Below are 54779 nucleotides of genomic sequence, written 5' to 3'. Positions count from 1 at the left end.
GCGGACCGCCGGCTCGGCGGTCAACGAAATCCGAATGGCCTGGAGCGCCGATGAGTGTGTTTTCCGCGTACAACGCGCCCGTTTCGACGCCCGGCGCGCCCGGAACCGACGTGCCCGATGCCGACTCGATCGAAGCGTTGCTGCGCGACGCCGCCGCGATGGGCTGCGGGCAGGCGTGGGCGTGGTATCGCGCGGGTGAGCAATTGCATCTCGCGCGCCGTGGCGACGCCCCGCTCGTCTGGCCGCGCAGCATCCCCGAGGAGCGGCTGGAGGGCCTGTGCGCCGCGCATGGCTGGCACCGCTGGCCGACGGGCCGCGGCGAAGGCGTGCTCGGCTGGCTGCTCGCGCCGCTCGCGCAACGCGACGACGCCGATCTCGCCGAGCTCGCGCGGCGACTGGGCGAGCGGGTGCAGTCCGACGCCCTCGCGCGCGCGCAGCTCACGCAGCGCGTGCTGTACGAAATTGCCTATCTGGCGAGTTCGGTGCCGGACCGCGCCGGGTTTCTGCGCTGCGTGCACGAGCGCCTCGGCACGCTGATCGACGCGGAAAACTTTTATCTCGCGCTGTACGACCGCAAGACCGGCAAGATTACGTACCCGTATTACGTGGACGTGATCGACAAGGACGTCGTCGAGGCCGACAACTTCGATATTCTCGACCCCGATCATCTCTCGATGACAGGCCGCGTGCTGACGAGCGGCAAGCCGCTCTTCGTGACCACGGCGGACATTACCGCGGCAGAGCGCGAAGGACGCTTCTACTGCCTGGGCGACCGCCCCGAGTTCTGGATGGGCGCGCCGCTGAAGAACGCGTCCGACGAAGTGTTCGGCATGCTCGCGATGCAGGTCTACGACGTATCGCGCATCTATACGGCGGAAGATCGCGCGCTTTTTCTCGTGGTGGCACGGCATGTCGCGATGGCGCTCGACCGCATCCTGCATCGCGCGGATCTCGAAGAAAAGGTCGCGCGCCGCACGTCCGAACTGTCGCAACTGAACGCCGCGCTGCGTCATGGCATTGCGGAGCGCGAGCGCTCCGAGCATCTTCAGGCGGCGCTCTATCAGATCGCGGAACTGTCGAGCCGGCCCGGCGACACGATGGAGTTCTTTCGCAGTCTGCACGGCATCGTCGGCGAACTGCTGTATGCGCGCAACTTCTATATCGCGCTGTACGAGACGGAAACCGACGAGGTGTCGTTCCCGTATTACGTGGACGAGATCGTGCACGAACGCCCCGATCCGCGACGCGGCCGGCGCGGGTTGACGGAATACGTGATCCGCGAGCGTCGCCCGCGGCTGATCGATCATCAGGAAGCGGTGCGGCTCATCAGCGAAGGCGCGTTCGAGGCAGACAGCGATTCGGTGCGGCTGCGCTCGTGGCTCGGCATTCCGCTTTTCGACGGCGATGTCGTGCGCGGCGTGCTGGCCGTGCAAAGCTATTCGCCGCTCGTCCGTTACTCGCTGCGCGATCAGGAACTGCTGACCTTCGTGTCGCGCCATATCGACACGGCTCTCTCGCGCCGTCGCGACGCCGAAGCGTTGCACGCCGCGAATCTCGAACTCGAAGCGCGCGTGCAGGCGCGCACGCGCGAACTCGACCAGGTGAATGCGCGCCTCGTTCATGAGAATTCGCATGACTCGCTCACGGGCTTGCCTAACCGAAGCTATCTGATGCAGCGGCTTCAGGGCGCGTGGAACGACTATCGGGCGCGCGGGCACGATCTTTCAGTGATGTTCATCGACCTCGACCGCTTCAAGGTCGTGAACGACAGCCTCGGTCATCATTTCGGCGACATGCTGCTCGTGCAGGCCGCCGCGCGACTCGGCGCCTGCGTGCGCGCCTCGGATCTGCTCGCGCGTCTGGGCGGCGACGAGTTCGCCATTCTTTCGCCGAATGCGGTCATTCAGGATGCCGTCTCCATCGCGAAGCGCATTCTCGCGGCCTTCGATCTGCCGTTTCATATCGAAGAGCACGTGGTGTTTTCGTCGTGCAGTATCGGCATCGTCAGCGCGGACAGTCAGTTTCATACCGAGCCCGCCGATCTCCTGCGCGACGCCGATACCGCGATGTATCGCGTGAAAAACGCGGGACGCGACAGCTTCGTCGTGTTCAATCAGGAATTGCGCCGGCAAGTGTCCGATCAGGTGGAACGCGAAGGCGCGTTGCGCAATGCAATGAAACGCGACGATGAATTGCTGCCCTATTTCCAGCCGATCGTCGACGTGAAAAGCGGTGAAGTGGTGGCGCTCGAAGCACTGATTCGCTGGCGGCAGGCGGATGGACGCATCGTGGGGCCGGGGGAATTCCTGCCTGCGGTGGAAGGACTGCGGCTCATCGGCCGACTCGATCTCTACATGCTCGAACGCGTCGCGGCCATTCTCTCGAACGAGCGTTTCGTCCACTGGCCGCCGGTCCACGTGAACTGTTCGAGCTATAGCATGACGCGTCCCGAGTTCGCCGACGACGTGCTCGCGCTATTGCGGCGCTATCGCGTGTCGCCGTCGCGCGTGTGCCTCGAATTGACCGAGGGCGCGCTCGTCGCCGAACCGGATCTCGCGCGGCGTACGATGCAGCGGCTGGCGGATAACGGCATGTCAGTCGTGCTCGACGATTTCGGCTCGGGCTTCTCGTCGCTCAGTTACGTGCACCAATATCAGTTCAGCGGCCTGAAGATCGACAAGTCCTTCATTCTCGAACTGACGCGCAGCCCGCGCAGCCGCGCTATCGTGCGGGCGATCGTGCGCATGGCCGAATCACTCGACCTGACGCTCGTCGCCGAAGGCGTCGAAGACGCGGCAACCCTCGCGGTCCTGCGCGACATGGGCGCCGCGCAGGCGCAAGGCTATTTCTTCGACAAGCCATTGCCGCTCGAAGCCTTGACGCGCGAATCGCTCGCGCCGCGCTCGACGACGCACTCGCTGCTCTGATCGCGACAGGCGATCAGGGCATGCCGCCGAGCGACGGCGAAATGATGCTGCCCGGCTCGCCCTCTGCCGGACCGCCTGTCGTCGTCGCGGCGCGCGTGGAGACAGGCGCGTGATGGCGCATGCAGGTGTCGAGCGTGTCGCTTCCCAGACATTGCTGAAACGCGTCTGCTGTGTCTTTGCCATCGAACGTATAGATGGTCTCTTCGACCTTGATCTCGGTATCGGAGAGTCGCTCCGCGGAAATAGTCATGCGCGTGTCCTCCTTCTGACGTTTGTTATGGGTGACATAGCATCCCTCGCGCCCGGGACAAGCCTGCACGGGTATGGGCGTTGCTGCCCTTTAGACGTTGCAGATCAACTGGAAAGGAGGCGCTATGTCACAACATCCCGCGCAGTCGCAGGACCAACGGCATCTGGACGAGCCGGGGCCGGACGCCATCGCGCGCGCGCTCAAGGGCGCGGAATATCCGATGCACAAGGAAAAGCTGATGGCGCTGGCGAAAAGTAACGGCGCGGACGGTGAAGTGCTGGCCGTGCTCAGAAAGATAGCCGACCGCAATTACGACAGTGACTCCGCCGTGCTGCGCGAAGCGGCGCGCGCCGAATGAATCATCGTACGAGGCAATTCATGGCTGAAACCCCAAAAGCACCTGATACACGCGACAAATCGCACGCGCCCGGTGGCAATGAACTGAACAATATTCCACCCGAGGATGTCGACAGGGTTATCCCGCGTCCCGGCGAGATGATGGAACGCGATGAAGCGACCGACCCTGACAAGATCAGTACGAACCCTGACGATTCCGGAAGCCGACCCCGGCCGCTATGACGCTATAAATAAATTAAATGAATGCCGAGGCAATTTCCAATGATGCAGCCGGCAAAGTCGCGCTAGGATGAGAGAGCGTCGATTTGAGCGCCTCGCTGCACGCGCTCAGGAAAACAACCGCGCAACGGCTCGGCATCCGTCGGCCGCTCAATGCACAAGGAGGCTCTATGAAGTGGGAAACCCCTAGCTTCACCGATATGCGCTTTGGCTTTGAAATCACGATGTACATTGCCACGCGTTGATCGGCAAATCCGCATGAAGCAAAGCGGCCGCGATGAGCGGCCGCTTTGCTTTTGCGCTGCTACTTGCGTTTATTGCTTTGCAGACTAGTTGCCGCGCGGCGGCACGTCCTGTCCCGGCGATGCCGCGACGTCGCTAACCTGTCCGCCTCTTCCTGCCGGTTCCGGACGATTGCCCGAGCCAAGCGGCACTTCCGCTGTCTGATGCGGCTGCTGATCCAGACGACGATTCTCCGGTTCGACTTCGCCCGCATTCGGCTGGCGCACGCCCTGATGCGGATCGCCGCCCGTCGCGGCGCCCGGTCCCGGAAGATTGCCGAACGAACCGCCGCCGGTGGCTCCGCTGCCGGCATCGCCGAGCGGCTTGTCAGTGCTGCCCGGTCCTTCGATACGATCGTTGTTACTCATCGCTAGCCTCCTTTGCTCAGGTACAAGAGGTTCAGCAACGCGCATTCCACGCCTTTGCGGACGAAGGTTCGGCAATTGCTATCAGCTTCCGAAAGTTTCGGAGAACGCATTCCCATGATTCCGTTCGAGCCTGCTCGCGTGCGCGCCGCCACGGCCTCGTCACCGAGCGCCTCCGCGTAAGGTCCTCATGGCGACGACCCCGCAACCCGGCGTAGAGCCCGATCAGACACCGGACACGCTCGACGCTTGTCATCGGTGCGCGCTGTACAAGGATGCAACGCAAGCGGTTCCTGGCGCCGGTCCACGCCATGCGCCGCTGATGATCGTCGGCGAACAACCGGGCGATCAGGAAGATTTGCAAGGCAAGCCCTTCGTCGGTCCGGCGGGCGCCATGCTGGACCGCGCGCTCGAAGAAGCAGGCGTCGCGCGCAAGGAAGTCTATGTGACGAATGCCGTCAAACACTTCAAATGGGAACCGCGCGGCAAGCGCCGCATGCACAAGACACCGGCCCAGCGCGAGATCGACGCGTGCCACTACTGGATCGACCGCGAGACGGCCGACATCGACCCGAAGGTGATCGTCGCACTGGGCGCGACCGCGCTCAAGTCGGTGCTGCGCGATTCGAAGGCCAAGCTGCAAGCGTCGATGGGGCATCCTATCGAGCACGAAGGGCGCGCGATCGTCGCCACGTATCACCCGTCGTATGTATTGCGCGCGCCCGATCCGGAGACGCGCCATGCCGCTTATCAGGCTATCGTCGATGCGCTGCGGGAAGCGCATCGGCTGATAAAAAATAAACGTTGATGGAGGAACCGTCATGCCGACGGAACGCAAGACCAAGAAGACCGAAGGACGCGCGGGCAAAGCGGGTTCGGGCAAGCGCAGCACCACACGGCAGCGCCATACGCTCGCGAGCGATCACAAGAAATCCGGAAGCAAGAAAGCGAAGTCCGCCAATTCGACGCACCGCTGGTCGCATCATGTGATGGAAACGAGCGACGCGATGGATCTCCAGCGCGATATCTTCAAGAACGGCAACGCCGAAGAGATCGCGCAGTCGCTCAAACGCTCGTCGACCGAAAGCACGCGGCGCAAGGGCACGCCGTTTCAGTCGGCCATGTCGATGCTCAATTTCTATATCAATCGCGCGGGGCGCAACTTGCCGAAGACGCGGCGCAATACGCTTGAGCAAGCGAAGAGGCATTTGCGCGAGGCATTCGGTCGAAAGCTCTGAAGGCCGACGAACGCCTTTGCGCGCTGCTGCGGAATAGTCTTTGCTTCTCGCCAAGGCACACCCACCCAGGAGACAGTCATGGCGCAAGAACCTCCTCTCAGTCCAGGCGATGAAGCCGAACCGGGCGCACCCGGCACCGGCGAAGACATCTGTCCCGACTGCAACGGCACAGGCAAGCAAGACGGCGGCGATTGTCCCACTTGCGACGGCACGGGAAAGATCGTGCAGGGCATCGGCGGGGGCTGATGCATGGCGCTTCCCGACGCGCGCAAGTGCCTCTGCGTCACGCTCGTCGCGATGCTGACCGTCTCGTGCAGCATCGCGCTCGCGGATGACTATCCGACCGACTTCGGGCCCGATCCCGCGCTTCCCGCGCCGCGCCGTGCGTTGTTGCCGACCGTGAACATCGCGCCCGCGAAGCAGTGGGCGGAAGGTCAGAAGCCGATATCGCCTGCAGGCTTCGATGTAACCGCCTTCGCGTCCGGACTCGATCATCCGCGCTGGATCATCACGCTGCCGAACGGCGACGTCCTCGTTGCCGAGAGCAATGCCCCCGCCGAGCACGACGAGAATTCGGGCATCAAGGGCGCCGTCATGAAGAAGGTGATGAAGCGCGCGGGCGCGGGCATGGCGAGTCCCGACCGGATCGTGTTGTTGCGCGATGCCGACGGCGACGGCGTCGCGGAGACGCGGACCGTATTCATCGATCATTTGCATTCGCCCTTCGGCATGGCGCTGGTCGGAGATGATCTCTATGTCGCCGATACCGATGCCGTGCTGCGCTTCAAGTATCGGACAGGCGAAACGACCATCGAATCGACGGGCGAGAAATTCATCGACCTGCCCGCCGGACCAATCAACCATCACTGGACCAAGAACATCATCGCGAGTCCGGATGGCAAGCGGCTGTACGTGACGGTCGGCTCGAACAGCAATGCCGCGGAGAACGGCATCGAAGCGGAGAACGGGCGCGCGGCCATCATGGAAGTGGATATCGCGAGTAGACAGACCCGTCTCTATGCAACCGGGCTTCGCAATCCGAACGGAATGTCGTGGCAGCCGCAAACCGGCGCATTATGGACGGCCGTGAATGAGCGCGATGAACTCGGCAACGAGCTTGTCCCCGATTACATGACCGCGGTGAAGGACGGTGCATTCTATGGCTGGCCTTATAGCTATTACGGCCAGCATGTGGATGATCGCGTCAAGCCGCAACGCACGGATTTGGTCGAGTCGGCCACCGTGCCTGACTATGCGCTCGGCGCGCATACGGCCTCGCTCGGTCTCGCGTTCTACGACGCGAAAGCCTTCCCGCAGCACTACTGGAACGGCGCCTTCATTGGTCAGCACGGGTCATGGAATCGCAAGCCGAGAAGCGGTTATAAGGTGATATTCGTGCCGTTCCAGGATGGCAAGCCCTCGGGTCCGCCCGAAGATATTCTGACCGGATTTCTTTCGGCGGACGGGCACGCGCTGGGGCGTCCCGTCGGCGTCGCCGTGGACCACGCAGGCAGCCTGCTGGTCGCCGACGATGTCGGCAATACGGTATGGCGGCTCGCGCCCGGATCGAAATAACATGGCCGCCCGCAAATCCGCATCGAAGGCAAGCGCTGCTCCGAAGACGAGTCTCTTCGCGCTTGCTGAAAGGCAGATCGTCGGTCTATACGATGCAGGCGTGCTGTCGCCTGCGGTGCTGCAACATGTGATCGCAGCGTATGCCGGGAGCAGCATCGACTGGACGGAAGCCGGCACGCTGCATACCGTCGACGATCACACCGTGCAGGAAGCAGTCGTGCTCATCATGATGCCGGGCCGCGCGATCAAGTCCGCGCAGAAGGACTTCGTCTCCGTCATGGAGCATCTTGCAGGCGCCGGGCAAGCGACCGCCGCGGCCGCGCAAGACGACGCGGAAGCAGACGCTGAAGCCACCGACGACGAAGACCTGCTCGATCAACTCGGCGGCAAGCGCACGAATGCGCGCCGCGCCAAAGCCTCGGCCGACGACGAAGCGTCGACAGAAGAGCGCCGGTCGTTCAATCCTCTCGTCGGCGCGCGTCCCGTGCCCAAGCACAAGTAACGTCCACTCAGTGCGGCACGCCGTCCGTGATGAGATCGCGTAGGTCGTCCATGTCGAAAGGCTTCGCGAGAATCGGCACGCCGAGATGCTTCGCGCGCTCGATCTCGTCGGCATAGCCTGTCATCAGCACGAGCTTCTGCGAAGGCAGCCGCTTCGTGATCTGCTCCGCGAGGTCGATGCCGTTCATCTTGCCGGGCATCTGCACGTCGGAGAGCACGAGATCGAAGCTGTAGCCCTCGCCCATGAGCGCGAACGCCGCATCCGCGCTTTCCTCGTGATGCACGGTGCACCCGAAGACTTCCAGCACCGCCATGACGCCCGCCGCGACGTCGGTGTTGTCTTCCACGAGCAGCACCGACATGCCTCGGAACGGATGGTCGTCGTCCGCGACTCGCGGCGGTTTGGCGGGCGTCTTCTCGACCTCGACGGGCTTGGCGGCAGGCGCCGTCGCCGGACCGTGATGCCTCGGCAGATAGAGCCGAACCGTGGTGCCCGCGCCCGGCACGCTCGTGATGCGCGCGCTGCCGCCCGCCTGTTCGCATGCGGCCAGCACTTGCGAGAGTCCGAGGCCCGTGCCCGCTCCGCGTACCTTGGTCGTGAAGAGCGGTTCGAACGCGCGGCGCAGCACGGCTTCGCTCATGCCTTCGCCGTTGTCCGTCACGGAAATAAGCACGTATTCGCCATCGGGCAGGTCAGTTTCCGCGCCACGCAGGCGCGCGTTCTGACAACGAATGACGATGCGCCCGCCGTGCGGCATCGCTTCGCTTGCGTTCGCGACGATATTGACGAGCGCCAGTTCGAGTTCCACGGCATCGGCCATGATGGGCCACACGTCCGCTGAGAACTCGACCGTCAACGAGACCGACGGATGCACCGCGCGCTTCACGATTTCGAGCATGCTTCTGATCCACGCGGCGGGGTCGATGACTTCCTGCTTCAGCGGATGCTTGCGCGCGACGCTCATCAGCCGCCGCGCGAGCGACTCCGCGCCGGCCGTCGCGCGTTCCACCGCGAGCACTTCGCTCTCCACATCGTTGAAATGCTTGCGCCGTGCAAGGGCCATGTTCGCCGACACGACCATCAGCAGGTTATTGAAATCGTGCGCGACGTTCGCCACCAGATTGCCGAGCGCGCCCATGCGCCGCAACTGCCGCGTCGATGCTTCGACGGACAGCCTCGTCGCGACTTCCGCCTGCCAGCGTTCCCACGCGACGCGCTCCGCGTCGAGCCGGCGAATGGAGAACGCGATGAGAAGCCATACGGCCATGCATGGCAGCGCCGCGATCGCTGCGACGAGCGCGAGGTTCTGCCGCCACTGCGCCCGCACGACCGACGTCGCATAGCCGGTCGCGACATAGAGCGGAAAATCGCCGACACGCCGGTAGGCAAGCACACGCTCGACGTGATCGATGGTCGATGTCATGCGCACGCGTCCGAAAAGCTCGTTGTTGCGGAACGCGTCTGTGAACGGCGTGTTGTTCGCGGCTTGCGACGACGCGGGGCCGGGGCTCGGCGGATAGCGCACGAGAATGCCGCCATCGCGCCGATACAGACCGATCACGAGCGCTGAGTCGCCCGCTGCGATCTCGCGATAGAAGTCGACGAAATAATCGCGCTTCAGGGCAATCGACACGACGCCGAGAAACTGCCCGTTGTGGCCGATGCGCCCCATGGTCGTCGTGAAGACGTCCGTTTGCGCCACCTTGCCGCGCAACGGCATCGAGAAATAGGTGACGGGCGCGAACGCGCGGGCCGAAAGAAAGTCGTCGCGCGCGGCAATCGACACCTCCGGCGCGGGATACCGGCGGCTGTTCACGAGCAGCGCGCCGTTCGCGCCGAAGACCGAAATGGCGGCGACCTGCGCGAGCGTGCCGCTCATGTCGTCGAGCGCGCGATGCAAGGCTTCCTCGCGCATTTTGATGTCCGCGTCGTCACTGTCGCCCAGCATATCGACGACGCGCGTCTCCAGTTGCTGGTTGAGGTCCAGCACTTTGAGCGCGTGTTCGTTCGCCACGCGCGCGAGCCGCTCGGTCAAGTCGCCGGCTTCGGCGAATCGCCGCTGATAGTCGTAATAGCCGTAGATGCCGAGACAGGCGAGCGGAACGGCGATGGACGCGGCCAGGACAAGCAGCAGCACGCGTCGCGTCAACGAGAAGTTGCGCAACGGGAGCGGCAAATCGAAGGAACCGGTCTCTGTAGGATTCAAGCTCTCGGCCTTGTTGGGGATCGGCCGGTATATCGTAACCGGCCAGCACGCATCGGCATAGCAAGCCGACCGTGACCGGGCCGCGATTCTCGTCAATCGAAGGTTCTGCGTCAATCAGGCAAAGCACGCGTCGCTTTGCCGGTTCGGCGCCGGTCTTGTCGGAGCGGTCGCTTTCAGCGAAGCGCGTGCCCGGGCTCTTGCACCGGCTTTGCACCGGTTTTGCGCCGGCTCGCGAAAGTTGCTAATCCGGCCGGCGGCGGCATGCAAAATGCCTGTAGGGTGCATCTTGCATGCAAACCGGCGCTAACGGCCGGAGGGCGGATTGCCGGTTCAGCCGGCCATTTCTCGATCCGGCGTCGACGAAATGCGATGGATCGCCAGGTCCGCGCCGTTGAACTCGTCCTCGCGATCGAGGCGCAGTCCCACCGTCATCTTGATGACGCCGTAGACGGCAGCGCCGCCCGCGAGCGCGAGCAAGACCGCGCCAACGGTGCCGATGCACTGCGACCCCATCGACACGCCGCCGATCCCGCCGAACGCCTTCTGCCCGAACACGCCTGCCGCAATGCCGCCCCACGCGCCGCAGAGACCATGCAGCGGCCAGACGCCGAGCACGTCGTCGATCCGCCAGCGGTTCTGAACACAGGTGAACATCTGCACGAACAACACGCCCGCCACCGCCCCGACGATCAACGCCCCGAGCGGATGCATCACGTCGGATCCGGCACATACCGCGACCAGTCCGGCCAGCGGGCCGTTGTACGCAAAGCCCGGATCGTTACGCCCCGCGACCCACGCGGCGAGCGTGCCGCCGACCATCGCCATCAGTGAATTCACCGCAACCAGACCGCTGATCTTGTCGACCGTCTGCGCGCTCATCACGTTGAAGCCGAACCAGCCGACCGCGAGCACCCACGCGCCGAGCGCGAGAAAAGGAATGCTCGACGGCGGGTGTGCGGCGATGCGTCCATCCTTGTGATAACGGCCGTGGCGCGGCCCGAGCAGCAGCACCGCCGGCAACGCGACCCAGCCGCCGAACGCATGCACGACGACGGAACCCGCGAAGTCGTGAAACGGCGCACCGAATGCCTGCGTGAGCCACGTCTGAACGCCGAACCGGTCGTTCCACGCGATGCCTTCGAGCAGCGGATAAATGAACCCGACGATCACGCAGGTCGCGAATAGCTGCGGGTTGAACTTCGAACGCTCGGCAATGCCTCCCGACACGATCGCCGGCACCGCCGCCGCGAACGTCAAGAGGAAGAAGAAGCGCACGAGCGCATAGCCGTTGTGCTGCGCGAGAACGTCGGCTCCGTGCATGAACTGCACGCCATACGCAATGTTGTAGCCGATGAAGAAGTACGCGAGCGTGGATACGGCGAAGTCCACGAGGATCTTGACGAGCGCGTTCACCTGATTCTCGCGCCTGACGGTTCCCAATTCGAGGAACGCGAAACCTGCGTGCATGGCAAGCACCATGGCGGCGCCCAGCAAGAGGAACAGGGTGTCAGTACCGGATTGAAGTGCCTGCATATCGGCGGACGTCTCAAAAAAACGCCGACAGGTGCAATATCCGGGCCATCCGCGCAATTTGTGTGCAGTGAGGTGCGCGGAAGCTGTGCGGACGCTTCCGAACAGTGCAGGCCGCGTCATCCCCGGAACGCTTTCATCCCATCTTGGTGCACCTTCCCTTTCGATGCGCATTTTTTGTGCATTCTGCACGCTGAATGGTGCATGCAAGATGCAAAACAAGTCGCGCCGAGTTCCCACGTGAAACGAACAGGTACTTACAAAATCTTGTCACATTGTGTAATGATACTGATTCTCATTTAGCGCCGCAGATTCGCGGATGCAGGTGAAGCATGACGATGCGGACAGCCGGTCCCTCGTCGTTCCGAACTCACTAACAAAATATCGGGGAACGATATGCTGAGGAAAACGCCGCTCGCCGCGGCCCTGGTCAGTATGGCTGCCATGCCGATGGCCGCGCCGCTTTACGCGCAAACGGCAACAGAAAACACGCGAGCCGCCGCCTCCGTTCAGAGCAGTTCCGCAGACAGCATCAACGGCGCCGCAAGCGCGAACGCAGATTCCGCTTCGGCCGCGCCTGAAACTGCCGCCCTGCCCGCCGTCAAGGTGACGGGACAAAGCGACACGTCGCGCGACTTCCAGCCCGAAGTATCGAGCGTCGGTGCAAAAGTCCCCGCCGCATTGCGCGACATCCCGCAAGCAGTCGTCGTCGTGCCGAAGGCCGTTCTGCAGTCGCAGGCGGTCAGTTCGTTCTCGGACGCGCTGCGCAACGTGCCGGGCGTCACGCTCGGCGCAGCGGAAGGCGGCCAGATCGGCAATAACATCAACTTGCGCGGCTTCACCGCGCGCACCGATATCTATCTCGACGGCTTTCGCGACCGCGGCCAGTACTATCGCGACACGTTCAACCTCGAATCCATCGACGTGCTGTACGGGCCGTCGTCCCTGTACTTCGGGCGCGGCTCGACAGGCGGCGTCATCAATCAGGTGAGCAAGCAGCCGGAACTGAAGCCGCGCGCCGATGTATCCGTGCAAGCGGGCACGCACGACCGCTACCGCACGACCGTCGATATCAATCAGCCGATGACTGAGACTTCCGCGTTTCGCATCAACGCGTTCGGTCAGGACCTGGGCTCGACCCGCGATCAGATGAAGAGCAAGGACTACGGCGTCGCGCCGGAAGTGAAGTTCGGCATCGGCACGCCGACGCAAGTGACCCTATCCGCCCTCATTCAGCACAATCGCGATCAGCCCGACTACGGCATTCCGCCGCTCAACGGGCATCCTGCGCCGGTCGATACGAAGACCTTCTACGGCTTCACCGACGACCGCACGATCCAGGACGTGCAAACGCTCAACGCGCGAGTGGAGCATCGCTTCAACGATGTCTTCACGCTGCGCAATCAAACGCAATTCAGTCACTACAGCACCGAAGCGCGCGCGACGAACGCGGCCGCCGTGTTGACCGGGCCGCTCGGCACATCCACTGCGTTGACGAACGGAAACTACACGACATTACCGCTCTCTTCGCTTTACGTACGGCTGCAAGGTAAGGACCGCAATATCAACGACCACTCGGTCTACAACACGACCGACTTCGAAGGCAAGTTCGCGACAGGCTTCCTCAAGCACGACATGCTCGTCGGCGTCGATCTGAGCCACGAGACCTATAGCAATCAGAGCTTCACCGCGACCACCCCGGGTCTGCCGTCCAATACGCTAGCGATCGTGCCGCTCGTCGACCCGACCTATACGACGCGTCCGTCGAATTATCGGGAGGTCGCCACCAATCTCGCCGAGTCCAGCGCGAACGGCATCGGGCTCTATCTCAACGACACCATTTCCTTCGGCGAACATTGGAAGTGGATCGGCGGCGTGCGCTGGGATCGCTATGAAGCATCGATTCATAACTCGATCAACGCACCGGGTTATGCCACGCAGACGAACTACTTCACGAGCGTGCGCACCGGCATCGTGTGGCAGCCGACCGAATGGCAGTCGTATTACGTGTCGTATGGCACGTCGTTCAACCCGTCGCTCGAAGCCCTCACGCTTACCAACAACCAGCAGAACACGCCGCCAGAGAAGAACCGTTCGTATGAGATCGGCTCGAAGTGGGACCTGCTGAACGGCGGGCTTTCGGTGACGCAGTCGCTCTTCAACATCGAGAAAACCAACGCGCGCACGCAGGTCTCCACCGGCGAATACACGCTCGATGGCGATGTGCGCGTGCGAGGTTATCAGCTCGGCGTTGCGGGCCACATCACGAACAAGTGGCAGGTGTTCGGCGGCTATACGTACATGGACGGCACTGTGCAGAAGGCGCTCGACGGCACCACCGGCAACACGCTCGCCAACACGCCGCATCACATGCTGACGCTATGGTCCACGTATAACGTCACGCCGAACTGGGAATTCGGCGGCGGTCCATCGTACGTGTCGTCGCGCTATGCGGCCAACAACAACCTCGTGCAGGTCGGCGGCTATACGCGATGGGATGCGATGGCCGCGTATCATCAGAAACGCTACGATATCCAGTTCAACGTGGTGAACCTCACGGACAAGAAGTACTACGACGCCCTGATTCCGTCCGACGGCGGACGCGCGGTGCCGGGCCTTGGCCGCACGTTCCTCGCGACGTTGAATTACCGCTTCCGCTGATGCACCTTTGACCTGAAGCGCGCGTCACCTCACGTTGGCGCGCGCAGCGACCTCACCGAGCCTTGCCATGATTCTCTCGATACCGGGCGTCCTGAGCGCCGAAGACGCCGCCGTCATGCGCTCGCGCCTCGAAGCCGACACCGACTCGTGGGTCGACGGCCGCGCCACGGCGGGTTATCAAGGCGCGCCCGTCAAACGCAATCAGCAGATCGCCGAAGGCTCCGCCATTGCCCGCGAAATGGGCGATGTGATCGTCGGGGCGCTCGAACGTCATCCGCTTTTCATCAGCGCGGTGCTGCCCAACCGCGTGTATCCGCCGCTTTTCAATCGCTATGAAGGCGGCATGCATTTCGGCAGTCACGTCGACGGCGCCATTCGCATCGTGCCGGGCCATGGGGCTCGTGTCCGTACGGATGTATCGATCACCCTCTTTCTTTCGCGCCCCGAGGATTACGACGGTGGCGAACTCGTCATCGAAGACACGTACGGCGTGCAGGAAGTGAAGCTCCCCGCGGGGCACGCCATCGTGTATCCGGCAACGAGCCTGCATCAGGTGCGTCCCGTCACGCGCGGCGCGCGCGTGTCCAGCTTCTTTTGGGCGCAGAGCCTCGTACGCGACGACGCGCAACGCGCGCTGCTTTTCGATCTCGACAACTCGATACAGCGTCTCAATGCGACGAATGGCGACGAAGCGGCGAAGCGCTCCCTCGTCGGCTGCTATCACAACCTGCTGCGCATGTGGAGCGAAACGTGAGAACGTGAGCGGAGTCATTGCCGGCAATTGCACCGGCAGGCAATTAGACAAAGCACAAAGAACCACATCCTGAGTAATCGCGCAATGACACGCGACTATGAAAACGCCAGTGAATACCTTCGCGACGAAATCGATTGCGAAGGACGGCTGCATTTCGAGCATCGTTCCGATGGTGCCGCATTGCGATCACAACGAGCACGATGTGAACGTCATCGTGACCGAGCGCGGACTGGCGAACCTGACCGGCCTTGCGCCTCGTGAACGTGCGCTGACGGTGATCGAGAAGTGCGCGCACCCGCTGTATCGCGATTTCTTGCGCGACTATTACCGCGACGCACAAGCACGCGGCGGCCACACGCCGCATGGTCTGGAGAACGCTTTCGCACTGCATGAACGCTTCGCGTAGACCGGTTCCATGCTGCAACGCCGCAGCACGCCGGGCTGTTGAGCGTCGCGAATCGGCGCACAATGGCGCGAGCGTCGCTCGAAGCCGGGCGAACAGGAGGAAGCATCATGACCGCCATCACGTGGGTTCTTGCCGCCGACGAGCATCGCGCCCGCATCTTCGAAACGCGCGGACTCAAGGTCGATCTTCAGCAAGTGAAGGACATCAGGAATACCGCTCCGACGCGAAGCACCGCGAGCGATAAAGACCGCGAGACGTTCGCCCAAGCCATTGCCGCGTATCTCGAACAGGCCAGGCTACAGCATCGCTTCAATCGATTGCGTCTTGCCGTGGACGCAAGATTTCTCGCCGTGTTGCAAGCCTGCTTGAGCAGCGAAACACGCCTGCTGATTTATGACGACAGCGGCAACGGCGCCCTGAGCGGGCAGCGCTACCTAGAACGTCGATGAACGTGGTTGAGCGACGCGCGCCACTTGCCCGCGCGGCGCGCGTCGACCGCGCAACCTTTAAGCAGGCTGGATGTTCTGATTACTGCGGAACACGTTCTCCGGGTCGTAACGGCGCTTCACTTCTGCGAGCCGCTCGTAGTTCGGTCCATAGGCCGCTTTCACGCGATCACCCTCGTCGCCCGTCAGGAAGTTCACGTAGACGCTGCCCAGCGCATGAGGCGTCAGCGCGGCGAACATGTCGCGCGCCCATTGCGTGCAGGTGCCGTCGTCCGCCGCTTCTGTCCAGCGACCATGTATGTTGATGGTGAAAACGGAATCGCGATTCGCGTACGCGGTCGCATTCGAGGGAACGCGGTTCGTCTGGCCGGCCATCGCGCCGATGAAGATCTCGCAATGCGGCGACGGCAACGCCCTCACTGCGTCCGTGAGAATGCGCAACGTCTCGTCGTTGAGCGCGGCAAAGTTGTGAGACTTCCAGTAATTGCGCGCGCCGGGTGTCAGCAACGGATCGAACGCCTTCTGCCATGCGGTAAAAGGCATCGGGCCGAGGTGCTCGCCGTACGGCGTGCCGAATTCACGCACGGCCTGCAACGCCTCGGGACCGCGCCCGGTATCACCGATATAGCAGCACGCCAACGCAATGACCGGCTTGCCATGCACGTGGGCCGGCAGAAACGGTAGCGGCGGCGCAAGGCGCAGGACCGCCCATACCGTCAGGTCGTCGGGCGCGTCGGCAATGAACGCGCGATACATCGGCAAGACCTGATCCGCCTGTTCGAGCGGATACACGACGAGCCCGCCATAGATCTGCGGCCCGACTTCGTGCAGTCGGAATTCGAACATCGTCACGATGCCAAAGTTGCCTCCGCCGCCGCGCAGCGCCCAGAAAAGCTCCGGCTCGGATTCCGCGCTGACGCGGCGCCACTTGCCGTCTGCCGTCACGATGTCCGCGGCGACGAGGTTATCCACCGTCACGCCATATTTGCGGCTGATCCATCCGAAGCCGCCGCCTAACGTGAGGCCCGCCACACCCGTCGTCGAGTTGATGCCGAGCGGCGTCGCCAGACCGAAGGCCTGTGCTTCGTGATCGAAGTCGGAAAGCAGCGCGCCCGGTTCGACATAGGCGCGTTTCGCTTGCGGATCGATACGTACCGACTTCATGGCAGACAGGTCGATCATGAGTGCATCGTCGCTCACCGCACTACCCGCGATATTGTGGGCGCCGCCGCGTATCGAGAGCAGCACGCCGTGTTCGCGCGCGAAGCCGAGCGCCGCGATCACGTCGGCCGTTCCAGCGCAACGCACGATGAGCGCCGGGCGCCTGTCGATCGTTGCGTTCCACACCTTGCGTGCTTCGTCGTAGTCGGAGTCGGTGGGCGAAATGACTTTGCCGCGCACGGCGGATTTGAGCGTGTCGATTGCGTCGACCGGGAAGTTGATCATGGATGACCTCGCTGCATGAGAAGCGCGCCGCGACGTGCCCGACCTGCCATCTGGAACGTGAAAGCGCAAGAATTCCGCTTCGCGCGCGACCGACGCGACACATCGGAGAGCAAGCGGATTGCGATGACGGACGGGTTCGTCCGCTCGTTGATTAAAGGCTTGCGATTACGAAATGTAAAGACGAGGACCCGCAATTTCGCGCACGATATCTAGCATGCATCGGCCAAAGTTTCCGAATACGCGCGGTGTGATATGCAGTGCTCCTTTCATTGCTTCGCATCCCTTACTTCATGCGCCGTTAAGGATGCATTGCTTACATAGGCCGCTTCGACTTAGCGCCGATCTGCGAAACATTGTTGAATGTCCTTACACCAAAGCAACAGGCGTCAACGCGTGACGAACGGGAACGTTGGTTGGGCATGGCAGATCATCCGGTCTGCATGTTCACAGTAAGGAAGTTCGACATGAAAAAGCTGTTTGCTGCTGCTCTCATCGCCTGCCTGTCGGCGGGTGCATTCGCCAAGTCGCACGAAGCCGAGCGCCATCTGCAACTCGAGCGCAAGGAGCATCGCGAGCGCGTCGATGAAGCACGCGAGCGCGATGCCCGCAACGAACGCGAAGCGCGCGCGGCGCGTGAAGAACACAAGCGCCAGGAAGAGATCGCCCGTCACGACGCTGCGCCGGGCAACGCGCACGTCGAATTCCGCCACGACGGGGCAAACGGCCTGCACGTCACGCACTAAGGCGCGTAGATCGACGCTCTGTTGATTCGAACGAGCGCCTGCGAGCGCTCGTTCATGCGTAGCGACGAATCAATAGCCGAACGCGCCGCTTCCGGTCGGGAAGTCGATCGTGCCCTGATCGGAGAAGCGCGCGCCGCCGAACGGCCCGCCTGCGAGACGGCCGCGCGCCACGTACGACACCTTGGTCACCTCGTTGCCGCTCGCAAAGCCCAACGCCTGCCGCGCGACCGACCACGCCGACACCGTCACCGGCACCGACACCACCAGTTCGCCGAAACGCGGCACGGATCCGCGCTGCGGACTCACGCCGCTCGCGAAAGCGCGGCCGTTCATGTCGAGATCGAGCGCGACGCCGTCGAAGTCGATCGGCGTATCGTTTGGATTCTGCACGCGCAGCTTGACGGCGAAGCGCATTTCCAGCCCCTGCCCTTCGAGCGGCTCGATGCCCGCCACGCTGACGCGCAACGCATCGCGGTTCATGAAGCCCGCGCATCCGCCGAGAATGAGCGTGGTCAACACCAAGAGGACGAGGAAAATGCGGTTTCGCGCTTGATTCATATGCATGGGTCGAGGTCCGGTAGCGTAGTGAGAACTGGCAGGATTCTATTGCGATCAGACGCGCAATACGTTGAGCAGCATGCGGCCATACGCATGATGAAACCAGACACCGTCGGCGACATAAAGTGCCGCAATCCACGCAGCGCCGACGACGAGCAGGTCGCAATGCCCGCTCGTCCACAATCTCAACGAATGGCGTCCACCGATCCAGGGGACGCCCAAAGGGTTCGGCCAGTCCGCGAGCAAATGCATGATGCCGCCGCACGCGAAGCCGAATGCGAACGGCACGGCGGGGTGTTTCCCGAGCAGATGCCATGACAACGCCAGAAGCGCGGCCCAGCCCACGCCCCAATGCGTGAGCGTGCGATGCGTGATCCACAGCTTGCGCTTGCGGGTCCACCACGCCACTTCGAGCCAGTCTGGCGCGGTCGCCCCGATCACGCCGCCCAACACGGCCAGCGTACAGGACAGATAGTCGACGCCTGCCGCCTTCGTGACCAGCGCCGCCGCGATGATTCCCGCCGCCCATCCCGTCGCATGATGGGCCTTGCTCGATGCCATGTGAACCTGCCTTGAACCGCTTGCTTAAGAAAGCGCGCATATTCGCACGGCGCATGCTTCAGTGTGCGACGCGATACACAAACTTACGCAATTGCGTGCGCTGGGGCACCATTCGCGCGCGGCGGCGGCGAGCTCGCGCGTCTATGACTAAAATGATTGATGGCACCGTTGCGCGACTAGCCGCGCGCGTCGACGTAATCCGCCAAGGCCCTCTTTCTCGTCAGCCGTCATGCAACACCTGAAATACCTGAGCGCCTACCCGAGCACGCTTCAGGAGAAGGTGCGCCGACTCATTGCCCAGCAGCAGCTCGGGCCGTATCTCGACGCACGTTATCCTTCGAAGCATGCCATCCAGTCGGACCGCGCGCTGTATCAGTACTGCGCCGATCTGAAGAACGAATTTCTGCGTGTGGCGCCGGCCATCGACAAGGTCTGTTATGACAGCAAGCTCGATGTGTTACGGCACGCGCTGGGCCTGCATACCGCCATCTCTCGCGTGCAAGGCGGCAAGCTCAAGGCGAAGAAGGAAATCCGCATCGCGTCGTTGTTCAGGGACACGGCGCCCGAATTCCTGCGGATGATCGTCGTGCACGAACTCGCGCATCTCAAGGAGAGCGACCACAACAAGGCGTTCTATCGCCTCTGTGAGCTCATGCAGCCGGGCTACCATCAGATCGAGTTCGATTTGCGTCTGTATCTCACGCATCGCGATCTGATGCGGAATCAAACGGTCTGACGTTCACTCGGCCGACCACGCGAGCGCGGCCGCATAGCCGCGAGGCGCGGCGAGCGACACTGCGCGATACGCGCCTGCTTGATCGGACAGCGAATAGCGCGCGCCATCGCGCGGCAAGACCGAAAAGCCGTGCATCGCCAGCGCCTGGCTGCCGATGCCCACGCCATGCGCCTTCAGCACTGCCTCTTTTGCGGTCCAGCATGCGAGAAATGCGTCGGGCTGACCGGCTTGCGGCAGCGCGTCGATGACACGCTGGTCCGCAGCATGCAGAACGGTCGATTGCAGTTCCCGCCAGTCGAAGGAATGCCGCGCCTCTTCGATGTCGACGCCCACGCGCCGCTCGAACGACATTGCGATCAATCCATGCGCGCCCGAATGCGCGACGTTGAAATCGGGCGCGTCGGGCATGGCGAGCGTGGGGCGGCCGTTTGAGTCAGAAACAAGCGGGAGACTCGCGGGCGACGCACCGAGTTGCGCGGCGAGCAGGCGGCGCAGCGCGGCGCGCATCGTGGCAAAGCGGGCGGCATCTTCATGTCGCATGAAGCGGCCCGCGCGTTGGAGCTCGTCGGCGGGCAAGATGCCCTCGCCTGCCTTCGGCAACAGCGCGCTGAGGGCGATGTCGACGAGCCACACGCGGACGTCGGCGGGCGCTTCGGTCGTCAAGGGTGTGAACGGCGCTGTCATTTGCGCTCAAGAGGTGTTTATTTGGTTCGCCGTTTTGAAGAGATGACTGAATATGCACCGAAGCCGGCCTCAGTCAGAGGGGGGCGTCTCGCCCCTATCCGCATTCCTCATACAAAGCCCAGCTTGAAAACACGTCTCGTGAATCGTATCAAGCGCCCCGGGTAGCCGCAAAGAGCTTGCGCGGGTGCGGTTCTCTGTTCGCTCTGCTTCCCTCGCTGATCTTGCGGCCTTGCGCTTGCCACTCGTGCCCGTTCGCGGACCGTAAGCGATAGCGGTTCAGCAGTCCGGTGAACGCGCCCGATATCAACGTCGCGCCATGCCGTGCCACCGGCGCCATGCAGCGCTTAGGGATTGCGTAAGCGTCGAAGAGAGTCACCGTCTGATTCACCCGCCAAACGATGTCGCTCGTGAGCGAATTCATTCGCCCGGCCGTCAGCGCCATGTCGGGCACGAGATTGAATTCGTGCGCGAAGTTCACGCCGTCGTTCATCAACGCGCGATATTCGTCCTCGTTGTTCGTATAGCCTCGCAGATATACGCAACTCGGTCAGTTGCGTGATCTGGTTGCGCACGAGTCGCTCTTCGTAGAGGCCATCGCCCAGAGGCTTCTCGATGTTCTACGGATCGAGGTTCAGCGCCTTGAGCATGTAATCGCCGGATATCAGAACTGCGCAGTCATCTGGAAACCGACGGTCACGCGTGACGTATCCAATGTAGCCGGTTTGTAGAGCGGCGTGCCGGCGAATAGGTCGTAGCTGAAGCCGGCGTACTTTGACGGCACGCCACCGCGAATGCCGATCACCGCGCCGACGAGTTGCGTCCCTGCGAGAAAGGCCGTGTTCGGTCCGAAGACGTGACCGTAGTCGATGCCCGCATACACCGTCTGGCCGCTCTTGCCAACCGGCGCTTGCAGTTCGTTGCGCCAATAGAAACCCTTCTCGCCGGCCAGCATCTGCTCGCCGTCGAAGCCGCGCACGGTGTATCGGCTGCCGATGGTCAGATCGTCGATATAGAACAGCGTGTCGTTCGTGTATTGACCGTGGAAGGTTGACACGTATCGAAGCGGTTGAGATGCGATCGCGAACGGCACCGACAGGTTCGCATCGAGCACGGCCATGTGAAACAGGTAGGTCGGACCCGCAGGCTTCGTCGCGGGCGTCGGTGCGATGTTGGGGTCGGGCGGCAGCGAGGGGTCCCCTGTTGCGCCGAAATCGTTAATGCCCTGCCGATATGCCAGCGTGCCGTCGAACTGCGCCCCGCCGACATAATGGCGATCGGTCAGCCCCGTTTCGAGGAACGTGTTATTGCGGTGCTGGAGCACGATCTCGGTGTCGTCGATGAAACTTGCGCCGAAACGCTTCGACAACTGCGCATAACCGCCGAATACATCGTTCTGACCGCGGTGCAGCACGCGTGCCAGCTTGAATCCCGCACTTTGCGCGTTGCCGCTCGACACGAAGGTCTGGTTCACGCCTGCGATCTGCTGATAGTACGTGTTCGTGTTACCGAAGAGCGTTGCGGTCCAGTAGCCCCACGGGATGGAATACGAGCCGTTGAAACCGTGTGAGCCGAGGCCCTTGTCGCCAAACTCAAGATCCTGATTTGCGCCGATCGTGAAGATATCGTTCAGTCCGAGCGGGTTGTCGATGCCGAGACTTAGATCGCCTTGAAGCCTGCCGGTTGCACGGCTACCCGAGTTGTCGACCGATGCGACGAGCGACCACGGTTTCGCCCGCTTGAGCGTAAGCACGACGTCGCTTTCGCCCGGCACGTTGGTCGGCTCGATCTTCATGTCGACGTCTTGCGATGCCACGCGCTTCATCTGCTCGACGCCCTGTTCGAGGTCGCGCAGGTCGAGGATGTCGCCGGGGTGTGTCGGGAATGCGGTCTTCCATGTGCCCCATGACAACGGTTCAGCGAATCGCACATCGTGGATGACACCCGGCACCAGCGCGAACTTCAACACGCCGCTCGATACGTCCTGCTCAGGCAGCAGCACGCGCGTCGTGATGTAGCCGCGACTGAGAATCGCCTGTTGCAAACCCTTGGTCAGCACGTTCACGCCTTCCTTGCCGACGCACTGCCCCTTGTAGTGGCCCAGCCATTCCCGTGCGAAGGCAAATGGGTCGAGCGGCAGGGAGGATTCACCTTTGCTTCGCACGGCATCGGGAAGCGTTGCCGGTACCTCTAGCGTGAACGTGTCGATGCGAAAGCAGGGCGTCCCCGATGGCAGCACCGGGAAGCCGTGATCGTCCGGTACGGTTGAGCGCACCGTCGGCGCTTGGACGACCGACTCGCGTTGCTGTGCCTCCCGTTGCTGCTGGATTTGCTGATCCTGGATCGCGTTGGCGCGCGCAGCGGCGGCTTCGTCGGCGGGCCGTGGCGCTTGTTGCGCGTGAACTGCGAGCGACATCAGGGCTGTGAGCGGCAGAGCCACGAGCCTCATTCTATGCATCATGAAGTTGCTTCTAAATTTCGATAAAAAGACAGCCGCTCGACTTGCGATGCGATTCGGAAGGTCAAACTCCAACGGCCTTATCACTGCGGCCGCACAAGACACCGCGACCGCTCGATCCATAGATCAGGCTCGCCGGCCGGTGGCTTCGTCGTGATCAAGCCCGCTTGAACGACTCCAAACACAATAAACCCGGCGCTGGCTGGGTTTTCTCTTTCAGCACTTGTCTTACTCGTCGTCCTTCTCTTGGTAGCTCTTACGCGCCTTTTTGTAACTCTTGTCGAAAGGCTTGATCCTCAACATGTCCGCTCTGCTTGCATACCTGCCAACAGCAGCGATTCCCAGCCTAAGTAACAGCAGAAACCTTCAAAATGGCGGAGGCGGTACATACTTGTGCGCAACATACATAATTTGAAGCCCGACAACAAGCAAACCAGTCCGCCCGCACCCCGCGAAGTTTCCGTCCTTCATGAACTGCATTTTCATCGCTTTCCCCTCTAATATTTATTCGTCGTCCTTCTCTTCGTAACTCTTGCGGGCTTTCTTATAGCTGTTGTCGAAGGGTTTTAAGTGCAGCATGTTAGCGCGCTCTGCGTACGTTCCTGTTGCCAGAATAAGCATCCCAACGACAGCACCCGCGAACATTGCCAGTCCAGATAGGAGGAAGTATGAGCCGGCGGCAACTGCTATGCCCGCCGCCCACAACAGAATGCGAAACCATGGGGCAAAGTTTCCATCTCGGATGAACATCATTTTCTGTTCTGCGCTCCACTGTTGAGCTTCCTGCTGACGTCGTTGAAAGTAGTAGTGTTCTTGATCCGGCTACCGCGGTTCCTGCTAGCGGGTACTTGTTTGCCACGCCTCCAAGGGTTAGGTCTACAATACCGCCAGCCACATAAACCCCCGGATCGGGTTTCGCCATTTGACCAACGAAATCTGCAGCCCGGCCCGTGATGGTCGATCCAAAGGCGATTGCCTCATAAACCGGCGCATAGGGTGTCGGCAACACGCGGCGGTTCCTGCCGCGGCACCGATGCGCCCCGCGTTCGTAAACACTGCCGACGAAACGTCTGCAACCGTATTACGCATGTAATCCGCGTCCGACTTATCAAGCTTCGTGAACGGTCCCGTTAAATCGACACTGAATCCCTTCTTGCCGATCGGGTCATACACAATGTTCGGCACGTCACCGGCGGGCACAGATCCAGCGCTCGCCACGATGTAGTTTTGCAGCTCCGCATTAGCCTGCGGCATGATCTGCGTCAGGATCGGCTTTCCATCATCCGTCTTGCCAGCGTATTGCCACTGTGCACCTGAATCGCTCGGCATCTGCCCAATCAGCGTAGCAGCAGCGCCCGATTCACGACCGCCATCAAACGATCCGCCCATTAGCCGCATCTGATCTTCGATTTGCTGCTCGGTGTACTTCCCGCCGCTCTTCTCTGCCAACTGCTTCGCAAGCGTTTTTTCTCGCGGATGCAACTGCCGGTTATAAAGATCAGGCAACCCCGAGGCGCGCTGCGTTGGCGAGCACGGTTTTTTCCTGATGCGCCAACGACTTGCGACCCGGTTTTCTCCGACGACCCTGCTTGCCAGCAACTTTCTGCCCCGACGCGACTTTTGGCCCGAAGGCGCAAGTTTGCCAGAGGCCGCCTTCGGTTCATGTCAATTTATGTTGGATAACCAAGCATCTTATGACCGCCGTGTTTGACGGCGCGCGCAGCGCGACGGCAAACGCGGCGGAACTCGGCTGCTGCGCTCCGACCCATCACGCTCGCGCAACCCTTGGCAACCGGATTTCGCGGATGCTCTACCGGATTTGCAGGATGCGGATAACGGATTTCGCGGATGTTTTTCGGGTTATCGTCATTCGCGCACATCTGGCCTGCATCGCAAGTTCGCTCAACTTCGCCCATCACGCACCGTTCCCCTTCAGCGACCTAGGGCGCGAGGTACGCTTCAGGCTTACCGGATTTGCGGGATGCCGCTACCGGATTTCGCGGATGCTCCGCAACGCTCAAATCCGTCAAGGCCGCGCAGCGCCCGAAGGGCTTGTCCTTGACGGCGATCGGTTGTGAGACGCTCGGACATGCGGTGCAAGACGGGTTTTCCGCTTGCACCGCATGCCAAACCGCGCCTTTTCGTCGTCGTTGATTTCGCCGCGCAGCGGCGCACATTGGGGAGCCCCTTGGGGCCGACGGGAGGGGCGGCTGCGAGCACGGAGCGCAAGCCCGCAGGGCTGAAGCCCGAGCGCAGCAGACGCACCGGGTGGGCGGGGCCGTGCATGTTCGCGCGCAGCGCGCTGACTATGTCTTTCTCGTTCTTCTTGTTCTTGGCCGCGACGCGGCCACTGTGCTTACCTTGCGAAGCACACACTCGGGCCGGGGGCGCAAGACATAGCGCGTATTAGCAACGGTTGCCATTCGCGCCGAAGTTCGGCGTGCCGGTCGTCAGAATCGCGCGTGATGTGTTAATGAAGCCGCCGCCGTTCACCACCAGGCCATTCGGATTGGCAACCACGACTTCCGCGCGCTGCCCGGCCACTTCCAGAAAGCCGTTCAGTTGCGAAGGCGAATTGCTCAACACCTGGTTGACGATGATCCCCGCCGATTGTCCCGGCGAGAGATTCGGGTTGCCATTGATGTAACCCGCCTGCTGCGTCTGGACGAGCGTGGGCGAGTTATTGAGAATCGCGCCCTTTCCGGGCACGTCGAATTGTGAATATTTGTTGAGGGAGACGCCGGCAGCAGACGGCTTGGCGATGTTGACTTGCTGAAGTCCATTCTGCGTCTGGATGACCTGCGCAGCGGACCCGGGTGCTGCGACGATCTGCGCATGCGAAAGAGGGGCAGCGGTACCAAGCATGAGCATCGCGGCGAATGCCACCGCACGCATGGGAAGGCGCAGACCCATGTTTAGAATCGATGCAACCGACGCGGGATGCGTTGCGCGGCCGCCTTGCGCGCCTTGCCCCGTGGCGAAATCCGCAACTGCCACCATCATGTGCCGTACGCGGCTGAAGACCAGCTTGTAAATCCCGTTATTCATTCTTCGATGCTTCGTTTTTTTACGGCGCGGGAGACGCTAAGGGCAACCCGCGAACAGCCCGTGAGTGTTTCCTCGATCAGCATTGGGGAATATGGGAGTAATCCGAATTCGCTCGCGCTGCTACCGTTCACTCACGTGCAGTCTTTCGCAGGCTTAAACGTGGATGTATCGCTAAACCGCGCTTAGTCGCGTCAAGGCAACTGGTCATGGTGCGTTGGTGCTACCGCGCGCTCGCGAAGCTGGATGTCGTTGACGTGCCTGCCTGCAACACTCAGCGCGTGACCGACATAAGCGAAGATGCAGGCGGCCAACGCGAACAATGTGAGCGGCATGCCGTAATATGCGTTTGCTTCGCGCGACCTTGGCGAGTACGCAATCGTGCTGCCCGCTCCACACGCTCGCACAAGCGCTCCAAGAAGCGGTTCGCGCCCGGCCCGTGGTCGTAGGGCGCGACCTCGCCGACGAGCCGCATCATCAGGCCGACGTGCCGGTCAGCAGCGCCCGTTGCATTGTCGTGCCGCCGAGTTATTGTCTCTGGTGAGCAGCGCGCCGGCCGCATCCGTCGCCATCGCGATGACGACATCATTCGCAGTCCGGACTACTCTGCGCATTGTGGCGCGGCGCATTCGTGCTTAGATAGTTGCGCAGCCACGGACTCCGCCACCGCGTGCCCTTTCCGGAATCGCTGTTGGAGATGCCTCGAGCGAGCGGCGGATATCGGTCGTTGCCCCGGCCGACGTCGCGTTGCCGATGGAACGCATGCCTAACATGCCCGCATAGCGGCAATTAGCCCCGCGTCGGCGTGCGAGTCCGCTGGTCACGACCTTCGCCGAGCGCTGTCCGTTGACGGACACGCATCGCCCGAATGCATCCCAGTCGGCGTTGAGCGACGCACAGCCGAGGGACGAGCCCGTCGGTTCAATGCGGGTCGGTGTCTTTGTCGTCTTTGGTATCAACCCGCAGCCCTGCCATCCGCAGGCGACAACACCGCGCCTTTTGGAAAGCAGCAGATATTACGTTCGGTCGCGAATATCGCGTCAAGGGCGAGCGACCCGCCCGGCATCAGCCATCGCGCGATTTGCGAGAGCGCGAACAAGAGGCCGTTCATGCCTGCCAGAACGGCGGACGTCGCACGTGCTCTGCACAAGGTCGAGCGGCATGAAAGCGCTGATCGAGTTACCGGTATCGCGGATGCAGGCGTAATCGCGGCAAGCCATCACCCCGCACGACCACGACGGCGTTCTGCTCATACGCAAGCATGAGCTCGTCGGCGTCGAGCAAGGTCGCGCCGAGCACGAACAGACTCGCTTCGGCGCTCCATACGTTGTTCGGATCCATGCCTTCGCCGGATAGCGCTATCCACCCGGCTTGCGCGATCTGCGCCTCAAGCGTCCGCTGTCTCGCGGCGTTCTGCTCGGCGCTCAGTTCGCAGCCAAAGGGATTGAACGCAGTCACGAATACTGCGCTCGCCACGCCGTGACGGGCCAGCAGCGCGGCGACGGACGCGTTCTTCGCGCCGATCATCATATCGATGGGCGGCTCGCCGTGTATCCGGTAGACGGCGGCGCGGTACGCTGCAAGCGTTGCGTCGGGAATCGAAGGACCGTTCATGAGCATGAACGTTACGCGACTGCAAAGGCGCGCGCAAATCGTCATCGCAGCCGAAACGACCGCCTATACTGAAGTCAGCGCCTTCATGCCAGGAGGACGCCATGACACGCATGTACATCGATTGCCGCGAGTGCTCGAGCGACAGCAACTGCACGATCGCACTCGCCGCCGACTCCGAAGACGAATTGATGCAAGCCGCCGTGCAACATGCGGTGAGCATGCATCAGCATGAGGATTCGCCGGAGCTGAGAACGGAACTGAGGAAGTTCTTTCACGAGGGCACGCCGCCGCTCGAAAGGCCGTCCGCATAAGACGCGGGGCAGTGGATTGCCGCCACAAGCTAGCGTTTCTTAGGACGCTAGGCGGTGAGGCCTTGTCGTTCGATGGAAGATGAGGAAGAAGCCAATGACGCGCCGATATTTCAGGAGCAGCCGGTGCGCCGCTCGCTGCGACTGAACCGTTGACGCGAACGCCAGTCTTCCGAGCGCAGCACGTGTTCGCCGTCCTCGCGGGCTTCGTCTTCGGAATCGAACCCTTCGTCGCTATAGGCGACCACCTTCATGCCGCCGCCTGCCGCGCGCTCGACGGTGATGCCCCAATGCCACCCGCCTTCCTGATGGAAGATATGCAGCGTCGGCTTCGATGATCCGGTCAAGTCCATACATGCGGCTCCTTCAAGTTGACGTCCGTAAGGCTTGCTGCCTCGCCTAGACGAACGCCCTTGATGTCGGGCGCTTCTCTTTGCGTTGCCCGTACGCGGAATCTGCCAAGGGCACCATGACTAACACGAGGGGCGTGAGCGCCCGCTTAAGACAGCATACTCAATGACATGCTGCATTGCAACACGGGCTTTCCCCAGTCGTGCGCTTTGCGAAGCGCCGCCTCATCGACGGAAGGCGAATAGAAGCGATCGTTTCACTGCAAGTGTCATCGGACTGTCACGTTGAGCGCGCGCCGGTGACATGCGGCGTTGTGTCCTAGAATGAGTAAGCCGTCATCAGCGGCGCAAGAGGGACTCATGAAAGCTACTTCCCGAATCATGCTCGGCGCGCTCGCTGCGTGCTGGGCCGCGTCTGCATTCGCGCAGCCGCTCGCCGACAATCCTTCCGCGCCCAAGACACGCGCGCAGGTCCGTCACGACCTGCACGCGTGGGTCGCTGCAGGCTACGATCCGAACGACTGGATCAACTATCCGGACAATGCCATGCGCGCGGGCCGCATCGTGGCGCAGCGACGAGCCGACGCGCCGCCCGCGACGCACTGAAACGGCGCGCGCGATCGCGCTCACGCAGCCGGCTTCGGGCCGCGCAAGATGCGGCGCGCGATGCTCCAGCGATGCACTTCCGACGGGCCGTCGTAGATTCGGAACGCGCGCATGTCCGCGAAGATTCGCGCGACGACCGTCTCGTGCGTGACACCCTGTCCGCCCAGCACCTGCACGCAACGATCGACGACGCGCCACAGCGCCTCCGACGACACGACCTTCGCGATGCTCGACTCGTGCTTGCCGAGCACGCCCTGATCCAGCACCCACGCGCAATGCCAGATGGCGAGCCGCGTGACGTGCAGGTCCATCTCGTTGTCCGCCAGCATGAAGCCGACGCCTTCGTGCTCGCCTAGCGCCTTGCCGAACGCCTGACGTTGGCGCGCATAGTCGCTCGCGACGTCATGCGCGCGCCGTGCCGCGCCGAGCCAGCGCATGCAGTGCGTGAGACGCGCGGGCGACAAACGCACCTGCGCATAACGGAAGCCTTCGCCCGGTTCGCCGAGTACGTTCGACGCCGGCACGCGCAGGCCGTCGAAACGCACGACGCCGTGGCCGCCGGGAAAGCACGTGTCGAGCGAATCCATCGACCGTTCGATCACGATGCCGGGACTCGACATGTCCGCGAGAAACATCGTGGCCGGGCCGTCCGCGAACTTCGCCATGATGATCGCGACTGCCGCGCCCTCCGCGCCCGTGATGAACCACTTGCGGCCGTGAATCACGTACTCGTCGCCGTCGCGCGTGGCGGTGGTTTGAAGCATCGCCGGGTCCGCGCCGGCGCCGGGCGACGGCTCGGTCATGCAAAAGCATGAGCGAATCTCGCCCGCCGCGAGCGGACGCAGCCAGCGTTCCTTCTGCTCGGGCGTCGCGATGGCTTCGAGCAAATGCATGTTGCCCTCGTCGGGCGCGGCGATATTCAGCGCGACGGGGCCGAGCGGCGAATAGCCCGCCTCCTCGAACAGAATCGCCTTCGCGACATGACCGAGCCCGAGCCCGCCGAACTCCGGCGAGATATGGCTCGACAGCAAGCCCGCCTTGCGGCCCTTCGCGATCAGTTCGGCGCGTAACGCTTCGTTCGGCCCGTGTGGCGTGCAGCGCGGATCGCGCTCCATCGGCACGATTTCATCGGCGATGAACGCGCGCACCCGCGCCTGCAATTCGGTCAACTCCGGCGAAAGCGAAAAATCCATCGGCATCCTCGGTCGTTAGTGGATCATGCGAGCTTAATCGTGCCCGCTGCAATCGTCATTCAGGTGTTCGTCATTCATCGTATTCGCTGTATTTGCGCGCGTCGCCGCGCACCTTCTGCGCCGGATACTTCGCGCGATTGAGCGCCATCTTCTCCAGCAACGCCTGATGCAGATCCACATCGAGCGCGTCGGCCAGCATCACGAGATAAGCGAGTACGTCAGCCATCTCGTGACGAATGGCGCGGAGCTTGGCGTCGTCGAGTTCAGCCTTGTCGCCCGTCTGAAGCCACGTAAAAGGCTCCAGCAACTCGCTCGCCTCCACGCTCAGCGCCGCCGCGAGATTCTTCGGCGCATGGAAGCGGCGCCAGTCGCGTTCGCGCACGAACTCGCGCAGCAAGTCGCGCATGGCGACGAGTTCACTCGGGGATTCTTTCATCACGTCCTCGACTCGCTACTCATTGCGCCGGATAGAGGCCCAGCGTGCGCGCATGCAGTCGCGCGAGGCCAAGCAGCGCATCGGTAAATGGCGTCGGCACGCCCGTCATCGCGCCGAGTTCGCGCACCGACGCGACGAGCGCATCGAGTTCGACGGCCTTGCCCGCTTCGACGTCCTGCAGCATCGACGTCTTCATCGCGCCCAGTTTCGCCGTGACGGCATGCCGGTCCGCTGGCTCCTGCTCGATGGGAATGCCGAAGCGCGCGCCGATTTCCTTCGCCTCCAGCATGATGCGCGTGACGAAGCCGCGCACGAGATCGTCGCCGAGAATGCGGTCCGTGGTGGCGCCGGTGATGGCGCTGATCGGATTCATCGTCATGTTGCCCCACAGTTTGAACCACACGTCGCGCTGAATCTGCGGCGAAGCAGAAGCGTCGAAGCCTGCCCGCGAAAATAGCGATACGAGCGAATCGACGCGCGCGCTCGGCTTGCCGGTCGCCTCGCCCAAAATCAGCCCGTTGCCCTGATGATGCCGGATGACGCCCGGCGCTTCCACGAAACAACTCGCGTGAACGACGCAGCCGACCGTCTGCGCGCTCGGTATCGCCGCGGCGATAGTGCCGCGCGGGTCGACCGAGGAGAGTCGCTTGCCGGCGAACGCATCGCCTAAGCCCTCGCAGAACCACCACGGCACGCCGTTCATCGCAGTGAGCACCGTCGTCCGCGCGCCGAGTAACGGCGCGATGTGCGCGGCCACGGATGCCATCGCCGGCGCTTTGACGGCGACCACCACGAGGTCTTGTTCCCCCAGTGCGTCGGGCGCGGCGCTCGCGCGAACCTGCGCCGTACGCGTCGCGTCCTTCTCGACGAGTTGCAAGCCGCGCGTGGTGAGCGCATCCAGCGTCGCGCCGCGCGCGACCACGCTGATATCGCAGCCTGCCTGCGCGAGCCGCACGCCCATCCATCCGCCGATTGCGCCCGCGCCGTAGATGCACACCTTCATCTTGTCGTCCCCGCCACTGGTTGGATCGCCCATTGTAAGAGCGGATTGAATTCGTTAGCGGCTAACGCTCAAACGGTCCAATCTATGAGTCGCAAAACGCATTTCAAGAGTCGCCGAACGAATAAAAAATGCGCTTGAAAATGCATTCCGGCTTATTGAAAAGAGCGTCTCCGCACCTATTTTTCGATCCGAGGGCAGCGACGCTCGAACGCGCTGCCCACAAGGATCAACGCACTGTGCCGGCCTTCATGCGGCCGCATTTTCGGAGACTGGATCATGAGTGACTTCTACTTTGGCGGTGACGTGTTCGCGGAGCTGGACCGCATGCAGCGGCAAATGTCGACGCTGTTCGGCAACCTGCCATCGAGCATCCGGACCAGCCGCGCGGATGTCTTTCCGCAATTGAATATTGGCAGCACGGACGAGGCGGTCGAGATCGTCGCGTTCGCGCCGGGCGTGGATCCCGCATCGCTCGATGTGACCGTGGACAAAGGCACGCTCACGATCAGCGGCGAGCGCAAGGCCGAAACGCTGACCGAAGGCGCGCGCACCTATGCGAAAGAGCGCTTCACCGGCAGCTTCCGCCGCGTGATCGAACTGCCGCAGAACGCGGACACCGACAAGGTGCAGGCGCGCTATGAGAACGGCACGCTGTCCATCACGGTCGGCAAGCGCGAAGCGTCCAAGCCCCGCGCCATCACCATTCAGTAATTCCAGCATTCGGGAGCTCACGATGAACGACACCACCCAACTGGCGCAGCGCAGCGAAGGCGACATGACGCGCAAGAATGAAGACAATGTGCGCCGCGCGAGCATCACGCCCGCGGTCGATATTATCGAAGACAGCCACGGCATCACGCTTTGGGCCGACTTGCCCGGCGTGCCGCGCGAAAAGCTGGACGTGAAAGTGCATGACGCGCGGCTCTATATCGAAGCCGAAGCGGTAGTCACCGCGCAAGCCGGCCTGCGCGTGCATCACGCCGAAGTGCGCGCGCCGCGCTTTGCTCGCGCCTTTACCGTCAGCGACGACTTCGACACTACGAAGATCGACGCGAATCTAACGAACGGCGTGCTCAAGCTCACAATTCCGCGCCGTGAAGAAGCGCGTCCGCGTCGAATCGAAGTGCGCGCGAGCTAAGAAAACCGCTGGCAGCAACGTAATGCTTTGACCGAATGGCCGCGAATTTCGCGGCCATTTTTTTAGCGCATGCTTAACGCCTCTATAATCTTCCGCGTCAGTCCGAGAACTATTCAAACTCATCGCTAGGAAGAGACGAACGTGAAGACGCTGTTGACGGTGTTGTTGAGCTCCATGCTGGCCGTGTCTATCGGCGCGCATGCGAAAGACTGGTCCACTATCCGGTTCGGCGTCGATGCCAGTTATCCGCCGTTCGAATCGAAAGCACCCGACGGCCAGCTCGTCGGCTTCGATATCGATGTCGGCAACGAACTCTGCCGCCGTCTGGACGCGAAATGCGTATGGGTCGAAAACGCCTTCGACGGCATGATTCCCGGCCTCCAGGCGCGCAAATTCGACGGCGTGCTGTCCACCATGTCCATGACGCCAGCGCGCGTCAAGCAGATCGCGTTCTCCAGCAAGCTCTTTCACGTGCCTACGCGACTCGTCGCCAAGCGCGATTCCAAGATTCAGCCGACGGCGGAGTCACTCGCGGGGAAATCGGTCGGCGTCGAACAAGGCTCGATGCAGGAGAGCTACGCGAAGGCGCATTGGGGCGCCAAAGGCGTGACGGTGGTTTCGTATGCGGATCAGGATCAGGTCTATGCCGACCTGCTTGCCGGACGTCTCGACGCATCGCTGCAAAACGCGGTGCAGGCCGAACGCGGCTTTCTCGACACGCCGCGCGGCAAGCCGTTCGCTTTCGCCGGCCCTGCTCTGGAAGACAGCGCGATCTTCGGCCCCGGCACCGCGATCGGTCTTCGCAAGGAAGACACCGATCTGAAAGAAAAGCTCGACGGCGCAATCGCTGCGATGATCAAGGACGGCACGTACACGCGCATCGAGCAGAAGTACTTCGACTTCGATATCTACGGCGAATAAGCATAAGAAAGCAGACGGCGCGAGGGCAATGTAGGGCTCGCGCCAACACATGCGTTGGCGCGCCGATGGCTTTTTTTCACGCACGTCATGCTGAAAATTACACGCCGCCCCGCTGGCATGCGGGAAAGGTGCGTGGTCGAAGCATCGGCACAGTGTTTGCATGCCCGGCAATGCACAGAGAGACTGTTTTCGGGGGCATCATGCATCATTCGATCGAACCTCACGAGCTCGGCAAGGTTGATCTCGAGCACTTTCAGATCGTGCAAGTGTCGGACGGCACGCATACCGTCGTGCTCTGGGAAGCGCCGGAGCCCGACACGCTAGTGCCGCTGCACGCACGAGCCGCCACGCTCACCATTCGTCTGTGCGATCCGCTCAATCCGGTGCGCAGAAAAGACGTGTGCGAGCGCTTGCAGGCGCATCTCGCGGCATCGCGTGGTCGCAAGAGCGCCACGCGGCCCCGCACGCATCTGTATCGCCTGAGCGCGAGTCCGCGCGCCGCTGCGTAGCGGTCAAAGCGACTTGCCGAGAAAAGTCCACAGCGCGTCGTCGAGCGAATACGGCACGTTGAAGCGAAAGCACGCGCTCGGCGCATCGCCGGGCCGGAAATACGAACCCGGCGCGAGCCAGATGCCGTGTTCGAGCGCGCGCGTCGCGACATCGCTCGCATGCGACGGATCGATCGGCAACTCCGCCCATACGAAAAGACCCGCGCGCGGACGGCGAAACAGTGTCGCGCCGAGCGCATCCATGCGCTGCTCGACGACCGCATGCGCGTCCTTCAGTTTGTCGATCACGAATTCGACGTGCCGCGTATAGCGCCCTTCGGTCAGCACCTTCTCGACGATGCGCTCCGTCGCCTCCGATGACGTCAGGCCGACCGCCATCTTCGTGCGCGCCAGTTCTCGCAGCACGTCGCGCTCGGCGACGACATAGCCGCAGCGCAGCGAAGGCGTGATCGTCTTGGCGAAGCCGCCGACATACACGACGCGGCTCAGGCCTTCGAGCGCCGCGAGCAACGGCGCGCCGGGCGGCGCGAGTTCGCGGTTCACATCGTCTTCCACGACCCACAGGCCATGCCGCTCGGCGATCTGCATCAGGCGGAACGCCGACGCCATGTTGAATGTCGCGCCGGTCGGATTCTGCAGCGTCGTGTTGAGAAAGACGGCCTTCGGACGGTGCTCCGTCACGATGCGCTCGAACACGTCGGTGTCGATGCCCGCGACCGTGCGCGGCACGCCGTGCACGTTGAGGCCGGCGAGCCTGAGAATCTGCAGCAGATTGCAGTAGCCGGGATCTTCGACGACCACGGCATCGCCCGGACGCAGCAACGTGCGCACGATCAGGTCCAGTGCCTGCGTCGCGCCGCTCGTCAATAGCACGTTGGATGCGGCATCGACCGGCAAGCCGTGGCGGTCCAGTTGCTCGGCAATGCGCTCGCGCAGCGGCGCGAAGCCATACGGATGCCCGTAATCCGCGATGCGCGCCGCCGGCACGCGGCTCACCGCGCGCAACGCGTGGTGCAGCCCGCTTTCGTTGACCCATTCGTTCGGCAGCCAGCCGCAGCCGGATTTGATCGGCACCGAATGGTCCGCGAAGACATCGGAAAGCAGCCATGTCGCCGTGAGGCTCGGCGGCTGCCATTCGACCGAGCGGGCCGGCGCGCGCGGCCCGCGCACGGCCACGCGATACCCCGAGCCGCGCCGCGCGGTGACGAGGCCCATCGACACGAGCCTGCCGTACGCTTCGGTCACGGTGAACGTGCTCAGGCGCTCGCTTTCGGCAAGACGCCGCACCGAAGGCAACAGCGCGCCCGCGCGCAACGTGTCCGACTCGATGGCGGATGAAAACGCGCGCACGAGTTGCTCGACGAGCGTCGGCGCCTGCCGCGAGCCGCGTTCCAGGTTGAGTTCGATCATCGGTTCAATCGGCCAAGGTTGCCAGTACAGTTCGCCCCATTTTGCCAGCACAGTTGGCAGCGCGGTGAAGCAAGTGTCTATGCCGCGCAAAATTGCGTCGACATACAGTGACCGTTCTTTCGAGGAGAGACCAAGCCATGAACGCCCGCCCCGTCATCGACGACCTGTCGTCTTTCTGGATGCCCTTCACCGCGAACCGCCAGTTCAAGGCCGCGCCGCGGCTTCTGGAAAGCGCCAAGGGAATGTACTACCGGTCGACCGATGGCCGCGAGGTGCTCGACGCCTGCGCGGGGCTGTGGTGCGTGAACGCCGGTCATTGCCGCGAGGAAATTGTCGAGGCGGTGCAGAAGGCGCTCGGCACGCTGGATTTCGCGCCGACGTTCCAGATGGCTCACCCGCTCGCGTTCGAAGCCGCGACGAAAGTGGCCGAATTGATGCCGGACGGCCTCGACCGGATCTTCTTCACGAACTCCGGCTCGGAGTCGGTCGACACGGCGCTCAAGATCGCCATCGCCTACCATCGCGCGCGCGGCGAAGGCCAGCGCACGCGGCTGATCGGGCGCGAGCGCGGCTATCACGGCGTGGGCTTCGGCGGCATTTCGGTGGGCGGCATCGCGCCGAACCGCAAGACGTTCTCGGGCGCGCTGCTGCCCTCGGTCGATCATCTTCCGCATACGCACGATCTCGCGCACAACGCGTTCTCCAAGGGCCAGCCGGCGTGGGGCGCGCATCTCGCGGACGAACTGGAGCGCATCGTCGCGCTGCACGATGCATCGACGATCGCGGCGGTGATCGTGGAGCCGGTAGCGGGCTCCACGGGCGTGCTGATTCCGCCGCAGGGCTACTTGCAGAAGCTGCGCGAAATCTGCACGAAGCACGGCATTCTGCTGATTTTCGATGAGGTCATCACCGGCTTCGGGCGTCTCGGCAAGGCGACGGCCAGCGAGTTTTTCGGCGTGACGCCCGATCTCATCACCATGGCCAAGGCGATCAACAACGCGTCCATTCCGATGGGCGCGGTCGCGGCGCAGCGCAAGGTGCACGACACAATCATCGAGGCGGGCGCGGCCAACGCCATCGAACTCTTTCACGGTTACACGTACTCGGCGCATCCGGCGGCGACGGCCGCGGCCATCGCGACGCTCGACCTCTACGTGCGTGACAAGCTGTTCGACCGCGCGGCATCCAAGTCTCCGACGTTCGAAAGCGCGGCGCATGCGCTGCGCGACGCGCCGCACGTCAAGGACATTCGCAATCTCGGGCTCGTCGCGGGCATCGAGCTCGAACCGCGCGACGGCGCGCCCGGCGCGCGCGCCTACGAAGCGTTCGTCAAGTGCTTCGAGGCAGGCGTGCTCGTGCGCTATACGGGCGATACGCTCGCGTTCTCGCCGCCGCTCATCATCGAAGACGACCAGATCGACCGCATCTTCACGACGGTGAGAGATGTGCTCGAGACGGTGCAATAGAAGATGAGACGATCGCGCGTTTCGTTGAGACGCGCGCGCATTCACGGCGGCCCTGCTCCGGCCTACAGTTGACTCACGCCATTCAGATGGCTCACCAACGAACCGGAGCACACCATGTCACGTCTTTCCCAAGTCAACGTCAACGAAGCCACCGGCAAGACCGCGGAACTCTTCACCGCCATCAAGAAGGCCGCGGGCCGCGTGCCGAACGCGTATGCGACTATCGGCACGCATAGCCCGGCGGCGCTCGGCGCGGCGCTATCCAACGATGCCGTGCTCGCGAAGAGCAGTCTCGACAAGGCGGATGTCGAAGCCATCAAGCTCGCCGTCAGCGAATTGGCGGGTTGCGACTACTGTGCCGCTGCGCATACGGTCGTCGGCAAGATGGTCGGGCTCACGCAAGACGAAACGCAGCAGATCCGCGCGGGCGACGCGACCGGCAATGCGAAGCGCGATGCGCTCGTGCGCTTCGTGCGGCAGGTGGCGGATTCGCGCGGCACGGTGGACGCCCGCGTGCTCGCCGATGTGCGCGAAGCAGGCTATAGCGAGGCGCAAGTCATCGACGCGCTTTTCGCGATGAGCGCCATTAACTTCACGAACCTCGTCAACCGCGTGAACGATACGACGCTCGACTTTCCCGCGCTCGTCTAAGGATTCGAGGACTTCGTGAACCGGTCGATCACCGCGCTGACGAGATCGACCGGCACCGGAAACACGATCGTCGAGTTCTTGTCGCCGGCAATCGTCGTCAGCGTTTGCAGATAGCGCAGTTGCATTGCCTGCGGCGCCTGGGCGAGCATCTGCGCGGCCTGCAACAGCTTCTCCGATGCCTGCAATTCGCCTTCCGCATGAATGATCTTCGCGCGACGCTCGCGCTCGGCTTCCGCCTGGCGAGCGATCGCGCGAATCATCGTCTCGTTGATGTCGACGTCCTTGATCTCGACGTTCGATACCTTGATGCCCCACACGTCCGTCTGCGCGTCGAGCACGCGCTGGATGTCGCTGTTCAGGCGCTCGCGCTCGGACAGCAGTTCGTCGAGTTCGTGCTTGCCGAGAATCGCGCGCAGCGTCGTCTGCGAGAGCTGGCTCGTCGCGTCGAAATAGCGCGCGACCTGAATCACGGCTTTCTCCGGATCGACCACGCGAAAGTAGACGACCGCGTTCACCTTGACGGAGACGTTGTCGCGCGTGATGACGTCCTGCGGCGGCACGTCGAAGACCACCGTGCGCAGATCCATGCGCACGACCTGCTGCACGACCGGAATGATGAGCACGAGCCCCGGCCCTTTCACCTTCCAGAAGCGCCCGAGCATGAACACGACACCGCGCTCGTACTCGCGAAAAATGCGCACCGCCGACGCGAGCAGAAAAATAATGAGCGCGAGCACGATGCCGCCGAAACCGAAAGTCAGCCCCATGTTTTTTAGCCTCGTTCAAGCTGCATTGTGATGTGATTCGTCGAACGGCTCGACGGTCAATGTGAGTCCGTCGCGCGCGGTCACCCGCACGCGCGCGCCCTGCCCGGGCAACGCAGCGGGCGATGCCGGCTGCACGCGCCAGCGTTCGCCCTGCACGCGCGCCCAGCCGACGGCTTCGCCGCCCTCCAGCATCACGCCGATGCTGCCGAGCATGGCCTCGCCGCCGCTGACGACGGGCCGCGCGCGCGCCTTCAACGCGAGCCCCGACACCGCGAACACGAACACCGCTGAAAACAGCGCGAGCGCCGCCACGAGTCCCGGCGGAACGCCGAAGCCGGGCACGTCCGTATCCACGAGCATCAGCGCGCCGATGGCGAACGCGACGATACCGCCGATGCCGAGCGTGCCGAACGTCGGCAAGAACGCCTCCGCGACGAGACAGCCGATGCCCAGCACGAGCAAGCCGAGGCCCACGTAGCTCACGGGCAGCAATTGCAGCGCGAACAGGCCGACGAGCAGACAAATGGCGCCCGCGACGCCCGGCAGCACGTAGCCGGGATTCGCGAACTCGAAGAAGAGGCCGTACATGCCGATCATCATCAGTATGAGCGCGACGCTCGGGTCGGTGATCGTCGCCAGAAAGCGGTTGCGCCAGTCGGGCTGGAACGCGACGACGCTCGCCTGAAGCGTCGCCAGCACGCGCTCGCCCTGCGCCGTGCGCACGCGGCGGCCGTCGAGTTTGGCGAGCAGGTCGGGAATGTCGGTCGCGGTGAGGTCGATCACCTTCTGCGCGAGCGCCTCGTTGGCCGAGAGCGCGACGGCTTCGCGCACCGCGCGTTCGGCCCACTGCGCGTTGCGCCCGCGCAGTTGCGCGAGACCGCGGATATACGCGGCGGCGTCGTGGACCTGCTTGCGCGTTTCGGTCGATGCCGCCTCCGAGGCGCCCGACGCCGCGCGCTCCGCTCCACCCGCGCCGAGCTGGATCGGCGTGGCCGCGCCGAGATTCGTGCCGGGCGCCATCGCGGCGATATGGGCGGCGTACACGATGTACGTGCCCGCGCTCGCCGCACGCGCGCCGCTCGGCGCAATGTACGCCGCGACCAGCACCGGCGAAGCGAGGATCGCCTGAATGATGGCGCGCATGGAAAGGTCGAGGCCGCCGGGCGTGTCGATCCGGAGGACGGCGAGTTGCGCGCGTTCGTCCGCGGCGCGGGCGAGAGACCGCACGACGAAATCCGCGCTCGCCGGGCCGACCGCGCCGGTCAGCGGAATCACGACGACGGGCGCAGCAGCTTCGGCGCGAAGCGGAAATACAGCGAACGCCAGCAGCAGCAAGAGGCGTCGGACGAACGGCAGGAGCCGGTCAGCGGGTATCGTTCTCATCATCGGCAATCGCCGGCCGAGGCCGGCGTCGCGCAGGGTCTCGCTTTCAGCTTAGGCGAAAGAACCGTCGTGCGGTCGATGATCTTCTCGACGTCCGCCGTCTCGCTCAAGCCCGCCACGAAGCGCGCGCGGTCGAAATCCGGCGACACGCAGCCGTCCACGTAGACGAAGCGGCGCTGCAGCGTGAGCCACAGGCTCGTCTTGTCGCGCCATTGAAGCAATGCATTCAGCGCGTTTAGACGGCGCGTGACGCTTTCGGCAATCTCGCGGTCGTAGTCGTAACTGTTCGGCAGACGGCAGCGGCCCGCGATCCAGCAACTGTTGCCGCGCTCGATGCGATAGTGCGCTTCGTCGAGCCATTCTGCTTCCGTCTCGAACGGGCCGCGCGGCGCGGGACAATCGGGAATGGCGTTCGATACGTGCAGAAACGGGTCGTTGCCGCGGTTGGCGAGCGTGCCGTCGGCGTGGACGGCGAACGCATGTAGTCCGACCAAAGCGGCGAGCAACGCGGCGGCAATATGTGTGCGCATGATCGTCCGATCGTGTGAACGGCACGCGCCAAGCATAGACCATCGTCGCGCGAGCCAGCCGTTACACTGGAACGGGCACTTTCCCTCGGACCGAAAACGACATGAAACAGGCACTCCACCATCTGACGCTCGCAACCGGCTCGCGCGGCCTGCACGAAGTCACGCGCGACATCGACCGCTGGATCGACTTGCAGGACATTCGCACGGGCCTGCTGACGGTGTTCTGCCGTCATACGTCCGCGTCGCTGCTGATTCAGGAAAACGCCGACCCAGACGTGCGCGCGGACCTCGAACGGTATTTCGAATCGGTCGCGCCGGAAGCGCCCGGCCGCTACATCCACGACGCCGAAGGCCCCGACGACATGCCCGCGCACCTGCGCACCGCGCTCACCACCGTCCAGCTTTCGATTCCGGTCGAAGCCGGCCGCATGGTGCTCGGCACGTGGCAGGGCATCTATGTGTTCGAGCACCGGGCGGCGCCGCATCACCGCGAACTCGTGTTGCATCTGATCGGCGAGTGACCGCGGGCTTCGAACCGATCCGGCGCGGTCACGGCTTGACGATGGCGCGTCCGGCCAGCGCACAGGTGTGATCCTGCAATTCTTCCGACGACGCGAAATCGCCCGGACCGACGTGATCGTTGAGCAGAAAGAACGCGGGCGAGCCGTCGCTGCGCTCGGCGCCGACGAGCAGCAACGTCTGATCGCCCATGCGACCGCCTTCCTGCGCGACGGTCGCGGCGAGCAGCCTGAACGGATCGGTGCGCGACAAGTCCGCGTCGTCGATGCGCAACGCGCGATACCTGTGTCCGCGAAGGCGCCCGGGCAGCGGCGTCCATCGCGTGCCGATGCCCGGCCCCGCTTCGCGCAGCGCCTCTGCCACGTCGTCCGCGAGGCAGTCGATATGAATATGCAACTGGTTCTGCGTGCGTCCGCTCGCCGAGTTGACCGCGAGCGACATCTCGTCGCGCGGCAAGCGGCGGCGCAGCGCGTCGTCGACGTAATGGCGCGCGTTCCATGCATCGCGCCAGTAGTTCGGCGTGTCCGGTTCCAGCAGCGCCGGACTTTCGATGCCGCTCACCCGTGCGGTCGGAATCAACAGATATTGCGCGACGCCGACAATGTCTTTCAGCACCGCATAGCCGCCTGCGACGTTCACCTCGGCGCAAGGCTGCTCGATGCGCGCGCCGTCGGCGGCGGGTACGCAGCGGTCATGGACGATTTGCCAGAGCGCATCGGGATTGCCCGCGCGCGCGGGCGAACACGCGAGGCCCAGCGCGACGGCGGCGCTGGCGAAGAGACACTTCGTGAGGGTGTGCATCGGCAATGATCCGGGACGAAGACCTTAGCGTGCCGGATTATGCTTTCAGGCGCATGACTTCGCTGCTCCGGCCTCGCGCGTGCTGACTACACGACAAAAAGCGCCGGCTGCGATCACGCGGCCGGCGCTTTCTTCTTGCTTCACAACTTACTGCCACTACTACAACTGCCCTGCTCCTGCTGCCCGCGGCGTGCCATCCGCTGCGGGATGACAGACTCCGGCTTAGTGGCCGAAGTAGACCGAATTGCGATCCGACATCGACACGGCTGCACGCGCGCCCGATTGAGCGTTGCCGGCGGTCGACGCGCCATACGACGTCGTTGCAACCGCGCCTTGCTCGGCGTTCACGCGCGCCTGGGCGGCTTGCAGGTTTTGCGGATAGGTCACGCGGTCTTGCGACGGGTTGTAGCCAGCCTTTTCCAACTGAGCGAGTTCGGCGCGAACTTCAGCGCGCGTCACCGGCGCGTTGTTTTGCGCGAACGCGAAAGTCGGAGCGGCCAGAGCCGAAGCGATGACGAGTGCCGGAACGAATGACTTGATCATGATGACCTCCAATAATCTTGTTTTGAGATCGATCGGAAATCGGAGAGCTTTTTAAGCATTTTCTGATTTCCTTTCGCTTGGAGAGAAGTTTAGGAGGTCAGCGACTTAGGGGAAACCCCGATTCTCATGAAAGATATTTGTTCATCCAGCAATAATCCGGGCATCGGCCGAGGCCGATGACGATCGCCACACCTCAACGCGCCGCCACGTGTTCGAGCGCCGCGGTCATCAATTCGCGCAGCAGCGGCTGAACGGCGCTGGCGCGGGTGTCGTCGTAGGCGTAGGGCGACGTTTCCTGCATGTACGTCACCTGCGTCAGTTCCAGTTGCACGGCGTGAATGCCGCGCGCCGGCTCGCCGTAGCGCCGCGTGATGTAGCCGCCCTTGAAACGCCCGTTGGCCACGCAGGTATAACGCCCGTCACGCGATACGACTTCCGCCAGCCGCTCGGCAAGCGCCGGCGCCGCCGATGCGCCGTCTGCCGTGCCAAAGTTGAAGTCGGGCAAGCGGCCTTCGAAGAAACGCGGCACGACCGAACGGATGGAATGCGCCTCCCACAACAGCACGCGCCCGTGCGCTTCGCGCAGCGCGGCGAGTTCGCTGGCGAGCGCGTCGTGATACGGCTGCCAGTAGAGCGCGCGACGCGCCTCGATCTGCTCGCGCGATGGCGCGTGCCCCGGGCGGTAAAGCGGCTCTTTGTCGAAGGTATCGACCGGACACAAACCTGTCGTGTCGCGGCCGGGGTACAGATTCGCGTCGTCGGGCGGCCGGTTCAGGTCGATCACGTAGCGCGCGTATTCCGGCAGCAGAATCGACGCGCCCAACTCGCGCGCGAAGGCATACAGGCGCTCCAGATGCCAGTCGCAATCGTCGACGCGCAGCGCCACTGGCGTCATCTCATCGACGAGCGCCTCCGGAATGCGCGTGCCTCGATGCGGAATCGAAATCAAGAGCGGCGCGGTGCCGCGTTCCAGCGTATAGATGGAGCAATCGTGAACGGTATCCATGTCTGCGGCTCCGGGAGTTGAACGTTACGCGAGCAGTTCGCCGAGCGCCGCGCGATAACGCGCGAGTGCCCGCTCTTCGTCGGCGTGGCGGCGGTCGGTGACGACCTTGCGGCCGCCGACGAACACGTCGCGCACCGGCGTCTGTCCATGCTCGCAGAAGACTGCGCTGGACAGCCACGCGTCGCAGGAAAGACCGCCGATGCCGGGATGCGCTTCGTCCAGCACGATCCAGTCCGCGCGCATGCCCGCCGCCAGCGCACCGACGCGCCGCCCGGTCGCGCTCGCGCCGCCGTCGAGGGCGGCGTCGAATAGACGGTCGGCGGGGCGCGTGTCGCTAGCCGACGCCAGCACGTTGCGTTCGCGACGCAGCAAACGCTGGCCGTATTCGAGCAGCCGCAACTCCGAGCGCCAGTCGACGCCCACGTGACTATCCGAGCCGATGCCGAAGCGCCCGCCCGCATCCAGATAGTCGCGCGCCGCAAAGAATCCGTCGCCGAGATTCGCCTCCGTCGTCAGGCAAAGGCCGGCGACCGCGCGGCTTTCCGCGAGGCCGCGGCATTCGCTCGCGTCCATATGCGTCGCGTGGACGAGGCACCAGCGCGCATCCACCTCGAAGCGATCCAGCAGCCACTGGACCGGCCGCTGGCCCGTCGCGGCGACGCACGCATCGACTTCGGCAAGCTGCTCGGCGATATGAATGTGCACCGGAGCGCGGTCGAACCGGGCGTCGAAGCCTTCGAGCAGCGCCGCAAGCGATTCGCCCGAGACCGCGCGCAGCGAATGCGGCGCGACGCCGTAACGCCGCGCGCCGTTTTCCGGCCGGGCGCGGGCGAGCGCATCGAGCATGTCGAGCAGGCTCTCGGGCGTATGCAGGAAGCGGCGCTGATCGTCGCGCGGCGCGGCCTGGCCGAAGCCGCTGTACTGATAGAGAACCGGCAGCATGGTAATGCCGATGCCCGCGCGCTCTGCCGCATCCACCACGCGCTCGGCCAGTTCCGCGCGGTTCGCATACGGCAAGCCGTCTTGCGCGTGATGCACGTAGTGGAATTCGCAGACGGAGGTGTAGCCCGCCTTCAGCATTTCGATGTAGAGCCAATGCGCGATGTCCGCGAGCGCGTGCGGCTCAATCTTCGCGGCGAAGCGGTACATCAGGTCGCGCCAGCTCCAGAAGGTATCGGCGGCGCTCGCGCGATATTCGGTGAGCCCGGCCATCGCGCGCTGGAACGCGTGCGAATGCAGATTCGGCATGCCGGGCAACACGGGGCCCTTCGCCCGCTCGACGCCTGCGGGAGCCGCGCTGTCCGGCTCGACGCGCGTGAGCGCGCCGTCGTCGCTCCACTCCATCAGTACGTTGCGCCGCCAGCCATCGGGCAAACGCGCGTGTTCCGCGAAATAGAGGTTCAAGCTCGTATCTCCTCGATGCCGATGCAGAGCCACGCGGCATCGCCCGCGGCTTCGACGATGCAAGTGCGCTCGATGCGCGCGGTATCGCCCGGATGAAGCACTGCGCGCGTTCCATCGGCAGACGCGATATACAGGCTGCCGCTCGCGCAGTACGCGAACGTCAGTTCGTGCTCCTGCGCCAGTTCATGGCGCCCGGCGCGCAGGGCGCACACCGACATGCGCGCCCGGTCGCGTCGCACCATCACGTTGAAGTCGCGCGTCGGCCCGTCGATGAGACTCGCGTGGACCGGCGTTTCGCCCGGGAAACGCGCCATTGCGAGCGGTTCGTCGAGCCGATGCTCGCGGCCACCGGCTTCGGCGAGCAGCATGCCCGCGCCGTCGAGCAGGACGAGCGCGCGATCCACGCCGGGAAACGCCGAAAATGCGCCATCCGACGATACGTCCGCGATCGACAGCCGCCACGCGAACGCATCGAGCGCCGCGCCCGGCGGCCCCGCCGCGATCTCGCGCGTGATGCCGCCGCCGTTCTTCCACGGCACGGCGATGAGCGAAGCCGCCGGAATGATCGTCACGTCAGAAGTGCCCGGTGAATTGGTAACGGTCGCCCGGATGCCAGAGATTCGCGACCGACGCGACGGCATCCCGCGACCATGTGCGCCGATGCAGCAGAAGACACGGCTCGTGCTCGCCCATCGCGAGCGCACCGCGAATTTCCGGCGACGGCACGGACGCCTCGATCCGGTACTCCACGCGCTGCAGCGGCGCGGCGATCATCAGGTACTGGTTCGGCGTGATCGTCGTGAAATCCTGCCGCGCGTATTCCGGCGCGAGCGGCGGGTTCACGTAACGTTCTTCGAGCTGCACCGGCTCGTCGTTTTCGAAGTGCAGCACGCGCGAATGAAACACCGGGCTGCCGAGCGCGAGTTGCATCTCGCCGGCGAGCGCCTCGTCGACGATGGATGCGCCCAGATGCAACACCTGCGCGCGATATGCATGACCGCGCGCAGCAATCTCGTCCGAGATGCTGCGAATCTCGACGAGCGTCGACGCGTACTTCGGCTGCGCGACGAAGGTTCCCGCGCCCTGCACGCGCGTCAGCACCTGTTCGGCCGTCAGCTCGCGCAGCGCCCGGTTCACGGTCATGCGCGCAACCTTGAACTCGCGCGCCAGCTCGTTCTCGGACGGCACCAGATCGCCCTCGCGCCACTCGCCGATGTGAATGCGCTGCAGGATGTAGTCCTTGATCTCCTGATACGCGGGCGTGTTCATGCGCTCGCTTCCGCCTTGTCCATGGCTTCCGAAGCAAACGCGAACGGGCTATGCCGCGCGATCGCGCCCTGCTCGACGAGCCTGGCGATGGCCGCGATATCCGGGGCAAAGTAGCGGTCCAGGTCGTAATGCGGCACCTGCGCGCGCAACGTGCTCATCACCTCGATGAGCGGCGCGCTCGTCTTGTGCGGCGCGCGCAGATCGACGCCCTGCGCCGCCGCCAGCAGTTCGATGGCGAGAATGTTGGCCGTGTTGCTCGCGATATCGCCGAGCTTGCGGGCCGCGAACGTGGCCATGGAAACGTGATCTTCCTGATTCGCCGACGTGGGCAACGAATCGACCGAAGCGGGATGCGCCAGGGTCTTGTTCTCGGATGCGAGCGCCGCCGCCGTCACGTGCGCGATCATGAAGCCGGAGTTCACGCCGCCGTCGCGCACGAGGAACGGCGGCAGGCCGGAAAGCGTGGCGTCGATCAGCAGCGCGATGCGCCGCTCGGCCAGCGCGCCGATTTCAGCGGCGGCGAGCGCGAGATTATCGGCGGCGAAAGCAACCGGTTCAGCGTGGAAATTGCCGCCCGACAGGACTTCGCCGGTATCGGGGAAGATCAGCGGGTTATCGGAGACCGCGTTCGCTTCGATCAGAAGCACCTCGGCGGCGTGGCGCATCTGGTCGAGGCACGCGCCCATCACTTGCGGCTGGCAGCGCAGGCTGTACGGGTCCTGCACCTTCTCGCAGTCCGCGTGCGACAGATTGATGCCCGAGCCCGCGAGCAGCGCGCGATACGCCGCCGCTGCGTCGATCTGCCCGCGATGCCCGCGCAATTCATGGATGCGCGCATCGAACGGCACCACCGAGCCCGCGGCCGCATCCACCGACAGTGCGCCTGCCACGAGTCCGGTGCGGAACAGGTCCTCGATGGCGAACAGGTGATACAGCGCGAGCGCCGCCGATGCCTGCGTGCCGTTCAGCAGCGCAAGCCCTTCCTTGGCCTGGAGCGTCAGCGGCTTCAGGCCGGCGACCGCAAGACCGTCGAGCGCGCTCGCGCGTTCGCCGCGAATGGTGACTTCGCCGATGCCGAGCAGCACCGTCGACATGTGCGCGAGCGGCGAAAGATCGCCGGATGCGCCGACCGAGCCCTTCACCGGGATGATCGGCAGCACGTCCGCGTTGAACAGCGTGATGAGCGCCTCGATCACTTCGCGGCGGATGCCCGAATGGCCGCGCCCGAGGCTCGACAGCTTGAGCGCCATGAGCAGCCGCACGACCGGGCGCGACATCGGCTCGCCCACGCCGACCGCGTGCGACAGCACGAGATTGCGCTGCAACAGTTCGAGCTGGTCAGCGGGAATATGCGTATTCGCAAGCCGCCCGAAGCCGGTGTTGATGCCATACGCCGGATCGCCCTTCGCGGCGATGGCCGCGACCGCGCGCGCGCTCGCGTCGATGGCGTCGAAGCTCGCGGGATCGAGCCGCAGAGAATCGGAGCCGCGCGCGATTCGGCGCAGTTGCGGCAGCGTGAGTTTTCCGGGCGTCAGCGTGATCATGTTTCATCCTGTCTATACAAGTCAGACGCCAGTCTAAACGGGCATAAACGGCGAAACAAGAGGCTTTCCGGGATTCCCCTTAGCCCGAATGGCGGATACGCGCAACGCTTGTCTATACAGAACGCGCGATGCTCACAGCACTTTTTCCATCACGAACTGCACGAACCGCTGTCCACGCACGACGACCGCGCGCGCCAGCAGCATCGTGAAACCGCAATATTCGAAGAACGGCCGGCCCGTCGCGCTCGCGTAGGTATGCAGCACCTGCATGCCCGCCTCGTCCGCCTCGGCCTCGATGCGCGCGAGCAGCGCGGTCGCCACGCCTTTGCGCTGATGCTCCGGGTGCACGAACATCATGTCGATCAGGCCGTTCCGCTCCAGATCGGCAAATCCGGCAAGCTGGCCTTCGCTGAACGCGACCCACGTCGGGCGGCTCGCGCGGGCGAGTGCCCATTCGTCGGGATCGGCCTGCGCCCAGACGTCGATCTGCTTTTCGTTGTAATCCGCCGATGCAGTCTCGCGCACCGCGCGGAGAAACAGGTCGATCACGCCGTCGAGATCACTCGCCCGGTACGGTCTGATTTCGATAAGCGGGAACTCGGGCATGTCTTCACCTTCTGTATTGCAATGAAAATCGAGCCGCTGAAAGCGCGGCGAAGTGTCGGGCGTCTGAACGCGGGAAGAATTGTAGGAAACGGGCGCGGGATAAAAGCCAAAAGGTGTCGCGAACGTGTCGCCGATCAGGTTGCCACGGCCACCGTTGCGAGGCCGAGCGCGGTCATCAAGAGCGACGCCCCGACGTGGATCGCAATCTCCGCCAGCGCCCAGCCGAGCCGCCCCTGCTGAAGATGCGCGACGACTTCGGCCGAGAACGTCGAAAACGTGGACAGGCCGCCCATCAGGCCGGTGATGACAAAAAGCCGCCACTCGACGGAGACATCCGGAACACGCGCAAAGAACGCAACCGCCACGCCGATGATGTAACCCGCGATGACATTGGCCGCGAACGTGCCGAGCGGCAGGTTCGGAAAGACGGCGTTCAGGCGCAGTCCGAGCGCCCAGCGGAGCAGCGAGCCGAGGCCGCCGCCGAGTCCCACCGCGATGATCGACAGGTACATGTAGTTGTTCAGTTATCTTGATGAAAGAGCGGGCGTGCCGGCATCACGCCCCGCGAGCCAGCCGTTCGATCAACGCGGCGCGGCTCGGCTCGACGATCCATCCCTGCCCGTGTCGCAGATGCGCCGTCCACGTGCCGTCGCGCCGAGCTTCCCAGCATCCGGCTTCGTGACCGTCGATGAACAGCGATCCGCGCATGACGAGCATGGGATCGGCCGGATCCAGCGCGGTGTCGTCGTTGTGTGCGAGCCTGACGTCATGCATGACACTTCGCCTGCCGAGCATCGGATCGAGCGTGCCTGCTCAAGGGCTCCATTCTAACGATACTTCCGGCCCTCACCGCAACATGAACGACATTGCCGAAAGGCAATTGAGCGTGCGAACGACATGCTCGGCGCTCGGCGCATCTAACGCGAGCGTCACCGCGTCGATGCGTTCGAGCGACGGCCACTGGCAGAAGAGATCGGCGAGCGCGCTCGTCTGAACGCGCAGTTCGCAGTGTTGTGTTGAAGATGCGTGGCGCGTGCCGAAGCGCCCGTGTGCAGCGCCTTCGACGACTTCTTGCGCCGCGCGCCGGATCGCTTCGCATGCCGCAGCGGGCGTTTGCGTGACGCCGCTGGAATAGCCGTGCGCCGTTTTCACGCAGACGAAGCGCGCGCCTGCGAACAAGGGCAACGTCTCGGCGCCGAAGACGTCATCGCCTGTCAGCAGCGCCACGCGCGCGCCGCGTTCTTCCGCGAGCCGGCCGTAGAGCGCCGCCTCGCCGGCCTCGTCGCCGTCGATCACCACGCGCGCGAAGGCCGTGCTGTTGATCGTATGCGCGAGAATGCCGCGGCTTTGCGCGCGTGCGTGGTAGCCGACCATGAACACGAGATCGGGCGATGCTTCGAGGCCCGCCATCATGCCCAGCGTGCGTGGCTTGCCGAGCACGAGCCGCACGCGTGAATCGAACGCATCGGGCAAGAGATTGCGAAAGCCGCCATGCGAATCGTTCACCCATACTTCAGACGCGCCGCCTTCGAATGCACCTTCGGCCGCCGCATTCGCCTCATGCGTCATCCAGCGTCGCGCCTGCTCGTACTCCGCGTTGCCGGGCCGCGTTTGCTCGGGATGGAACACACCTGCGATACCTTCGATGTCCGTCGAGATCAGCACTTTCATGGCGTCAGTTTCAATGCGTCCGTGAGAGATAGCCGCCGATGCCCGCCGCAGCCGGTCACGGTCTCCGCGCTGAAAAGCGCGTCGAGAATGGCTTGTTCGGTGCTGTCGGCAGCCGCCTGAAACAGCGGATCGAGTCGCGCGTCGGGAAGCAAAGGCGGCAGCGTGACGAATGCGGCGTCGTGCGGCACGGTGTACGCCGTCGAAAACGCGAGCGCAATGTCGCCGCTTCCGTGGCCATAGACCGAGCCCGTGCGCGCCAGGCCGGCGGCCGCGCGCATTGCCATGCGTCGCAATTGCCGCGAGTCCAAGGGCGCATCGGTCGCGAGCAGCATGATGATGCTGCCTTGCTCCGGCTTCATCTGGCTTTGCGCGGCCGCGTGCAGTTGGAGGCCGACGGGCGCGCCCGCTATCGTGAGCTGGGGCAAGCGCCCGAAGTTGGCGAGCACGAGCGCGCCGACAACATAAGCGTTTGCGCCGATATCGATGATCCGCGACGCCGACCCGATGCCGCCTTTCAGTTCGAAGCACGACATGCCACGTCCCGCGCCGACCGCACCGCGTGCGAAGTCCTTCGCACATCTGCCGAGCGCTTCGCGGTAGTGCGCCTCCTCGACGGCGAACGCCTGCAAGTCGTTCAGATAGCCGTCGTTGCACTCGAAGACGAGCGGATTGATGCTCGGCCACTCACGCCCTATGTCTTCATTTAATTCGCATGCCGAACGAACTTGCGCCATTGCAACGGCGCCGACGCCAAACGTATTCGTCAATGCAATCGGCGTTTCGAGCACGCCGAGTTCATCGACTTGCACGAGGCCGACGCTCTTGCCGAAGCCATTGATCACGCACGCGGCGGCAGGCACCTTCTCGCGATACAGGTCGCCGCCGTGCGGAAGCACGACAGTCACGCCGGTCTGCAGGTCGCCGGCATCGAGCGTGCAGTGCCCCACCGTGACGCCCGCGACATCCGCTATCGTTGCGCGTGCGCCCGCTCGCAATGTGCCGATATGCGGTGCTTTCGTCACGGCCGGTCCAGCTTCGGATCGAGCGCGTCGCGCAAACCGTCGCCGAGCAGATTGAAGGCAAGCACCGTGAGGAAGATCGCGAGGCTCGGGAAGATCGCGACGTGCGGCGCCATTGCCATGTCGGCGCGCGCTTCGTTGAGCATCGCGCCCCACTCGGGCGTCGGCGGCTGCGCGCCGAGTCCGAGAAAAGAGAGGCTCGCCGCCGTGATGATCGACGTGCCGATGCGCATCGTGAAGTAGACGACCACCGATGAGATCGTGCCCGGCAGTATGTGCCGCACGATGATCGTCCAGTCCGACGCGCCGATACTGCGCGCCGCCTCGATATACGTCAGATGCTTGAGCGCGAGCGTGTTGCCGCGCACGAGCCGGGCAAACGCCGGAATGCTGAAGATGGCGACCGCGCAGACCACGTTCACCATGCCGTTGCCCAGAATCGCGACCACGCCGATCGCGAGCAAAATGCCGGGAAAGGCGAACAGCACGTCGGAGATGCGCATTACGATGCGGTCCCACCATCCTTCGTAATAGCCCGCGAGCAGGCCGAAGAAGGTGCCGATTACCGCGCCTATTACGACCGACAGCAAACCGGCCGTCAGCGAAATCCGGCTGCCGACGAGTATGCGGCTGAGAATATCGCGCCCCAGCGAATCGACGCCGAACCAGTGCGTAGCCGAAGGCCCCGCGTTGAGCGCGTCGTAATCGAAGTAGTTTTCCGGGTCATAAGGCGCGATATACGGCGCGATGATCGCGATCACGATCAGCAGCAGCACGAACACCGCCGCGATCATCGCGACGTGCTGCTGCCTGAACTTGCGCCAGAACTCGGTCCACGGCGTGCGGACGTTCTGCTGCGCGTCGTGTGCGGCTTGCACGGTTACGCTCATGCCGTCCTCACTTGAAGCGAATAGTCGGGTTGATGACCGCGTACAGCAGGTCCACCACCAGATTGATGACGATAAATTCCAGCGAGAACAACAGCACTTCCGCCTGAATCACCGGATAGTCGCGCATCTCGACGGCATCGACGAGCAGCCGTCCGAGGCCCGGCCAGTTGAACACCTTCTCGACCACGATGGAACCGCCGAGCAGGAAGCCGAACTGAAGACCCATCATGGTGACGACAGGAATCATCGCGTTGCGCAGGCAGTGCTTCACGATGACGATCGGCTCATGCACGCCCTTCGCGCGCGCCGTGCGCACGAAGTCTTCGCCGAGCACTTCGACGAACGAAGCGCGCGTGAAGCGCGCCATCACGGCGGCCACTGCCGCGCCGAGCGTGAGCGATGGCAGCACGTAGCTTTGCCACGTGCCGTCGCCGACGATAGGCAGCCAGCCGAGCTTCACCGAGAAGATCTCCATCAGCAGCATGCCGAGCGCGAACGCAGGAAACGAGATGCCCGACACGGCGAGCGTCATGCCGAGCCGGTCGGGCCACCGGTTGCGCCATACCGCCGACACGATGCCGATGGTCATGCCGAACACCACGGCCCAAGCCATGCTTGCCAGCGTGAGCCACAGCGTCGGCATGAAACGCTCCGCGATTTCGGTGCTCACGGGGCGCTTGCTTCGCGTCGATTTGCCGAAGTCGAAGTGCGCGACCTTGCCGAAGAAGCTCGCGAGTTGCTGCGGCAGCGGCTTGTCGAGGCCGAGGTCCGCGCGAACGAGCGCAACCGTCGCTTCGTCCGCTTCGGCTCCCGCTGCGAGCCGCGCGGGGTCGCCCGGCAACAGATGCACGAACATGAACACCAGCACTGCGACGATGAAGAGCGTCGGCAGCAGCCCGAGCAGGCGTTTGGCAAGGAAGTTAAGCATCGCGAGTCTTTACTTGATGGCGATCTCGTCGAAATTGAACGAGCCGTCCGGCATCACATACGCGCCGGCAAGACGCTTGCTGCGCGCGTACACGACCTTCTCCGTCACGAGAAAAATCCACGGCGCGTCGGCCCAGATGCGCTTTTGCGCATCGGCATAGAGCGCGGCTTTCTCGTTGCGGTCGGTGGTGGCGAGCGCCTTTTGCAGGTCGGCATCGACGTTTTCGTTCTTGTAGTACGCGGTATTCGCGAGCTTCGGCGGAAACGATGCGCTCGACAGCAGCGGCGAGATGGCCCAGTCTGCTTCGCCCGTCGACGACGACCAGCCGATGTAGTACATGCGCACCGGAGCCGTCGCAGGATCGGGTGCGCTGTCGACGCGCTGCACGCGCTGCCCCGCTTCGAGCGCCTCCACCGACGCTTTGATGCCCACTTGCGCGAGCTGTTGCTGCACGAACTGGATGATCTTCTGCGCGGTCGTGTGGTTATAGCCGGACCACAAAGTCGTTTCGAAACCGTTCGGGTAGCCCGCCTCCTTCAACAGTTCACGCGCCTTCGCGGGGTCGTATTTCCACGGGCCGGTTTTGGTCGCGTAGTCGACGCCCGGTGGCACGACGCCTTCGGACGGCACTGCATAGCCCGCGAACGCGACCTTTACGAGCGCTTCCTTATTGATCGCATAGTTGAGCGCCTCGCGCACCTTCGGATTGTCGAAGGGCTTCTGCTGCATGTTCATGCTGATGTAACGCTGGATGATCGACGGCGCGGCGATCAAGTCAACCTTCGGGCTCGACTTCAGCGTGGCCGCCTGCTCGAAGGGCACCTGGAACGCGAAGTCCGCTTCGCCCGTTTGCATGAGCGCGGCGCGCGTATTGTTATCGACGACCGGCTTCCAGTCGATCATGTCGATCTTCGGAAAGCCCTTCTTCCAGTAGCCCGCGAACTTCTTCACCTTCAGGTCGTCGGTCTGTTTCCACTCGACGAACTCGAAGGGCCCCGTTCCCACCGGATGAAACGCGATCTCCTTGCCGTACTTCTTGAGCGCGGTCGGCGAGATCATCACCGCGGACGGATGCGCGAGCACGTTGATGAACGCCGAGAACGGAAACTTGAGCGTGACCTTCACCGTGTACGGATCGACCACTTCTGTCTTGTCGATCTTGTTGAAGAGGTTGTAACGCTTGAGCTTGTTCGCGGGATCGGTCACGCGGTCGAAGACGGCTTTCACGGCTTCTGCATTGAAGTCGGTGCCGTCGTGAAACTTCACGCCCTGGCGCAGATGAATGGTGTACACCTTGGCGTCAGGACTCGCCTCGGAGCTCGTCGCGAGCACCGGCTGAATTTTCATGTCCTTGTCGAAGCCGAAGAGCCCTTGATAGAACGACTTCGCGACCGCCTGAGAGAGCGTGTCGTTCGCGTCGTACGGATCGAGCGTCGTGAAGGTCGAGGCGACCGCCATGACGGCGGTGCTTTGCGCGTACGCGGACACAGGACCGAGCGCGGCGAATGCAGCGAATCCGGTGAACGCGCCGGCGGATATGAGCGCGCGCAACGGTGAAGGACGAGAGGACGGCATCGTGAGGCTCCTTGGCTTGACGTTATGGTTCACAACGATGGGGTGCGGGATCGACTCATCGCTCAATAAGCGCCGCCGACATGATGCTCGGCGACGTAATGGCCGGGCCCGACCGCGACGAGCTTCGCGACCACCGGTTCGTCGCCGAGCCTGCGAATGGGACTCGGGACTTCGTCGGCGGCCAGCATGCGTTTCGCGTGACGGCGCGCGGGATCGGCCACGGGCACGGCGCTCATCAACTTTCTCGTGTACGGATGACGCGGCGCTTCGAATACCGCGGCGCGCGGCCCGATTTCGACGATCTGCCCGAGATACATCACCGCGACGCGATGGCTCACGCGCTCCACCACAGCCATGTCGTGCGAAATGAAAAGGTAGGCGACCCCGAGTTCACGCTGCAAATCGAGCATCAGATTCACGATCTGCGCGCGCACGGAGACGTCGAGCGCGGAGACGGACTCATCGGCGATCACGACCTTCGGGTTTAGCGCGAGCGCGCGAGCAATGGCGATGCGCTGGCGCTGCCCGCCTGAGAACTCGTGCGGATAACGCTGGGCGGCCTCGGGCGGCAAGCCCACTCTGTCGAGCAGCCAGTCGACGCGCGCTTGCGCTTCCTTGCCGCTCGCGACGCCATGCACGAGCAGCGGCTCCATCACCGAAAAGCCGACCGTGAGACGCGGATTCAGCGATGCGAACGGGTCCTGGAAAATGAACTGGATATTACGCCGCAACGCTTGCAGTTCGGGGCCGTGTAGCGCGCTGATGTCGCGTCC

General features: G+C 63.5%; 60 protein-coding genes and 3 pseudogenes (1 of these 63 cut by a window edge). 25 read left to right on the top strand and 38 right to left on the bottom strand.

Annotated features, from left to right (window positions below; all coding sequences use genetic code 11):
• The first annotated feature begins 50 nt into the window (after positions 1–50).
• Positions 51–2927, top strand: coding sequence for a bifunctional diguanylate cyclase/phosphodiesterase (locus tag NCR37_RS14990; RefSeq protein WP_250473654.1), 2877 nt, complete (start codon positions 51–53; stop codon positions 2925–2927).
• Between the two features lie 13 nt (positions 2928–2940).
• Here NCR37_RS14990 and NCR37_RS14985 read toward each other — a convergent pair whose 3' ends face one another.
• Complete coding sequence (locus NCR37_RS14985; RefSeq protein WP_250473653.1) at positions 2941–3177, bottom strand: hypothetical protein; 237 nt, start codon at positions 3175–3177, stop codon at positions 2941–2943.
• A 124-nt stretch (positions 3178–3301) separates the two neighbouring features.
• Between NCR37_RS14985 and NCR37_RS14980 the strand changes: the two genes are divergently transcribed.
• The 3 genes from NCR37_RS14980 to pqqA all read left to right on the top strand — a co-directional run bounded on the left by NCR37_RS14980 (position 3302) and on the right by pqqA (position 3998).
• Positions 3302–3535, top strand: coding sequence for a DUF2795 domain-containing protein (locus NCR37_RS14980; RefSeq protein ID WP_175941298.1), 234 nt, complete (start codon positions 3302–3304; stop codon positions 3533–3535).
• Positions 3536–3555: 20 nt separating this feature from the next.
• On the top strand, positions 3556–3756 hold the full coding sequence (locus tag NCR37_RS14975; RefSeq protein ID WP_250473652.1) for a hypothetical protein: 201 nt from the start codon (positions 3556–3558) through the stop codon (positions 3754–3756).
• Between the two features lie 167 nt (positions 3757–3923).
• Positions 3924–3998, top strand: a complete 75-nt coding sequence (gene pqqA, locus NCR37_RS28380; protein ID WP_008353049.1) for a pyrroloquinoline quinone precursor peptide PqqA — start codon at positions 3924–3926, stop codon at positions 3996–3998.
• A gap of 84 nt (positions 3999–4082) precedes the next feature.
• Here the strand turns inward: pqqA and NCR37_RS14965 are convergent, their stop codons facing one another.
• Positions 4083–4403 (bottom strand): hypothetical protein, encoded by a 321-nt coding sequence (locus NCR37_RS14965; RefSeq protein ID WP_175941294.1) that lies wholly within the window; start codon positions 4401–4403, stop codon positions 4083–4085.
• A gap of 187 nt (positions 4404–4590) precedes the next feature.
• Between NCR37_RS14965 and NCR37_RS14960 the strand changes: the two genes are divergently transcribed.
• The 5 genes from NCR37_RS14960 to NCR37_RS14940 all read left to right on the top strand — a co-directional run bounded on the left by NCR37_RS14960 (position 4591) and on the right by NCR37_RS14940 (position 7715).
• A complete protein-coding gene (locus tag NCR37_RS14960; RefSeq protein WP_250473651.1) occupies positions 4591–5208 on the top strand; it encodes a UdgX family uracil-DNA binding protein in 618 nt (205 codons plus the stop codon).
• A gap of 13 nt (positions 5209–5221) precedes the next feature.
• A complete protein-coding gene (locus NCR37_RS14955) occupies positions 5222–5638 on the top strand; it encodes a DUF3175 domain-containing protein (protein ID WP_250473650.1) in 417 nt (138 codons plus the stop codon).
• A 78-nt stretch (positions 5639–5716) separates the two neighbouring features.
• Positions 5717–5884 carry a hypothetical protein gene (locus NCR37_RS14950; RefSeq protein WP_175941287.1) on the top strand — a complete coding sequence of 56 codons (168 nt, stop codon included), beginning with the start codon at positions 5717–5719 and terminating at the stop codon, positions 5882–5884.
• A 51-nt stretch (positions 5885–5935) separates the two neighbouring features.
• Positions 5936–7213, top strand: a complete 1278-nt coding sequence (locus NCR37_RS14945) for a PQQ-dependent sugar dehydrogenase (protein ID WP_250473783.1) — start codon at positions 5936–5938, stop codon at positions 7211–7213.
• Position 7214: 1 nt separating this feature from the next.
• Entirely contained in the window at positions 7215–7715 is a 501-nt protein-coding gene (locus tag NCR37_RS14940) for a hypothetical protein (RefSeq protein ID WP_250473649.1), read from the top strand.
• A gap of 7 nt (positions 7716–7722) precedes the next feature.
• On the opposite strand, the gene NCR37_RS14935 is transcribed toward NCR37_RS14940, so the two are convergent.
• The gene (locus NCR37_RS14935) at positions 7723–9921 is read right to left on the bottom strand and encodes a hybrid sensor histidine kinase/response regulator family protein (protein ID WP_250473648.1); all 2199 of its coding nucleotides are present in this window, start codon (positions 9919–9921) and stop codon (positions 7723–7725) included.
• A 330-nt stretch (positions 9922–10251) separates the two neighbouring features.
• Positions 10252–11454, bottom strand: a complete 1203-nt coding sequence (locus NCR37_RS14930; protein ID WP_250473647.1) for an ammonium transporter — start codon at positions 11452–11454, stop codon at positions 10252–10254.
• Between the two features lie 393 nt (positions 11455–11847).
• Here NCR37_RS14930 and NCR37_RS14925 point away from each other — a divergent pair, with 393 nt between their 5' ends.
• The 4 genes and pseudogenes from NCR37_RS14925 (at position 11848) to NCR37_RS14910 (ending at position 15721) form a co-directional block, all read left to right on the top strand.
• A complete protein-coding gene (locus NCR37_RS14925) occupies positions 11848–14112 on the top strand; it encodes a TonB-dependent receptor (protein ID WP_250473646.1) in 2265 nt (754 codons plus the stop codon).
• Between the two features lie 67 nt (positions 14113–14179).
• The gene (locus NCR37_RS14920) at positions 14180–14866 is read left to right on the top strand and encodes a Fe2+-dependent dioxygenase (protein ID WP_250473645.1); all 687 of its coding nucleotides are present in this window, start codon (positions 14180–14182) and stop codon (positions 14864–14866) included.
• Positions 14867–14984: 118 nt separating this feature from the next.
• Positions 14985–15272: pseudogene (locus NCR37_RS14915) on the top strand (acetyl-CoA hydrolase/transferase C-terminal domain-containing protein); the annotation flags it as partial.
• A 107-nt stretch (positions 15273–15379) separates the two neighbouring features.
• Complete coding sequence (locus tag NCR37_RS14910) at positions 15380–15721, top strand: host attachment protein (protein WP_250473644.1); 342 nt, start codon at positions 15380–15382, stop codon at positions 15719–15721.
• Between the two features lie 57 nt (positions 15722–15778).
• Here the strand turns inward: NCR37_RS14910 and NCR37_RS14905 are convergent, their stop codons facing one another.
• Positions 15779–17164 (bottom strand): FAD-binding oxidoreductase, encoded by a 1386-nt coding sequence (locus tag NCR37_RS14905; protein ID WP_250473643.1) that lies wholly within the window; start codon positions 17162–17164, stop codon positions 15779–15781.
• 464 nt (positions 17165–17628) lie between these two features.
• On the opposite strand from NCR37_RS14905, the gene NCR37_RS14900 reads away from it, so the two are divergent.
• On the top strand, positions 17629–17907 hold the full coding sequence (locus NCR37_RS14900; protein ID WP_250473642.1) for a hypothetical protein: 279 nt from the start codon (positions 17629–17631) through the stop codon (positions 17905–17907).
• Positions 17908–17976: 69 nt separating this feature from the next.
• On the opposite strand, the gene NCR37_RS14895 is transcribed toward NCR37_RS14900, so the two are convergent.
• Both NCR37_RS14895 and NCR37_RS14890 read right to left on the bottom strand, forming a co-directional pair.
• Positions 17977–18471: an LEA/WHy family protein gene (locus tag NCR37_RS14895; protein WP_502800529.1), complete on the bottom strand. Its 495-nt coding sequence runs from the start codon at positions 18469–18471 to the stop codon at positions 17977–17979.
• A 48-nt stretch (positions 18472–18519) separates the two neighbouring features.
• Entirely contained in the window at positions 18520–19026 is a 507-nt protein-coding gene (locus NCR37_RS14890) for a metal-dependent hydrolase (RefSeq protein ID WP_250473641.1), read from the bottom strand.
• Between the two features lie 229 nt (positions 19027–19255).
• On the opposite strand from NCR37_RS14890, the gene NCR37_RS14885 reads away from it, so the two are divergent.
• Complete coding sequence (locus NCR37_RS14885; RefSeq protein WP_250473640.1) at positions 19256–19762, top strand: M48 metallopeptidase family protein; 507 nt, start codon at positions 19256–19258, stop codon at positions 19760–19762.
• Positions 19763–19765: 3 nt separating this feature from the next.
• Here NCR37_RS14885 and NCR37_RS14880 read toward each other — a convergent pair whose 3' ends face one another.
• The 5 genes and pseudogenes from NCR37_RS14880 to NCR37_RS14860 all read right to left on the bottom strand — a co-directional run bounded on the left by NCR37_RS14880 (position 19766) and on the right by NCR37_RS14860 (position 24407).
• A complete protein-coding gene (locus tag NCR37_RS14880; protein WP_250473639.1) occupies positions 19766–20446 on the bottom strand; it encodes a 4'-phosphopantetheinyl transferase family protein in 681 nt (226 codons plus the stop codon).
• Between the two features lie 325 nt (positions 20447–20771).
• Positions 20772–21108 (bottom strand): annotated as a pseudogene (locus tag NCR37_RS28710) (hypothetical protein); the annotation flags it as partial.
• A complete protein-coding gene (locus NCR37_RS14870; RefSeq protein WP_250473637.1) occupies positions 21108–22904 on the bottom strand; it encodes a ShlB/FhaC/HecB family hemolysin secretion/activation protein in 1797 nt (598 codons plus the stop codon). The pseudogene NCR37_RS28710 and the gene NCR37_RS14870, both read right to left, overlap by 1 nt.
• A gap of 501 nt (positions 22905–23405) precedes the next feature.
• On the bottom strand, positions 23406–23654 hold the full coding sequence (locus tag NCR37_RS14865; protein WP_250473636.1) for a hypothetical protein: 249 nt from the start codon (positions 23652–23654) through the stop codon (positions 23406–23408).
• A 123-nt stretch (positions 23655–23777) separates the two neighbouring features.
• The gene (locus NCR37_RS14860) at positions 23778–24407 is read right to left on the bottom strand and encodes a hypothetical protein (protein ID WP_250473635.1); all 630 of its coding nucleotides are present in this window, start codon (positions 24405–24407) and stop codon (positions 23778–23780) included.
• Between the two features lie 188 nt (positions 24408–24595).
• Here NCR37_RS14860 and NCR37_RS14855 point away from each other — a divergent pair, with 188 nt between their 5' ends.
• Positions 24596–24979, top strand: coding sequence for a hypothetical protein (locus NCR37_RS14855; protein ID WP_250473634.1), 384 nt, complete (start codon positions 24596–24598; stop codon positions 24977–24979).
• Between the two features lie 337 nt (positions 24980–25316).
• On the opposite strand, the pseudogene NCR37_RS14850 reads toward NCR37_RS14855, so the two are convergent.
• Together NCR37_RS14850 and NCR37_RS14845 are read right to left on the bottom strand one after the other, a co-directional pair.
• Positions 25317–25949, bottom strand: a pseudogene (locus tag NCR37_RS14850) (two-partner secretion domain-containing protein); the annotation flags it as partial.
• A gap of 1176 nt (positions 25950–27125) precedes the next feature.
• Entirely contained in the window at positions 27126–27560 is a 435-nt protein-coding gene (locus NCR37_RS14845) for a DUF3293 domain-containing protein (RefSeq protein ID WP_250473633.1), read from the bottom strand.
• Positions 27561–27661: 101 nt separating this feature from the next.
• Here NCR37_RS14845 and NCR37_RS14840 point away from each other — a divergent pair, with 101 nt between their 5' ends.
• Complete coding sequence (locus NCR37_RS14840) at positions 27662–27871, top strand: DUF1059 domain-containing protein (protein WP_175941243.1); 210 nt, start codon at positions 27662–27664, stop codon at positions 27869–27871.
• 110 nt (positions 27872–27981) lie between these two features.
• Here NCR37_RS14840 and NCR37_RS14835 read toward each other — a convergent pair whose 3' ends face one another.
• On the bottom strand, positions 27982–28221 hold the full coding sequence (locus NCR37_RS14835) for a hypothetical protein (protein ID WP_248322559.1): 240 nt from the start codon (positions 28219–28221) through the stop codon (positions 27982–27984).
• A 357-nt stretch (positions 28222–28578) separates the two neighbouring features.
• Between NCR37_RS14835 and NCR37_RS14830 the strand changes: the two genes are divergently transcribed.
• Positions 28579–28824 (top strand): DUF4148 domain-containing protein, encoded by a 246-nt coding sequence (locus NCR37_RS14830; RefSeq protein WP_250473632.1) that lies wholly within the window; start codon positions 28579–28581, stop codon positions 28822–28824.
• Between the two features lie 20 nt (positions 28825–28844).
• Here NCR37_RS14830 and NCR37_RS14825 read toward each other — a convergent pair whose 3' ends face one another.
• The 3 genes from NCR37_RS14825 to NCR37_RS14815 all read right to left on the bottom strand — a co-directional run bounded on the left by NCR37_RS14825 (position 28845) and on the right by NCR37_RS14815 (position 31456).
• Positions 28845–30017 carry an acyl-CoA dehydrogenase family protein gene (locus tag NCR37_RS14825; protein WP_250473631.1) on the bottom strand — a complete coding sequence of 391 codons (1173 nt, stop codon included), beginning with the start codon at positions 30015–30017 and terminating at the stop codon, positions 28845–28847.
• Between the two features lie 70 nt (positions 30018–30087).
• The gene (locus NCR37_RS14820; protein ID WP_250473630.1) at positions 30088–30453 is read right to left on the bottom strand and encodes a nucleotide pyrophosphohydrolase; all 366 of its coding nucleotides are present in this window, start codon (positions 30451–30453) and stop codon (positions 30088–30090) included.
• Positions 30454–30472: 19 nt separating this feature from the next.
• Positions 30473–31456 (bottom strand): 2-dehydropantoate 2-reductase, encoded by a 984-nt coding sequence (locus tag NCR37_RS14815; protein WP_250473781.1) that lies wholly within the window; start codon positions 31454–31456, stop codon positions 30473–30475.
• A gap of 276 nt (positions 31457–31732) precedes the next feature.
• Here NCR37_RS14815 and NCR37_RS14810 point away from each other — a divergent pair, with 276 nt between their 5' ends.
• The 4 genes from NCR37_RS14810 to NCR37_RS14795 all read left to right on the top strand — a co-directional run bounded on the left by NCR37_RS14810 (position 31733) and on the right by NCR37_RS14795 (position 34024).
• A complete protein-coding gene (locus NCR37_RS14810) occupies positions 31733–32167 on the top strand; it encodes an Hsp20/alpha crystallin family protein (protein WP_244849988.1) in 435 nt (144 codons plus the stop codon).
• A 22-nt stretch (positions 32168–32189) separates the two neighbouring features.
• Entirely contained in the window at positions 32190–32594 is a 405-nt protein-coding gene (locus tag NCR37_RS14805) for an Hsp20/alpha crystallin family protein (protein ID WP_250473629.1), read from the top strand.
• A 141-nt stretch (positions 32595–32735) separates the two neighbouring features.
• Positions 32736–33515 (top strand): ABC transporter substrate-binding protein, encoded by a 780-nt coding sequence (locus NCR37_RS14800; protein ID WP_250473628.1) that lies wholly within the window; start codon positions 32736–32738, stop codon positions 33513–33515.
• A gap of 200 nt (positions 33516–33715) precedes the next feature.
• The gene (locus NCR37_RS14795) at positions 33716–34024 is read left to right on the top strand and encodes a hypothetical protein (RefSeq protein ID WP_250473627.1); all 309 of its coding nucleotides are present in this window, start codon (positions 33716–33718) and stop codon (positions 34022–34024) included.
• Between the two features lie 3 nt (positions 34025–34027).
• Here the strand turns inward: NCR37_RS14795 and NCR37_RS14790 are convergent, their stop codons facing one another.
• The gene (locus NCR37_RS14790; RefSeq protein WP_250473626.1) at positions 34028–35434 is read right to left on the bottom strand and encodes an aminotransferase-like domain-containing protein; all 1407 of its coding nucleotides are present in this window, start codon (positions 35432–35434) and stop codon (positions 34028–34030) included.
• Positions 35435–35571: 137 nt separating this feature from the next.
• Between NCR37_RS14790 and aptA the strand changes: the two genes are divergently transcribed.
• Positions 35572–36900, top strand: coding sequence for an omega-aminotransferase AptA (aptA, locus tag NCR37_RS14785; protein WP_250473625.1), 1329 nt, complete (start codon positions 35572–35574; stop codon positions 36898–36900).
• 114 nt (positions 36901–37014) lie between these two features.
• Positions 37015–37551: a carboxymuconolactone decarboxylase family protein gene (locus NCR37_RS14780; RefSeq protein WP_250473624.1), complete on the top strand. Its 537-nt coding sequence runs from the start codon at positions 37015–37017 to the stop codon at positions 37549–37551.
• On the opposite strand, the gene NCR37_RS14775 is transcribed toward NCR37_RS14780, so the two are convergent.
• The 3 genes from NCR37_RS14775 to NCR37_RS14765 are packed head-to-tail and all read right to left on the bottom strand — an operon-like array spanning position 37548 to position 40231.
• A complete protein-coding gene (locus NCR37_RS14775) occupies positions 37548–38318 on the bottom strand; it encodes a slipin family protein (RefSeq protein ID WP_250473623.1) in 771 nt (256 codons plus the stop codon). The two genes, NCR37_RS14780 and NCR37_RS14775, sit on opposite strands and share 4 nt — an antisense overlap.
• A gap of 15 nt (positions 38319–38333) precedes the next feature.
• Positions 38334–39704 carry an NfeD family protein gene (locus NCR37_RS14770; RefSeq protein WP_250473622.1) on the bottom strand — a complete coding sequence of 457 codons (1371 nt, stop codon included), beginning with the start codon at positions 39702–39704 and terminating at the stop codon, positions 38334–38336.
• The gene (locus NCR37_RS14765; protein ID WP_250473621.1) at positions 39701–40231 is read right to left on the bottom strand and encodes a BON domain-containing protein; all 531 of its coding nucleotides are present in this window, start codon (positions 40229–40231) and stop codon (positions 39701–39703) included. The genes NCR37_RS14770 and NCR37_RS14765 overlap by 4 nt, the downstream gene beginning before the upstream one ends.
• Positions 40232–40332: 101 nt before the next feature.
• On the opposite strand from NCR37_RS14765, the gene NCR37_RS14760 reads away from it, so the two are divergent.
• Positions 40333–40752: a secondary thiamine-phosphate synthase enzyme YjbQ gene (locus NCR37_RS14760; RefSeq protein WP_175941218.1), complete on the top strand. Its 420-nt coding sequence runs from the start codon at positions 40333–40335 to the stop codon at positions 40750–40752.
• A 28-nt stretch (positions 40753–40780) separates the two neighbouring features.
• On the opposite strand, the gene NCR37_RS14755 is transcribed toward NCR37_RS14760, so the two are convergent.
• The 16 genes from NCR37_RS14755 to NCR37_RS14680 all read right to left on the bottom strand — a co-directional run.
• A complete protein-coding gene (locus NCR37_RS14755; RefSeq protein ID WP_250473620.1) occupies positions 40781–41551 on the bottom strand; it encodes a CDP-diacylglycerol diphosphatase in 771 nt (256 codons plus the stop codon).
• 222 nt (positions 41552–41773) lie between these two features.
• Positions 41774–42091 (bottom strand): DUF4148 domain-containing protein, encoded by a 318-nt coding sequence (locus NCR37_RS14750; RefSeq protein WP_250473780.1) that lies wholly within the window; start codon positions 42089–42091, stop codon positions 41774–41776.
• 196 nt (positions 42092–42287) lie between these two features.
• Positions 42288–43100, bottom strand: coding sequence for an N-formylglutamate deformylase (hutG, locus tag NCR37_RS14745; protein WP_250473619.1), 813 nt, complete (start codon positions 43098–43100; stop codon positions 42288–42290).
• A 24-nt stretch (positions 43101–43124) separates the two neighbouring features.
• Complete coding sequence (locus tag NCR37_RS14740) at positions 43125–44444, bottom strand: formimidoylglutamate deiminase (RefSeq protein WP_250473779.1); 1320 nt, start codon at positions 44442–44444, stop codon at positions 43125–43127.
• Between the two features lie 56 nt (positions 44445–44500).
• A complete protein-coding gene (locus NCR37_RS14735; RefSeq protein WP_250473618.1) occupies positions 44501–45076 on the bottom strand; it encodes a HutD/Ves family protein in 576 nt (191 codons plus the stop codon).
• A 1-nt stretch (position 45077) separates the two neighbouring features.
• On the bottom strand, positions 45078–45773 hold the full coding sequence (gene hutC / locus NCR37_RS14730) for a histidine utilization transcriptional repressor HutC (RefSeq protein WP_250473617.1): 696 nt from the start codon (positions 45771–45773) through the stop codon (positions 45078–45080).
• Positions 45770–47317, bottom strand: coding sequence for a histidine ammonia-lyase (gene hutH / locus NCR37_RS14725; RefSeq protein ID WP_250473616.1), 1548 nt, complete (start codon positions 47315–47317; stop codon positions 45770–45772). The genes hutC and hutH overlap by 4 nt, the downstream gene beginning before the upstream one ends.
• 132 nt (positions 47318–47449) lie before the next feature.
• Positions 47450–47923 carry a GNAT family N-acetyltransferase gene (locus tag NCR37_RS14720; protein ID WP_250473615.1) on the bottom strand — a complete coding sequence of 158 codons (474 nt, stop codon included), beginning with the start codon at positions 47921–47923 and terminating at the stop codon, positions 47450–47452.
• A gap of 134 nt (positions 47924–48057) precedes the next feature.
• Complete coding sequence (crcB, locus tag NCR37_RS14715; protein ID WP_250473614.1) at positions 48058–48435, bottom strand: fluoride efflux transporter CrcB; 378 nt, start codon at positions 48433–48435, stop codon at positions 48058–48060.
• Between the two features lie 43 nt (positions 48436–48478).
• The gene (locus NCR37_RS14710) at positions 48479–48697 is read right to left on the bottom strand and encodes a hypothetical protein (RefSeq protein ID WP_241269981.1); all 219 of its coding nucleotides are present in this window, start codon (positions 48695–48697) and stop codon (positions 48479–48481) included.
• 72 nt (positions 48698–48769) lie between these two features.
• Positions 48770–49594 carry a M55 family metallopeptidase gene (locus NCR37_RS14705; RefSeq protein WP_250473613.1) on the bottom strand — a complete coding sequence of 275 codons (825 nt, stop codon included), beginning with the start codon at positions 49592–49594 and terminating at the stop codon, positions 48770–48772.
• Complete coding sequence (locus tag NCR37_RS14700) at positions 49591–50616, bottom strand: DmpA family aminopeptidase (RefSeq protein ID WP_250473612.1); 1026 nt, start codon at positions 50614–50616, stop codon at positions 49591–49593. Before NCR37_RS14700 ends, NCR37_RS14705 begins: the two co-directional genes overlap by 4 nt.
• The gene (gene gsiD / locus NCR37_RS14695; protein WP_250473611.1) at positions 50613–51503 is read right to left on the bottom strand and encodes a glutathione ABC transporter permease GsiD; all 891 of its coding nucleotides are present in this window, start codon (positions 51501–51503) and stop codon (positions 50613–50615) included. The genes NCR37_RS14700 and gsiD overlap by 4 nt, the downstream gene beginning before the upstream one ends.
• Positions 51504–51510: 7 nt before the next feature.
• Positions 51511–52431, bottom strand: a complete 921-nt coding sequence (gene gsiC, locus NCR37_RS14690; RefSeq protein WP_250473610.1) for a glutathione ABC transporter permease GsiC — start codon at positions 52429–52431, stop codon at positions 51511–51513.
• Positions 52432–52440: 9 nt separating this feature from the next.
• The gene (gsiB, locus tag NCR37_RS14685) at positions 52441–54006 is read right to left on the bottom strand and encodes a glutathione ABC transporter substrate-binding protein GsiB (RefSeq protein WP_250473609.1); all 1566 of its coding nucleotides are present in this window, start codon (positions 54004–54006) and stop codon (positions 52441–52443) included.
• A gap of 62 nt (positions 54007–54068) precedes the next feature.
• Positions 54069–54779 carry the 3' portion of a dipeptide ABC transporter ATP-binding protein gene (locus NCR37_RS14680; protein WP_250473608.1) on the bottom strand. The gene runs 1191 nt beyond the window's last position, so the window shows 711 of its 1902 coding nt (coding positions 1192–1902); its start codon lies off the right edge, out of view — the gene reads right to left on this strand; its stop codon occupies positions 54069–54071.

Source organism: Caballeronia sp. GAFFF1, from assembly GCF_023630705.1.
GTDB lineage: Bacteria > Pseudomonadota > Gammaproteobacteria > Burkholderiales > Burkholderiaceae > Caballeronia.
The sequence above is the reverse complement of the archived record's forward strand: the minus strand, read 5'-3'. Positions and strand labels throughout refer to the sequence as shown.

Excerpts from the sequence above, each read along its gene's own strand:
- NCR37_RS14990 (WP_250473654.1), top strand. The coding sequence starts at position 51 with ATGAGTGTGTTTTCCGCGTACAACGCGCCCGTTTCGACGCCCGGCGCG.
- NCR37_RS14985 (WP_250473653.1), bottom strand. The coding sequence starts at position 3,177 with ATGACTATTTCCGCGGAGCGACTCTCCGATACCGAGATCAAGGTCGAA.
- NCR37_RS14980 (WP_175941298.1), top strand. The coding sequence starts at position 3,302 with ATGTCACAACATCCCGCGCAGTCGCAGGACCAACGGCATCTGGACGAG.
- NCR37_RS14975 (WP_250473652.1), top strand. The coding sequence starts at position 3,556 with ATGGCTGAAACCCCAAAAGCACCTGATACACGCGACAAATCGCACGCG.
- NCR37_RS14965 (WP_175941294.1), bottom strand. The coding sequence starts at position 4,403 with ATGAGTAACAACGATCGTATCGAAGGACCGGGCAGCACTGACAAGCCG.
- NCR37_RS14960 (WP_250473651.1), top strand. The coding sequence starts at position 4,591 with ATGGCGACGACCCCGCAACCCGGCGTAGAGCCCGATCAGACACCGGAC.
- NCR37_RS14955 (WP_250473650.1), top strand. The coding sequence starts at position 5,222 with ATGCCGACGGAACGCAAGACCAAGAAGACCGAAGGACGCGCGGGCAAA.
- NCR37_RS14950 (WP_175941287.1), top strand. The coding sequence starts at position 5,717 with ATGGCGCAAGAACCTCCTCTCAGTCCAGGCGATGAAGCCGAACCGGGC.
- NCR37_RS14945 (WP_250473783.1), top strand. The coding sequence starts at position 5,936 with ATGCTGACCGTCTCGTGCAGCATCGCGCTCGCGGATGACTATCCGACC.
- NCR37_RS14940 (WP_250473649.1), top strand. The coding sequence starts at position 7,215 with ATGGCCGCCCGCAAATCCGCATCGAAGGCAAGCGCTGCTCCGAAGACG.
- NCR37_RS14930 (WP_250473647.1), bottom strand. The coding sequence starts at position 11,454 with ATGCAGGCACTTCAATCCGGTACTGACACCCTGTTCCTCTTGCTGGGC.
- NCR37_RS14925 (WP_250473646.1), top strand. The coding sequence starts at position 11,848 with ATGCTGAGGAAAACGCCGCTCGCCGCGGCCCTGGTCAGTATGGCTGCC.
- NCR37_RS14920 (WP_250473645.1), top strand. The coding sequence starts at position 14,180 with ATGATTCTCTCGATACCGGGCGTCCTGAGCGCCGAAGACGCCGCCGTC.
- NCR37_RS14910 (WP_250473644.1), top strand. The coding sequence starts at position 15,380 with ATGACCGCCATCACGTGGGTTCTTGCCGCCGACGAGCATCGCGCCCGC.
- NCR37_RS14905 (WP_250473643.1), bottom strand. The coding sequence starts at position 17,164 with ATGATCAACTTCCCGGTCGACGCAATCGACACGCTCAAATCCGCCGTG.
- NCR37_RS14900 (WP_250473642.1), top strand. The coding sequence starts at position 17,629 with ATGAAAAAGCTGTTTGCTGCTGCTCTCATCGCCTGCCTGTCGGCGGGT.
- NCR37_RS14895 (WP_502800529.1), bottom strand. The coding sequence starts at position 18,471 with ATGCATATGAATCAAGCGCGAAACCGCATTTTCCTCGTCCTCTTGGTG.
- NCR37_RS14890 (WP_250473641.1), bottom strand. The coding sequence starts at position 19,026 with ATGGCATCGAGCAAGGCCCATCATGCGACGGGATGGGCGGCGGGAATC.
- NCR37_RS14885 (WP_250473640.1), top strand. The coding sequence starts at position 19,256 with ATGCAACACCTGAAATACCTGAGCGCCTACCCGAGCACGCTTCAGGAG.
- NCR37_RS14880 (WP_250473639.1), bottom strand. The coding sequence starts at position 20,446 with ATGACAGCGCCGTTCACACCCTTGACGACCGAAGCGCCCGCCGACGTC.
- NCR37_RS14870 (WP_250473637.1), bottom strand. The coding sequence starts at position 22,904 with ATGATGCATAGAATGAGGCTCGTGGCTCTGCCGCTCACAGCCCTGATG.
- NCR37_RS14865 (WP_250473636.1), bottom strand. The coding sequence starts at position 23,654 with ATGATGTTCATCCGAGATGGAAACTTTGCCCCATGGTTTCGCATTCTG.
- NCR37_RS14855 (WP_250473634.1), top strand. The coding sequence starts at position 24,596 with ATGACCGCCGTGTTTGACGGCGCGCGCAGCGCGACGGCAAACGCGGCG.
- NCR37_RS14845 (WP_250473633.1), bottom strand. The coding sequence starts at position 27,560 with ATGAACGGTCCTTCGATTCCCGACGCAACGCTTGCAGCGTACCGCGCC.
- NCR37_RS14840 (WP_175941243.1), top strand. The coding sequence starts at position 27,662 with ATGACACGCATGTACATCGATTGCCGCGAGTGCTCGAGCGACAGCAAC.
- NCR37_RS14835 (WP_248322559.1), bottom strand. The coding sequence starts at position 28,221 with ATGGACTTGACCGGATCATCGAAGCCGACGCTGCATATCTTCCATCAG.
- NCR37_RS14830 (WP_250473632.1), top strand. The coding sequence starts at position 28,579 with ATGAAAGCTACTTCCCGAATCATGCTCGGCGCGCTCGCTGCGTGCTGG.
- NCR37_RS14825 (WP_250473631.1), bottom strand. The coding sequence starts at position 30,017 with ATGGATTTTTCGCTTTCGCCGGAGTTGACCGAATTGCAGGCGCGGGTG.
- NCR37_RS14820 (WP_250473630.1), bottom strand. The coding sequence starts at position 30,453 with ATGAAAGAATCCCCGAGTGAACTCGTCGCCATGCGCGACTTGCTGCGC.
- NCR37_RS14815 (WP_250473781.1), bottom strand. The coding sequence starts at position 31,456 with ATGAAGGTGTGCATCTACGGCGCGGGCGCAATCGGCGGATGGATGGGC.
- NCR37_RS14810 (WP_244849988.1), top strand. The coding sequence starts at position 31,733 with ATGAGTGACTTCTACTTTGGCGGTGACGTGTTCGCGGAGCTGGACCGC.
- NCR37_RS14805 (WP_250473629.1), top strand. The coding sequence starts at position 32,190 with ATGAACGACACCACCCAACTGGCGCAGCGCAGCGAAGGCGACATGACG.
- NCR37_RS14795 (WP_250473627.1), top strand. The coding sequence starts at position 33,716 with ATGCATCATTCGATCGAACCTCACGAGCTCGGCAAGGTTGATCTCGAG.
- NCR37_RS14790 (WP_250473626.1), bottom strand. The coding sequence starts at position 35,434 with ATGATCGAACTCAACCTGGAACGCGGCTCGCGGCAGGCGCCGACGCTC.
- aptA (WP_250473625.1), top strand. The coding sequence starts at position 35,572 with ATGAACGCCCGCCCCGTCATCGACGACCTGTCGTCTTTCTGGATGCCC.
- NCR37_RS14780 (WP_250473624.1), top strand. The coding sequence starts at position 37,015 with ATGTCACGTCTTTCCCAAGTCAACGTCAACGAAGCCACCGGCAAGACC.
- NCR37_RS14775 (WP_250473623.1), bottom strand. The coding sequence starts at position 38,318 with ATGGGGCTGACTTTCGGTTTCGGCGGCATCGTGCTCGCGCTCATTATT.
- NCR37_RS14770 (WP_250473622.1), bottom strand. The coding sequence starts at position 39,704 with ATGATGAGAACGATACCCGCTGACCGGCTCCTGCCGTTCGTCCGACGC.
- NCR37_RS14765 (WP_250473621.1), bottom strand. The coding sequence starts at position 40,231 with ATGCGCACACATATTGCCGCCGCGTTGCTCGCCGCTTTGGTCGGACTA.
- NCR37_RS14760 (WP_175941218.1), top strand. The coding sequence starts at position 40,333 with ATGAAACAGGCACTCCACCATCTGACGCTCGCAACCGGCTCGCGCGGC.
- NCR37_RS14755 (WP_250473620.1), bottom strand. The coding sequence starts at position 41,551 with ATGCACACCCTCACGAAGTGTCTCTTCGCCAGCGCCGCCGTCGCGCTG.
- hutG (WP_250473619.1), bottom strand. The coding sequence starts at position 43,100 with ATGGATACCGTTCACGATTGCTCCATCTATACGCTGGAACGCGGCACC.
- NCR37_RS14740 (WP_250473779.1), bottom strand. The coding sequence starts at position 44,444 with ATGGAGTGGAGCGACGACGGCGCGCTCACGCGCGTCGAGCCGGACAGC.
- hutC (WP_250473617.1), bottom strand. The coding sequence starts at position 45,773 with ATGAACACGCCCGCGTATCAGGAGATCAAGGACTACATCCTGCAGCGC.
- hutH (WP_250473616.1), bottom strand. The coding sequence starts at position 47,317 with ATGATCACGCTGACGCCCGGAAAACTCACGCTGCCGCAACTGCGCCGA.
- NCR37_RS14720 (WP_250473615.1), bottom strand. The coding sequence starts at position 47,923 with ATGCCCGAGTTCCCGCTTATCGAAATCAGACCGTACCGGGCGAGTGAT.
- crcB (WP_250473614.1), bottom strand. The coding sequence starts at position 48,435 with ATGTACCTGTCGATCATCGCGGTGGGACTCGGCGGCGGCCTCGGCTCG.
- NCR37_RS14710 (WP_241269981.1), bottom strand. The coding sequence starts at position 48,697 with ATGCATGACGTCAGGCTCGCACACAACGACGACACCGCGCTGGATCCG.
- NCR37_RS14705 (WP_250473613.1), bottom strand. The coding sequence starts at position 49,594 with ATGAAAGTGCTGATCTCGACGGACATCGAAGGTATCGCAGGTGTGTTC.
- gsiD (WP_250473611.1), bottom strand. The coding sequence starts at position 51,503 with ATGAGCGTAACCGTGCAAGCCGCACACGACGCGCAGCAGAACGTCCGC.
- gsiC (WP_250473610.1), bottom strand. The coding sequence starts at position 52,431 with ATGCTTAACTTCCTTGCCAAACGCCTGCTCGGGCTGCTGCCGACGCTC.
- gsiB (WP_250473609.1), bottom strand. The coding sequence starts at position 54,006 with ATGCCGTCCTCTCGTCCTTCACCGTTGCGCGCGCTCATATCCGCCGGC.